The 45,200-nt window shown below is 68.1% G+C and carries 41 protein-coding genes and 2 pseudogenes; 15 read left to right on the top strand and 28 right to left on the bottom strand.

Annotated elements, in window-relative coordinates:
* A partial coding sequence (locus AOZ49_RS15215) for a CYTH and CHAD domain-containing protein (RefSeq protein WP_054476207.1) occupies nucleotides 1-1,591 on the bottom strand: 1,591 nt, incomplete at its 3' end.
* 374 nt (nucleotides 1,592-1,965) lie between these two features.
* Here AOZ49_RS15215 and AOZ49_RS31775 point away from each other — a divergent pair.
* Nucleotides 1,966-6,129 (top strand): autotransporter domain-containing protein, encoded by a 4,164-nt coding sequence (locus AOZ49_RS31775; RefSeq protein ID WP_156355662.1) that lies wholly within the window; start codon nucleotides 1,966-1,968, stop codon nucleotides 6,127-6,129.
* A 69-nt stretch (nucleotides 6,130-6,198) separates the two neighbouring features.
* Here the strand turns inward: AOZ49_RS31775 and phnE (AOZ49_RS15225) are convergent, their stop codons facing one another.
* The 6 genes from phnE (AOZ49_RS15225) to AOZ49_RS15250 form a co-directional block, all read right to left on the bottom strand.
* On the bottom strand, nucleotides 6,199-7,023 hold the full coding sequence (phnE, locus tag AOZ49_RS15225; protein ID WP_054428937.1) for a phosphonate ABC transporter, permease protein PhnE: 825 nt from the start codon (nucleotides 7,021-7,023) through the stop codon (nucleotides 6,199-6,201).
* Nucleotides 7,020-7,919, bottom strand: a complete 900-nt coding sequence (phnE, locus tag AOZ49_RS15230) for a phosphonate ABC transporter, permease protein PhnE (protein ID WP_054428934.1) — start codon at nucleotides 7,917-7,919, stop codon at nucleotides 7,020-7,022. Before phnE (AOZ49_RS15230) ends, phnE (AOZ49_RS15225) begins: the two co-directional genes overlap by 4 nt.
* Nucleotides 7,919-8,689: a phosphonate ABC transporter ATP-binding protein gene (phnC, locus tag AOZ49_RS15235; RefSeq protein WP_054476208.1), complete on the bottom strand. Its 771-nt coding sequence runs from the start codon at nucleotides 8,687-8,689 to the stop codon at nucleotides 7,919-7,921. Before phnC ends, phnE (AOZ49_RS15230) begins: the two co-directional genes overlap by 1 nt.
* A 5-nt stretch (nucleotides 8,690-8,694) precedes the next feature.
* The gene (gene phnD, locus AOZ49_RS15240; protein ID WP_054476210.1) at nucleotides 8,695-9,702 is read right to left on the bottom strand and encodes a phosphate/phosphite/phosphonate ABC transporter substrate-binding protein; all 1,008 of its coding nucleotides are present in this window, start codon (nucleotides 9,700-9,702) and stop codon (nucleotides 8,695-8,697) included.
* A gap of 208 nt (nucleotides 9,703-9,910) precedes the next feature.
* On the bottom strand, nucleotides 9,911-10,726 hold the full coding sequence (locus AOZ49_RS15245; RefSeq protein ID WP_054428930.1) for an IclR family transcriptional regulator: 816 nt from the start codon (nucleotides 10,724-10,726) through the stop codon (nucleotides 9,911-9,913).
* A gap of 10 nt (nucleotides 10,727-10,736) precedes the next feature.
* A complete protein-coding gene (locus AOZ49_RS15250) occupies nucleotides 10,737-11,543 on the bottom strand; it encodes an HAD-IIB family hydrolase (RefSeq protein WP_054428928.1) in 807 nt (268 codons plus the stop codon).
* A 147-nt stretch (nucleotides 11,544-11,690) separates the two neighbouring features.
* Between AOZ49_RS15250 and ribBA the strand changes: the two genes are divergently transcribed.
* From ribBA to AOZ49_RS15280, 6 genes are all read left to right on the top strand, one after another.
* Nucleotides 11,691-12,866, top strand: coding sequence for a bifunctional 3,4-dihydroxy-2-butanone-4-phosphate synthase/GTP cyclohydrolase II (gene ribBA, locus AOZ49_RS15255; protein ID WP_054428927.1), 1,176 nt, complete (start codon nucleotides 11,691-11,693; stop codon nucleotides 12,864-12,866).
* Between the two features lie 10 nt (nucleotides 12,867-12,876).
* A complete protein-coding gene (ribH, locus tag AOZ49_RS15260; protein WP_054476211.1) occupies nucleotides 12,877-13,407 on the top strand; it encodes a 6,7-dimethyl-8-ribityllumazine synthase in 531 nt (176 codons plus the stop codon).
* On the top strand, nucleotides 13,376-13,867 hold the full coding sequence (gene nusB, locus AOZ49_RS15265) for a transcription antitermination factor NusB (RefSeq protein WP_006391338.1): 492 nt from the start codon (nucleotides 13,376-13,378) through the stop codon (nucleotides 13,865-13,867). The genes ribH and nusB overlap by 32 nt, the downstream gene beginning before the upstream one ends.
* 251 nt (nucleotides 13,868-14,118) lie before the next feature.
* The gene (gene thiL / locus AOZ49_RS15270) at nucleotides 14,119-15,084 is read left to right on the top strand and encodes a thiamine-phosphate kinase (RefSeq protein ID WP_054476219.1); all 966 of its coding nucleotides are present in this window, start codon (nucleotides 14,119-14,121) and stop codon (nucleotides 15,082-15,084) included.
* A gap of 135 nt (nucleotides 15,085-15,219) precedes the next feature.
* Nucleotides 15,220-15,726: a phosphatidylglycerophosphatase A family protein gene (locus AOZ49_RS15275; protein WP_054428925.1), complete on the top strand. Its 507-nt coding sequence runs from the start codon at nucleotides 15,220-15,222 to the stop codon at nucleotides 15,724-15,726.
* Nucleotides 15,723-16,289: a CinA family protein gene (locus tag AOZ49_RS15280; protein WP_054428922.1), complete on the top strand. Its 567-nt coding sequence runs from the start codon at nucleotides 15,723-15,725 to the stop codon at nucleotides 16,287-16,289. The genes AOZ49_RS15275 and AOZ49_RS15280 overlap by 4 nt, the downstream gene beginning before the upstream one ends.
* Before the next feature lie 69 nt (nucleotides 16,290-16,358).
* Here the strand turns inward: AOZ49_RS15280 and pyrF are convergent, their stop codons facing one another.
* From pyrF to AOZ49_RS15295, 3 genes are read right to left on the bottom strand one after another with little or no spacing between them, the layout of a single operon-like run.
* Nucleotides 16,359-17,177: an orotidine-5'-phosphate decarboxylase gene (pyrF, locus tag AOZ49_RS15285; protein WP_054428920.1), complete on the bottom strand. Its 819-nt coding sequence runs from the start codon at nucleotides 17,175-17,177 to the stop codon at nucleotides 16,359-16,361.
* A gap of 8 nt (nucleotides 17,178-17,185) precedes the next feature.
* A complete protein-coding gene (locus AOZ49_RS15290) occupies nucleotides 17,186-18,505 on the bottom strand; it encodes an NAD(P)/FAD-dependent oxidoreductase (protein WP_054428918.1) in 1,320 nt (439 codons plus the stop codon).
* 52 nt (nucleotides 18,506-18,557) lie between these two features.
* Nucleotides 18,558-18,956, bottom strand: coding sequence for a diacylglycerol kinase (locus AOZ49_RS15295; RefSeq protein ID WP_006391332.1), 399 nt, complete (start codon nucleotides 18,954-18,956; stop codon nucleotides 18,558-18,560).
* Between the two features lie 265 nt (nucleotides 18,957-19,221).
* Here AOZ49_RS15295 and AOZ49_RS15300 point away from each other — a divergent pair, with 265 nt between their 5' ends.
* The gene (locus AOZ49_RS15300) at nucleotides 19,222-20,850 is read left to right on the top strand and encodes a mannitol dehydrogenase family protein (RefSeq protein ID WP_054476220.1); all 1,629 of its coding nucleotides are present in this window, start codon (nucleotides 19,222-19,224) and stop codon (nucleotides 20,848-20,850) included.
* A 30-nt stretch (nucleotides 20,851-20,880) separates the two neighbouring features.
* On the opposite strand, the gene AOZ49_RS15305 is transcribed toward AOZ49_RS15300, so the two are convergent.
* From AOZ49_RS15305 to AOZ49_RS15350, 11 genes and pseudogenes are all read right to left on the bottom strand, one after another.
* A complete protein-coding gene (locus AOZ49_RS15305; RefSeq protein ID WP_054476221.1) occupies nucleotides 20,881-21,591 on the bottom strand; it encodes an ABC transporter ATP-binding protein in 711 nt (236 codons plus the stop codon).
* Nucleotides 21,588-21,848: an ABC transporter ATP-binding protein C-terminal domain-containing protein gene (locus AOZ49_RS33970; protein WP_369815806.1), complete on the bottom strand. Its 261-nt coding sequence runs from the start codon at nucleotides 21,846-21,848 to the stop codon at nucleotides 21,588-21,590. The genes AOZ49_RS15305 and AOZ49_RS33970 overlap by 4 nt, the downstream gene beginning before the upstream one ends.
* Nucleotides 21,849-21,854: 6 nt before the next feature.
* Nucleotides 21,855-22,301: pseudogene (locus AOZ49_RS33975) on the bottom strand (ABC transporter ATP-binding protein); the annotation flags it as partial.
* Between the two features lie 62 nt (nucleotides 22,302-22,363).
* Entirely contained in the window at nucleotides 22,364-23,350 is a 987-nt protein-coding gene (locus AOZ49_RS15315; RefSeq protein ID WP_054428913.1) for a branched-chain amino acid ABC transporter permease, read from the bottom strand.
* A gap of 19 nt (nucleotides 23,351-23,369) precedes the next feature.
* The gene (locus tag AOZ49_RS15320) at nucleotides 23,370-24,290 is read right to left on the bottom strand and encodes a branched-chain amino acid ABC transporter permease (RefSeq protein WP_054476222.1); all 921 of its coding nucleotides are present in this window, start codon (nucleotides 24,288-24,290) and stop codon (nucleotides 23,370-23,372) included.
* A gap of 35 nt (nucleotides 24,291-24,325) precedes the next feature.
* Nucleotides 24,326-25,501, bottom strand: a complete 1,176-nt coding sequence (locus tag AOZ49_RS15325) for an ABC transporter substrate-binding protein (RefSeq protein WP_054476224.1) — start codon at nucleotides 25,499-25,501, stop codon at nucleotides 24,326-24,328.
* A 50-nt stretch (nucleotides 25,502-25,551) separates the two neighbouring features.
* Nucleotides 25,552-26,553 (bottom strand): amidohydrolase family protein, encoded by a 1,002-nt coding sequence (locus tag AOZ49_RS15330; protein WP_054476226.1) that lies wholly within the window; start codon nucleotides 26,551-26,553, stop codon nucleotides 25,552-25,554.
* Nucleotides 26,550-27,134: a 3-hydroxyanthranilate 3,4-dioxygenase gene (locus tag AOZ49_RS15335; RefSeq protein ID WP_156355663.1), complete on the bottom strand. Its 585-nt coding sequence runs from the start codon at nucleotides 27,132-27,134 to the stop codon at nucleotides 26,550-26,552. Before AOZ49_RS15335 ends, AOZ49_RS15330 begins: the two co-directional genes overlap by 4 nt.
* A gap of 152 nt (nucleotides 27,135-27,286) precedes the next feature.
* Entirely contained in the window at nucleotides 27,287-28,330 is a 1,044-nt protein-coding gene (locus AOZ49_RS15340; RefSeq protein WP_054428909.1) for a LysR substrate-binding domain-containing protein, read from the bottom strand.
* 17 nt (nucleotides 28,331-28,347) lie between these two features.
* Entirely contained in the window at nucleotides 28,348-28,779 is a 432-nt protein-coding gene (locus AOZ49_RS15345; protein ID WP_054429255.1) for a RidA family protein, read from the bottom strand.
* Between the two features lie 26 nt (nucleotides 28,780-28,805).
* A complete protein-coding gene (locus tag AOZ49_RS15350; RefSeq protein WP_054476227.1) occupies nucleotides 28,806-30,263 on the bottom strand; it encodes a 2-hydroxymuconic semialdehyde dehydrogenase in 1,458 nt (485 codons plus the stop codon).
* 154 nt (nucleotides 30,264-30,417) lie between these two features.
* On the opposite strand from AOZ49_RS15350, the gene AOZ49_RS15355 reads away from it, so the two are divergent.
* Nucleotides 30,418-30,903 carry a MarR family winged helix-turn-helix transcriptional regulator gene (locus AOZ49_RS15355; protein WP_054476229.1) on the top strand — a complete coding sequence of 162 codons (486 nt, stop codon included), beginning with the start codon at nucleotides 30,418-30,420 and terminating at the stop codon, nucleotides 30,901-30,903.
* A gap of 45 nt (nucleotides 30,904-30,948) precedes the next feature.
* On the opposite strand, the gene AOZ49_RS15360 is transcribed toward AOZ49_RS15355, so the two are convergent.
* The 4 genes from AOZ49_RS15360 to AOZ49_RS31780 all read right to left on the bottom strand — a co-directional run bounded on the left by AOZ49_RS15360 (nucleotide 30,949) and on the right by AOZ49_RS31780 (nucleotide 35,281).
* A complete protein-coding gene (locus AOZ49_RS15360; RefSeq protein WP_054476230.1) occupies nucleotides 30,949-31,950 on the bottom strand; it encodes a YihY/virulence factor BrkB family protein in 1,002 nt (333 codons plus the stop codon).
* A gap of 202 nt (nucleotides 31,951-32,152) precedes the next feature.
* On the bottom strand, nucleotides 32,153-33,793 hold the full coding sequence (gene groL / locus AOZ49_RS15365) for a chaperonin GroEL (RefSeq protein WP_006391317.1): 1,641 nt from the start codon (nucleotides 33,791-33,793) through the stop codon (nucleotides 32,153-32,155).
* Nucleotides 33,794-33,830: 37 nt separating this feature from the next.
* Nucleotides 33,831-34,118 carry a co-chaperone GroES gene (groES, locus tag AOZ49_RS15370; RefSeq protein WP_006221616.1) on the bottom strand — a complete coding sequence of 96 codons (288 nt, stop codon included), beginning with the start codon at nucleotides 34,116-34,118 and terminating at the stop codon, nucleotides 33,831-33,833.
* Between the two features lie 488 nt (nucleotides 34,119-34,606).
* The gene (locus tag AOZ49_RS31780) at nucleotides 34,607-35,281 is read right to left on the bottom strand and encodes a lysozyme inhibitor LprI family protein (RefSeq protein WP_082380460.1); all 675 of its coding nucleotides are present in this window, start codon (nucleotides 35,279-35,281) and stop codon (nucleotides 34,607-34,609) included.
* A 316-nt stretch (nucleotides 35,282-35,597) separates the two neighbouring features.
* Here AOZ49_RS31780 and AOZ49_RS15375 point away from each other — a divergent pair, with 316 nt between their 5' ends.
* On the top strand, nucleotides 35,598-36,476 hold the full coding sequence (locus tag AOZ49_RS15375; protein WP_054476232.1) for a DUF4272 domain-containing protein: 879 nt from the start codon (nucleotides 35,598-35,600) through the stop codon (nucleotides 36,474-36,476).
* A gap of 246 nt (nucleotides 36,477-36,722) precedes the next feature.
* On the opposite strand, the gene AOZ49_RS32525 is transcribed toward AOZ49_RS15375, so the two are convergent.
* Both AOZ49_RS32525 and AOZ49_RS15380 read right to left on the bottom strand, forming a co-directional pair.
* Nucleotides 36,723-36,899, bottom strand: coding sequence for a hypothetical protein (locus tag AOZ49_RS32525; RefSeq protein ID WP_156333531.1), 177 nt, complete (start codon nucleotides 36,897-36,899; stop codon nucleotides 36,723-36,725).
* Between the two features lie 294 nt (nucleotides 36,900-37,193).
* The gene (locus AOZ49_RS15380) at nucleotides 37,194-38,579 is read right to left on the bottom strand and encodes an EAL domain-containing protein (protein ID WP_197286731.1); all 1,386 of its coding nucleotides are present in this window, start codon (nucleotides 38,577-38,579) and stop codon (nucleotides 37,194-37,196) included.
* A gap of 262 nt (nucleotides 38,580-38,841) precedes the next feature.
* Here AOZ49_RS15380 and AOZ49_RS15385 point away from each other — a divergent pair, with 262 nt between their 5' ends.
* The 5 genes and pseudogenes from AOZ49_RS15385 (at nucleotide 38,842) to AOZ49_RS33545 (ending at nucleotide 44,201) form a co-directional block, all read left to right on the top strand.
* A complete protein-coding gene (locus tag AOZ49_RS15385; RefSeq protein WP_054476234.1) occupies nucleotides 38,842-39,819 on the top strand; it encodes a fimbrial protein in 978 nt (325 codons plus the stop codon).
* A 324-nt stretch (nucleotides 39,820-40,143) separates the two neighbouring features.
* Nucleotides 40,144-40,680: a fimbrial protein gene (locus AOZ49_RS15390; protein WP_054476236.1), complete on the top strand. Its 537-nt coding sequence runs from the start codon at nucleotides 40,144-40,146 to the stop codon at nucleotides 40,678-40,680.
* A gap of 92 nt (nucleotides 40,681-40,772) precedes the next feature.
* The gene (locus AOZ49_RS15395) at nucleotides 40,773-41,501 is read left to right on the top strand and encodes a fimbria/pilus periplasmic chaperone (RefSeq protein WP_231690348.1); all 729 of its coding nucleotides are present in this window, start codon (nucleotides 40,773-40,775) and stop codon (nucleotides 41,499-41,501) included.
* 202 nt (nucleotides 41,502-41,703) lie between these two features.
* Nucleotides 41,704-43,856: pseudogene (locus AOZ49_RS15400) on the top strand (fimbria/pilus outer membrane usher protein); the annotation flags it as partial.
* Between the two features lie 120 nt (nucleotides 43,857-43,976).
* Complete coding sequence (locus tag AOZ49_RS33545) at nucleotides 43,977-44,201, top strand: FimD/PapC C-terminal domain-containing protein (RefSeq protein ID WP_231690351.1); 225 nt, start codon at nucleotides 43,977-43,979, stop codon at nucleotides 44,199-44,201.
* Nucleotides 44,202-44,242: 41 nt separating this feature from the next.
* On the opposite strand, the gene AOZ49_RS15405 is transcribed toward AOZ49_RS33545, so the two are convergent.
* Nucleotides 44,243-45,200: TonB-dependent siderophore receptor (locus tag AOZ49_RS15405; protein ID WP_156355664.1), on the bottom strand; the 958-nt coding region annotated here is incomplete at its 5' end.

The following is a 45,200-nucleotide window of genomic DNA, read 5'->3' on the forward strand; positions in this document are numbered from 1 at the left end:
CCAGGCGCGCGCTGATCCAGCCCAGCGCGAACCAGGCCTGCGGATGCGTGGCCGTACACGACTCGTAGCAGTCCTTGGCGACGGCCAGGTCGTTGATCTCGCCCAGGATGTCCTGCACCCGCGACAGCAGCTTGCGGTAGCCGCGCAGCTTGGTCGGCGGCAACAGCGATTCGGCGAAGGCCAGGCTGTAGCGCAGGCGCTTGCCGCGCTTGCGCAGGTCGTGGCGGGTGGGGATGTCGAGCGCGGCGAACTGGGTGCCCTGGTCGGCCACCTTGCTGTGCCAGCGATGCAGGCGCCGCGCCAGCTGCTTGTGCAGCTGCCGCGCGTCGGGCTCGGGCGCCAGCATCGGGATGATGGTGGGCTTGACGCTGGGACCGGCGACGCCGCCTTCCAGGCGGATGGCTGGTTCGGGCGCGACGTCGCTGGGCATGCCGTTGGCGATCGGCAGGCCGTCGCTGGTCGGCACCGCGGGCGGCACGTCCAGGCTCCATTCCAGCAATTCCAGCAGCCAGGCCTGGAAGGCCTTGCCGCCGGCGATGGCGCGGGCGTCCTGTTCGGGCGGCGCCGCTTCCATGGGGATGACCGGCATGCCGGCGCGCATCAGCGCGGGGGCCACGGTTTCGTTCAGCACGTCCTGGTCGCGGTTGGCGCCGAAGGCGGCGAAGTGCGCGCGCACGCCCTGCATGATGGCGTCGGGGACCGGCGCGATCCAGCCGTCGAACAGCTTCCAGCCCGAGCGCAGGCGGCGGATGCCGACGCGCAGCTGGTGCACGTGTTCGGAGTTGCCGGCGCGGTACACGCCTTCGGTGTCGACCTCGGCCAGCACCGCGGCGTTGCGCGCGATCTGGTCCAGGCATTCGGCGGCGATGCGGCCCATGGCCTGGGGCGCGGTCATGTCTTCGCGCAGCTTGACGGCGGCGGCGCCGCGCGGCGCCCAGAACTGGGCGATGGCCTGGGCGCGGCGGCTGTCGAGGTCGTCGCCGGGGATGGCGTCAACGTCGGCCAGGCGCTGCGCCAGCTGGGCCAGCGCGTCGCCGCGCTCGGACTTGCTGCGCGGGTCCAGCACCAGGCTGTGGCGCTGCTGCCAGCCGCGCGCGACCGCGAAGATGGCGGCGGGGCGGCCCGAGACCAGTTCGAATTCGAGTTCGGAGATCGGCAGCTCCAGCGCGCCGGCGCGCAGGATGCCGGTGTCATAGGCCAGCTCGACCGTGCCGTAGCGGGTGCGCACCTTGCGCAGCATGCGCTGCACGTCGGTTTCATAGCGCAGGCCGAGTTCGCCCTTGATGGCGGCCAGCGCGGCCTCGACTTCGGTGCCGGCGTAGACCGACAGGTCGAGCACGGGGCCGGGCCGCGGGTGGTTCAGTTCGATGCGGGTGATGGCGTTGATGCCGGGCATCTTGAGGGTCTGCACCCAGTCGCGGCCTTCCTGGCGCAGGCGAATGGCGATGCGGGCCTTGGCCAGTTCACGCTCGGGCGTGTCGAAGTACATCGCATGCAGGCGGATGCGCGTCGCCTCGCGTTGCTTGATCTCTCGCAGCACGGCCTGGCGGGAAGCCGTGGGCACGTGCAGTTTCAGTTCCTGTTCCGACATGGCGGCGGGTGTCCAACGGCAAAAGCCGAGATCTTAATCAAAGGGGGAGGGAGGTTTGATGACCGGTCATATTTATTTCACAAATGCTCGTTCGAGCATAGACCGGGTTGCGGTGCATCAACAATCGTCCGCAAGCCGTTCGACCGACATTCTGGGCGTTGATTGCGTCCGCTCAATTACCCAGTTTCAGTGATAGGCAAAGCGGGGTCGAACTTTTCTAATTGTAATTGGCGGGCCGGACGCTTTTCGCGGGGCCTCGAGATCCATTCGCGCCCGCCCCGGCACTGCCGGCGACGGGCCATGACAAGAAAGAAGAGAGGCCCATTAACCGCACCTATCGCATCGTCCAGAGCCGAGCCACGGGCCAGTGGTAGGTGGCCAGCGAGCACGCCCGGGGGCGGGCCAAGGGCGGGGCGCCCGCCATGGCGCTGGCGGCCGTCCTGGCGCTGGCCTGCGCCGTGCCCGCCGCGCAGGCGGTGGCCGGCGCGGCGGTGACCGGCGACGTGACGCCCGTGGTGAACTGGGGCGATGCCAATGACCTCATCGTCGGCAATACCGCGGCCGGTTCGCTGCAGATCGAACCCCCGGGGGCGGCCGTGCGCAGCGCCAGTGGGTGGCTGGGGTTGACGACGGGCGGCGTGGGCACGGCGAAGGTCTCGGGCCTGGGCGCGTACTGGATCATGAACGGCAGCCTGGTCGTCGGCGCCAGCGGCAGCGGCACGCTGACGCTCGCCAACCACGGCTCGGTCACGGTGGGCGCGAATGGCCAGGGGTTTGCCGAGCTGGCCCGCAATCCCGGCGCGGTCGGCGTCATCAACATCGGCAGCGCGCCCGGCAGCGTGTCCACCGATGCCGCGGGCGTGCTGGACGTGGCGGAGGTCCGCTTTGGGGCGGGCAGGGGCACGCTGAACTTCAACTCGGTGAGCACGGTGCTCTTCAGTTCGGCGCTGGTCAGCAGCGCGGCGGGCCGCCACCAGCTCAATCATTACGCCGGCATCACGCAATTGCTGGGCGACAGCGCGCGCTTCAACGGCGATACCACCGTCAGCGGCGGCGAACTGCGGATCCTCAACGTACTGGGCACGGAGGAAGGGCGGATCGATGCCGGCGTGGCGGCCGGCGCCACGGCCAGGGTCAAGGTATCCAATTCCGGGTCGACCTGGGCCCTCACCGGCAATCTGTTCGTCGGCGGCGCCGGGCCTGCTGAATTGAGCGTCTCCAACAGCGGCACGGTCTCGAACCAGTTCGCCACGGTCGATGCGCTGCAGAACGGCGTGGCGACAGTGACGGTGGCCGATGCCGGGTCGCTCTGGAGCAATCGCGCGGCGCTGCTGGTCGGGTCGGAAGGCGGGCAGGGCCGCGTATCGATCCTGGCTGGCGGGTATGTGACCAGCAACGACGGCTACATCGGGCGCAACCAGAATGGCAGCGGGACCGTCAACGTGTCGGGATCCGGTTCGGCCTGGGTCAACGGCGGCATGCTGCGGGTGGGCGATGTGTCGGGTCGGGGCGTGCTGAACATCGGCGCGGGCGGCCTGGTGTCGAACACCGACAGTTTCGTGGGCAGCGTGGGCGGCAGCGGCGATGTGGTGGTCAGCGGCGCCGGCGCGACCTGGAACAATGCCGGCGCGATGAACCTGGGGTTCGGTCTGGGCGCAGGCGCCGGCACGCTGACCATCGCCGACGGCGGCAGCGTCAATGTCGGCGTGGGCGGCAACGGCACCGTCTCGCTGGTCAACGGCGCGATATTCCCGTTCGGCGGCTCGGGCACGCTGAACATCGGCGCGCCCGTGTCCGAGCCGGCGGCGGGCGCCGGCACGCTCAATGCGGCCGCGCTCGAGTTCGGCGCCGGCCGCGCCACGCTGAACTTCAACCATACCGACACGGCCTATCGCTTCGCGACGCGGCTGTCGAGCGTGGGCAGCGGCATCCACGGCCTGAACCAGGTGGCCGGCACCACCCTGCTGACGGGCGCCAATGGCGCCTTCCTGGGCAAGACCACGGTGTCGGGCGGTCGGCTGGTGGTGCTGGGCCAGTTGGGCGGGGCGGCGGAAGTGACGGGCGGGACGCTGCAATACGGCGATGGCGGCGTTGGCGCGGCCAACCGGGTGGCGGCCGATCTGAAAGTGTCGGGCGCCGGCAGCACGCTGGCGCTGCGGGGGCCGGCGACGCTGGCGGTGTCGGGGGAACTCGACATGGCGGACCACACGGTGCTGGACATCATGGCGGGCGGGAACGTGCCGCTGCGCGCCAACATCGTCACGCTCGGCGCCGACGTGACCTTCCGGCTGGGCGGCATTGCAAGCACGACCCTTACCGATGTCGTGCTGATCGACGCCGCCACCGCCATCAACGGCGACTTCGCCACGCTGAGCACCGGCGGCTTCGCTGGCGCGGTGGATTATCTGAGCGTCAACACGCGCAAGTCGGCCGACAGCCGCCAATACCTGGCCAGCTACGGCCTGACCTGGACCGCCGGCAACAGCCTGGCGCATGGCACGTTCACGCTGGCCAACGCCACGGATCGGTTCACGGTGGGCGCGGCGCTGGCCGACCAGGCCGCCAACGCCGCGACCGGCTGGAACGGCACGACGCTGACCAAGGCCGGCGCCGGGACGCTGGTGTTGAGCGGCGCCAACACCTATAGCGGCGGCACGCGCGTCACGGGCGGCGCGCTGGAGGTCGAGCGCGACGCCAACCTCGGCGCTGCCGCGGGCGGCCTGGCACTCGAGGGCGGCGGCATGCTGGCGACCACCGCGACGTTCGATACGGCGCGCGCCGTTACCGTGACGCAGTCGGGCGGCTTCGACGTGGCCGCCAACACCACGCTGGGCCTGACCGGTGCGCTGTCGGGCAGCGGCGACCTGATCAAGGCCGGCGAGGGCGTGCTCGACCTGAAGGGCGACGGTTCCGGCTTCACCGGCCGCACGCTCGTCAATGGCGGCCGGCTGGCGATCAACGGCCGGCTGGGCGGTTCGTTCACGGTGGCCGATGGCGGCGTGCTGGGCGGCAATGGCACGATCGGCGCTGGCGTGGGGTCGAGGGTCACCGTGGCCAATGGCGGCGTGTTGTCACCGGGCAATTCGATCGGCATGCTGACCATCGACGGCGACCTGGTGATGCAGCCGGGGGCGCGTTATCTGGTCGAGGCCGACCCCGCGGGCGGCAGCGCCGACCGCGTCCACGTCACCGGCAACGCCACGCTCAACGGCGGTTCGGTCGTGCACATCGGCGCCAGCGGCAACTACGGTCTGCGCGCCAGCTACACGATCATGGAAGTGGACGGCACGCTGTCCGGCCGCTTCGATACCGTGTCGTCCGATTTCGCGTTCCTCACGCCCAGCCTGGACTACGACTACGGCGCGGGCCGCGTGTCGCTGAACCTGGCGCGCAACCAGGCCGGCATGGCGTCGAAGGGCGCGACGCGCAATCAGCGCGCCGCGGCCGCGGCCATCGACAGCATCGGCCTGGCCGGCGGGCATGCGCTGTATGACGCCGTCGTGCGCCTGCCGGACGATGCGGGCGCGCTGCGAGCCGGCTTCGATCAGTTGTCCGGCGAGCTGCACGCCTCGGCCAAGACCTTGCTGCTGCAGGACAGCCGTTACCTGCGCGACGCCATGAGCGGCCGCCTGCGCGCGGCCGCCGGCAACGGCACCGGTCCCGCGCCATTGGTGGCGGCGCTCGGCGGCGGCGCGCCATTGCCGGCCGACCTGAACGGGCCCGCCAGCTGGATCCAGGGCACGGGCAGCTGGAGCCGGATCGACGGCGACGGCAATGCCGCCCGCGCCAAGAGTCCGACCGGCGGCTTCCTGATGGGAGTCGACGCGCCGGTCGGCGACGCCTGGCGGCTTGGCCTGATGGCGGGCTACAGCCGCACCGACTTCGACGTCAACGACCGCGCGTCGTCCGGCCACAGCGACAACTACCACCTGGGCGCCTACGGCGGCGGCCAATGGGGCGCGTGGGGCCTGCGCGGCGGGCTGGCCTATAGCTGGCACGACATCGCCACGCGCCGCTCGGTCGCCATGCCGGGCTTGGCCGACCGCCTCAAGGCCAGCTATGACGGCGGCACCGCGCAGGCCTTCATCGACCTGGGGTATCGCATCGAGATGGCGGCCGTCGCGCTCGAACCGTTCGCCAGCCTGGCCTACGTCAACCTGCGCACCGACGGCTATCGTGAAAGCGGCGGCCCCGCCGCGCTGCACGCCAGCGGGCAGACCACCGAGACCCGCTTCACGACGCTGGGCCTGCGGGCCGCGTCCGGCTTCGCGTTGGGCCGGGCGCAGGCCATGGCGCGCGGGTCGCTCGGCTGGCGTCATGCGCTGGGCGACGTCACGCCGGTGACGACGCAGGCCTTCTCGGCCGGCGACGCGTTCACGGTGGCGGGCGTGGCCATCGCCCGTGACAGCGCGGTGATCGAGGCGGGCCTGGATCTGCAGGTCACGCGCAGCACCAGCTTCGGCCTGGCCTACCAGGGGCAGTTAGCCAGCGCGGCGCGGGATCATGGGGTGCGGGCCAATCTCGCGATCCGCTTCTGATGCGTCCCGCGCGGGCAAAAAAAACCGCCCGTTGCCAGGCGGCGCAAAGGAACGTCGTTTGCGGGCGCGTCAGAGGATGCGCTTGCGCGCCTGGGTGATGAGGATCTCGGCCAGCACCACCACCACGAAGATGGCGGCCAGCACCAGCGCGACGCGGTCCCACTGGAACAGGTTGAGCGCGGTGTCCAGCGCCATGCCGATGCCGCCGGCGCCGACCAGGCCGAGCACGGCGGATTCGCGCACGTTGATGTCCCAGCGTAGCAGCACGATGGACCAGAACGCCGGGCGGATCTGCGGCCAGTAGGCGTACCAGATCACCGAGGCCTTGCTGGCGCCGGTGGCGGTGACGGCCTCGATCGGGCCGCGCTGCGCTTCCTCGATCGCTTCGCCCACCAGCTTGCCGACGAAGCCGATGGAGCGGAACGCGATGGCCAGCGTGCCGGCCAGCGCGCCGGGGCCGAAGATGGCGATGAACAGCAGCGCCCAGACCAGCGAGTTGACCGAGCGGCTGGACACCAGGACCAGGCGCGCGAGCATGTTGATGGTCTTGCTGGGCGTGAGGTTGTTGGCCGCCAGCAGGCCCACGGGCACCGCCATGATGACCGACAGGATGGTGCCGAGCGTGGCGATGTGCAGGGTCTCGATCAGCGCGTCGTGCACGCCGCCGCGATAGTGGGCCCAGTCCACCGGCCACATGCGCTGGAACAGGTCGGCCATCTGCTCGGGCGCGTCGTACAGGAACTCCGGGATGACCTCGACGCCGCGGATGGCCTGCACGATGGCGGCCACCAGCAGCAGGTAGAGGGCGAAGCGCAGCAGCCGCTGGCCCAGGCTGTAGCGGTGCCAGACGCGCGGCGCGTTGGCGGTGGGCAGGGTGGGGGCGTGCGTGTTCATTTGTCCGCCTCCGTCTTGCGCGCGGCCCGGTAGGCCGCCTTGGAGGCGCTGGAGCCCAGGCCGCGGGCGCCGGCGAAGCGGCCCTGCAGGATGCGGTCGAAGCCCAGGTTGTCCAGGAACACGGCGCGCACGAAGCCCGCCAGGATCTCGCCCAGCATGATGATGGCGATCAGGGTCAGCAGGATGGCGCTGACGAAGTCGTAGTCGAAGCGCTGGAAGGCCGAGAACAGCGTGCCGCCCACGCCGCCGGCGCCGACGATGCCGACCATGGTGGAGTTGCGCAGGTTCGAGTCGAACTGGTAAGTGGCAAAGCCGATGAAGCGCGCGAACACCTGCGGCAGCACGCCGAAGGCGAGCACGTTGGCGAACGAGGCGCCGGTGGCGCGCACCGCTTCGACCTGCTTGAGCGAGATTTCCTCGATGGCCTCGGTGAACAGCTTGCCGATGAAGCCGATCGAGGCCACCGTCAGCGCCAGGATGCCGGCCAGCGCGCCAAAGCCCACGGCCTTGACGAACAGGATGGCGACGATCACCGGATGCAGGGCGCGGCACAGCGCCACGAGCGAACGGGCCGGCCACGAGACCCACGCCGGCATCAGGTTGCGCGCGCCCAGCAGGCCCACGGGCAGCGCGAACAGGATGCCCAGCACCGAGGCCAGCACGGCGATCTCCAGGCTTTCGGCGATGCCCTTCCACAGCGTGGCGGGCTTCTCGAAATTGGGCGGGAACATGCGCGCCAGGAAGGTCGAGGCGTGGCCCATGCCGCTTTCGAAGCGGGCCCAGCTGAAGTCCAGCTGCGCGGCCGCGTAGACCGTGTACAGCACCAGCAGCAGCACGCCGGCCTTGGCGCGGCCGGACAGCGCGAAGGGCCGCGGGTGGGACGGACGAGGAGTCATTACGCCAGCCAAGACTCGCCTCCGTAGATGGTCTTGAGCATGGTGGCGTCCAGGCCGTGGCCGTCGCCGTCATAGACCACGTGGCCGCCCGACATGCCGACGATGCGGCCGGCGTAGCGCCGCGCCAGTTCGACGTCATGGATGTTGACGATCACGGGGATGCCGCTGGCGTCGCCCTGCGCCGCCAGCAATTCCATGATCTCGACCGAGGTCTTGGGGTCGAGCGACGAGGTCGGCTCATCGGCCAGCAGCAACTGCGGGCGCTGCATCAGCGCGCGGGCGATGCCCACGCGCTGGCGCTGGCCGCCCGACAGGGCGTCGGCGCGCTGGTCGGCGAAGCCCGCCAGGCCCACGGTATCGAGCAGCTGGTAGGCGTGCTCGATATCGTCGGGCTCGAAGCGGCGGGTCCAGGCCTTGAAGGCGCCGGTGTAGCCCAGCCGTCCGGTCAGCAGGTTTTCCATCACGGTCAGGCGTTCGACCAGGTTGTATTCCTGGAACACCATGCCGATGCGCCGGCGCGCGCGCCGCAGCGACGCGCCACGCACCCGGGCCAGGTCGACCGCGCCGTCGCCGGACTCCAGCACGATCTCGCCGCGGGTCGGCTCGATCAGCCGGTTGATGCAGCGCAGGAGCGTGCTCTTGCCGGTGCCCGAGGGGCCGATGATGGCGGTCAGGCCGCGTCCCGCGATCTGCAGGTCGATGCCGTTCAGTACCGGCCGGCCGGCCCGGTATTCCTTGACCAGGCCGGAAATGCGTAGCGACGTCGTCATGCTGATTACTTCTTGCTCTTGGCGGATTCGCGGTCGTAGGCGGCGCGGTTGAAGCTTTCGCCGCCGGATTCGGCGACCTGGCGCACGATGGCCCAGTCCTTCTGGTAGGTCACCGGATAGAAGCGGTCGGCGCCGTCGAAGGCCTTGGACATCTCGGCCGGGAAGCGGTAGTCGTAGAAGCACTTGAGCATCTGGTCGCGGAACTTCGGCTCCAGGTCATGCGCGTAGGCGAACGACGAGGTGGGGAATTTCTCGCTCTTGTAGATGACGCGGAAATCGGCTTCCTTGACCTGGCCGCGCTCGATCATGCGCTTGAACACGTCCGAGGCCACGGCGGCGGCGTCGTAGTCGCCCGAGTTCACGCCCATGACGGACTGGTCGTGCTTGCCCGAGAACACCACCTTGTAGTCCTTGTCGGGCGTCAGGCCTTCCTTGGGGAACAGCGCCACGGGCGCCATGTGGCCGGAGTTCGACGACGGCGCGGTGTGCGCCAGCTTCTTGCCCTTGAGGTCGGTGAGCTTCTGGTAAGGGCTGTCCTTCTTGACGATGACGATCAGGTTGTAGCCCTGGAAGCCGTCGGCGTAGCCCTTGACGGCGAACGGCACCGCGCCGGCGATGTTCACGGCGAAGGCGGTGGGGCCGGTGGAGAAGCCGCCCACGTGCAGGCGGCCCGAGCGCATGGCCTCGATCTCGGCGGCGTTGCTCTGCACCTGGTAGAACACCACGCGCTTGCCGGTGCATTCGGACAGGTGCTTGGTGAACGGCTTGAAGATGTCTTCGTACACCGCCGGGTCTTCCACCGGGGTGTAGGTGAACACCAGGGTCGACGGCGTCTTGAGCTTGGCCGGATCGGTGGGCGTGTCGGCCACCAGGTCCTTGTTGGCGTCGCAGTACATCTGGTCCAGGTCGCCCCGGTTCGGGCAGGTGTCGGCGGCGTGGGCGGTGGACGCCCCGAACGCGCCGAACGCGAGCGCGGCCAGCGAGGCCGCTTGCAGGTGACGCAATGCGCGCATCGTATGTCTCCTCTTATAGGTCTGAATATGACTGGTAACTGAATTCAAACATACAAGCGGGGGACGGACACTTGGGAAAGTCCCTGCCTTTTTTTTTCGGGATTTGTTCGTTTTGTTCGCTTGGGATTCGTTTCTGCGCGAACGAGGCGACGGCCCGCGGGCGGATCGGGAGATCCGCCGCGGGGCGTGGGTCAGGCGGGGAGAAAGGTCAGGCGCGGTAGCCGAGCTTGCGCGAGATTTCCTGCGCGCAGGCCAGCAGGGGGCGGGCGATGGCGCCGTCCCAGGACACGTCGAACAGGCCGGTGGGGCCCAGGCTGGTCAGCGCCAGCACGATGTTGCCGGTGTTGTCGAATACCGGCACCGACAGGGCGTCGACGCCCGGCAGCGGGTTGCCCAGGGCGCGCGCCATGCCGTGCACGCGGATGTCGGCCAGTTGCGCCTCGATGTTGGCGCGGGTGGCCTTGCGCGGCGGCGGCACGCTGGCGATGACGGCGGTGTCGCCTTCCTCGCGGGCGATGTAGTGCTCGCTGACCTTGGGCGGCAGCCAGGCCGCGAACACCAGGCCGGTGGCGGTGTGCAGCATGGACATCACGGTGCCCTTGCGCATGTTCACGTGCACCGGGTAGCTGGCCTCGGTCATGTGGATCATGGTGGGGCCGTGCGAGCCCAGCACCGCGATCCCCAGGGTGTGGCCGATCTCGGATTGCAGCTTGGCGATCTCGGGCATGGCGATGCGCACCGGATCCAGCCGCTGCAGGCTGACCAGTCCCATCTGCAGGGCGAACGGCCCCAGCTCGTACTGGCCGGTGATGCTGTCCTGCTGCACCAGGCCGACGCGGATGAAGCTGACCAGGTAGGGGTGGGCCTTGGCCGAGGTCATGCCGGCGCCGGCGGCCAGGTCGCGCAGCGTCAACGGCTTGGCGGCGTCGACCAGCGCGGCCAGCAGCGGCACGCCGACTTCGATGGACTGGATGCTGCGGCGGCCGTCGTTGGCGGCGGGGGCGGCGGGTTTGGTGGTGGCCACGGTGCGTGCCTCAGGCGGTGACGGCGCGGGCGGCCAGCAGGCGGTCGGCCATCTCGGTGAAGCCGGCGCCGCCATGGAACGCGGCCACGTAGGCGGGCCGGCGCGTCAGGCGGTGCAGCTGCGACTGGATGTTGGCCACGCCGACCGAGACCGGGAAGTAGGCGAACATCGGTTCGTCGTTGGGCGAGTCGCCGATGAAGAGCGTGCTGTCGAGCGCGCTGGCCACGTCGATGCCGAATTCGCGCTGGAACAGGGTGCGCGTCATGGTCAGCTTGTCGTAGTCGCCGAACCAGCCGTTGACGTGGATGGAGCTGACCTTGGCCTGGGCGCCGGCGTCTTCGAAGATGCGCACGATGCGGCCGATGTCGGCCTCGGGCAGGGGCGGCACGTCCTCGCAGAAGTCGATGGCCAGGTCGGCCACGCGGTAGTCCTGGTCGCTGGCGACGGCGGCGCCGGGCACCTCGGCCAGCACCCGGTCGCGGATGGCGTCCAGCTGCTTGCGGCTGGCCTGGCGCGAGGCCGCGTCGGTCCAGTAGTGCGTGACCATGCGGCGCGCCTGGCGGTCGTAGGCGTAGTAGAACGCGCCGTTCTCGCCGACCACCGCGCGCACCGGCCACATGCGGGCGATGTGGTCGCACCAGCCGGCCGGGCGGCCGGTGATCGGCACCACCTGGATGCCGGCCTGTTCCAGGCGTTCCAGGGCGGCGTAGGCGTCGGCCGGCAGCCGGCCTTCGGTGGTCAGGGTGTCGTCGATGTCGGTGAGCACGACGCGGATCCCCGCCGCGACGGTCGAAGGCATGGCCGCAAGGGCTTGCATGGCGTTTTTCCTTGGTTTTATGGGGTGTTCTCCGGCCGAAAGTTTAACCGGACGGCCCTGTTTGGGCGGGGGCGGCGCGGTCCGGTAGGGGATATGGCGCCAGGGGCGGTAAAATCCGGGCTTTCCCGCCTGGTTTGCGTGCCCGCCATGTCCGTCCAGTTGTCCCCGTTGCCCGGCTCCGAGCCGGAATCCTTCGATATCGCCTCGGTCGCCGAGATCATCGCCGAGCTGCGCGCCGGCCGCATCGTCATCCTGGTTGACGAGGAAGACCGTGAAAATGAAGGCGACCTCGTCATGGCCGCCGAATTCGTCACGCCCGAAGCCATCAACTTCATGGTCACCCACGGCCGCGGGCTGGTGTGCCTGACCCTGACCGAAGAGCGCTGCCGCCAGCTGGACCTGCCCCTGATGGCGGCCCGCAACGGCACGCGATACGGCACCAATTTCACCCAGTCGATCGAGGCCGCCGAAGGCGTCGAGACCGGCATTTCGGCCGCCGACCGCGCCCGCACCATCCAGGTGGCGGTGGCGCGCGACGCCAAGCCGTCCGACCTGGTCCAGCCCGGCCATATCTTCCCGGTACGCGCCGTGCCCGGCGGCGTGCTGGTGCGCGCCGGCCACACCGAGGCGGGCTGCGACCTGACCGCCATGGCCGGCCTGACCCCGGCCGCCGTGATCTGCGAGATCCTCAAGCCGGACGGCACCATGGCGCGCCTGCCCGACCTGGTCGAATTCGCCCGCGAACACGGCCTGAAGATCGGCACCATCGCCGACCTGATCCAATACCGCAGCGAGCACGAATCCATCGTCAAGCGCGTCGGCAAGCGCAGCATGCAGACCGCCTGGGGCACGTTCGAGGCCGTGGCCTACGAAGACGCGGCCACCGGCTCGGCCCACCTGGCGCTGGTGCATGGTACCGTGACGCCTGACGTCGAGACCCTGGTGCGCGTGCACGAGCCGGCCTCGGTGCTGGACGTGCTGGATACCGGCGCCAGCCCGCACAGCTGGGGCGTGGCGCAGGCCCTGCAGACCATTTCGCAGGCGCCGGCCGGCGTGCTGGTGCTGATGAACTGCCAGTCCTCCACCGAACACCTGTTCGCGCAGATCGCCGGCTGGAACGACCCCAAGGCCAATGCCAACCCCGCCAACGCCGACCGTTTCGGCCTGCGCACCTACGGCATCGGCGCCCAGATCCTGCGCGACCTGAACGTGGGCCAGATGAGGCTGCTGGCCCGGCCGCGCAAGATGCCCAGCATGGCGGGCTTCTCGCTCACCATTACGGGTTACGATTGCGACCCTCTGAACACTCCCGCAACACACTGAAGGCCGACACATGAACCCTTACATCCTTACCCCCGACCTGAACGGCGAAGGGCTGCACATCGGCATCGTACGCGCCCGCTTCAACGAAGAGATCGGCCAGGCCGAGCTCGAAGCGTGCCTGAAGGAACTGGCCGAACTCGGCGTGGACGAGCGCGACGTGATGGTCGCCACCGTGCCCGGCGCCCTGGAACTGGGCGTGGCCCTGTCGCACATGGCCGAGACGTTCGAGTTCGACGCCCTGATCGCGCTGGGCGCGGTCATCCGCGGCGAGACCTATCACTTTGAAGTGGTCAGCAACGAAATGGCCACTGCTATCACCCGCATCTCCCTCGAGACCGGCATTCCGGTCGCCAACGGCGTGCTGACCGTGGGCACCGACGAGCAGGCGCAAGCCCGCGCCGCCGGCAAGGGCCGCGACTGCGCCCAGGTGGCCGTCGAAATGGCCAACCTGGTGGCGGCCCTGGAGCCCGAGGAAGAAGACGAAGACGACGAAGACGAGGACGAAGATTTTGACGACGAAGAAGACGACGACCAGCGCTGATAGCGCGGCGCAAGCCCGCGCCAACGCCCGCAGCGCGCGCCGCCGTGCGCGCGAATTCGCGCTGCAGGGCGTGTACGCGTGGCTGCTGCGCGGCGGCGAAGGCACGCAGGACGCCGGCGAGATCGACGCCCACCTGCGCGACACCGAGGAATTCTCCGAGGCCGACGCGCAGTGGTTCAAGACCTTGCTGCATGGCGTCCTGCGCGAAGCGCCCGCGCTGCGCGAGCGTTTCACGCCCTACGTCGACCGCCCGCTGGCCGAGTTGTCGCCGGTCGAGCATGGCATCCTGCTGATCGGCAGCTTCGAACTGATCCATCATGTCGAAGTGCCGTACAAGGTCGCCATCAATGAAGCCGTGGAACTGGCCAAGTCGTTCGGCGGCACCGACGGCTTCAAGTTCGTCAACGGCGTGCTCGACAAGCTGGCTGCGGACGTGCGCGCGCACGAGATTAAGAAGTAGATACCCCCCCCGAAGCGCTGCGCGCTTCCCCCCCCAGGGGGGCGCCGCTGCGGACCGGCGGAGCCGGATCCGCGCGGCCCGGGTCTGGGGAGGCCTATTTCATTTGGGGAGCCCATTTTTTGGGGTGAGCTTCCTGGGGCAAGCTTCCTATTGCGGTGAGCTTTCCCTCGTTCCTTTGGCGATCCTTCCTTTGGAGCGGGGCTCCTGTTTGGGAGTCAATACCGGCTGTTGCGCCGGACTGCGGAGTTGTCGTGGCGTCCGAATTCGATCTGATCGCGCGCTATTTCACGCGCTCCGCGCCGGCGGGGCTGCTGGGCGTGGGGGATGACTGCGCGTTGTTTCCCGTGCCGCCCGGCGAACAGGTGGCCACCAGCGCGGATCTGCTGCTGGAAGGCCGGCATTTCTTTCCCGATGTCGATCCGAAGGCGCTGGGGCACAAGGCCCTGGCGGTGAACCTGTCGGATCTGGCCGCCATGGGTGCGCGGCCGATTGGTTGCGTGCTGGGGCTGGCGCTGCCGCGGCTGGATGAGCCTTGGCTGGCGGCGTTTGCCGACGGGTTCCATGCGCTGGCCGCGGTCCATGGCTGCCCGTTGATCGGCGGCGACACCACCCGCAGCGCCCATGACCTGGCCATCAGCGTGACCGTGTTCGGCGCCGTGCCGGCCGGCGCCGCGCTGCGCCGCGATGGCGCGCGGGCGGATGACGATATCTGGGTGTCCGGCGAGCTGGGCGCGGCCGACGTGGCCTATCGCCTGCTCGACGGACAGTACCCGGCCGACGCGGCGCGGCTGGCCGCGACCCGCGGCGCGCTGGAATGGCCCGAGCCGCAGGTGGCGCTGGGGCTGGCGCTGCGCGGCACCGCGCACGCCGCCATCGATATTTCCGACGGCCTGCTGCAGGACCTGGGCCATATCCTCGCGGCCAGCCGCGTGGGCGCGGTGCTGCGGGAAGACCGCATGCCCGTGGCCGCCGCGCTGGCCGGCATGCCCGCCGATCCGGTGCGCCGCGCCGTGCTGGGCGGCGGCGACGTCTACCAGCTTTGTTTCACCGCGCCGGCCGCCCGCCGCGACGCCGTGCTGGCCGCCGCGCAGGCGGTGGGCGCGCGCGTGACCCGGGTGGGCCGCATCGTGGCCCAGCCGGGATTGGCGGTGCTGGACGCCGACGGGCAAGCGCTGGCCCAGCTGCCCGCCGGTTTCGATCATTTCCCCGCGGCCTGAGCGGCCGCCGGCCTGGCGAGGCGCGTCGCCAAACCCTGGCACAATCGCTGCCACAGGCATCGCCTTCCACGCCGCCATTCCCCAGCCATCACCAGGCCCTCATCCATGCCGTCCTCTGCCCCCCATTCCCCGTCGATGCGCGAACGCTCGCGCGCGGTCTATCCCTCGCTGTCCTGGGTCTGCCGCGATCCCGGCCGGCTGATCGCCTTCGGCCTGGGCAGCGGCCTGATCCGGCCCGCCTCGGGCACCTGGGGCACGCTGCTTGCCTGGATCATCTGGGTCGCCGCCGCGCCGGCCGCTTCCGACCTGGCTATCGGCATCTTCCTGGCGCTGGCCTTCCTGTACGGCTGCTGGGCCTGCGACCGCGTCGGCCGCGAACTCCAGCAGCCCGATCATGTCGGAATGGTGTGGGACGAGATGGTGGCGTTCTGGCTGGTGCTGTGGCTGACGCCGGCCGGCTGGTTGTCGCAGGCGCTGGCGTTCGTGCTGTTCCGCACGTTCGACATCGTCAAGCCGCCGCCCATCAAGTTCTTCGATGCCCGCCTGAAGGGCGGTTTCGGGGTAATGTGGGACGATATCGTCGCGGCCGGATACGCCTTGCTGATCATGGCGCTGGCCGTGCGCACAGGAGTCTTGGGATGAACCAGCAACACGAAAGCACGCGGTCCAATCTGTCGGCCGAACAACTGGCGCAGGCCACCGCCTACGGCCTGGCCGAGCGGCTGGGCGATACCCTGCGGCGCCTGGGCCTGATCCTGGGCACCGCCGAATCGTGCACCGGCGGCCTGCTGGCCGGCGCCGTGACCGCGGTGCCGGGCTCCAGCGAATGGTTCGACCGCGGCTTCATCACGTACAGCAACGACGCCAAGGTCGCCGAGCTGGACGTGTCGCCGGATGCCTTGCATCACTTCGGCGCGGTCAGCGAACCGGTGGCGCTGGAGATGGCCAACGGCGTGCTGCTGGCGTCGCCGGCGGCGCAGGTGGCGGTGTCCACCACCGGCATCGCCGGCCCGGGCGGCGCCACGCCGGGCAAGCCGGTGGGCATGGTGTGCTTCGGCTTCGCGCAGCGCGTCGGCGACGGCATCAGCAGCCGCGCCGTCACCCACGTGTTCAGCGGCGACCGCGCGCAGGTGCGCCAGCAGGCGGTTGAATTCGCGCTGCGCGGCGTGCTGGAACTGCTGGGAGCGCCGGTCAACCGGCGTTGAAGAGGCCGCGCGTCATGGCGCGGCCCGGGAATATCGCGGCGGGGGCCGGGCGGCCCCCGCAAGCGGCGCTCAGCGCACCGCGTTGATGGCGTCGCGCAGGCCGCGCGCCGCCTTGCCGGCGGCTTCGCGCCAGTCGTCGCCGCCGCTGGCGTAGATGATGGCGCGCGACGAGTTGATCATCATGCCGTTGCGCGCGGCGTTGGCGCCGGCGTTGACCGTGGCGGTGATGTCGCCGCCCTGGGCGCCGATGCCGGGCACCAGCAGCGGCACCGCGTCGCCGATGCGCTGGCGCACCGCGGCCAGCTCGTTCGGGAAGGTCGCGCCCACCACCAGGCCGCATTGGCCGTTGGCATTCCACTTGTCGGCCACCAGCCCCGCCACGTGCAGGTACAGGGGCTCGCCGTTATCCATCTTGAGGAACTGCAGGTCCGAACCGCCGGGGTTGGAGGTGCGGCACAGCACGATCACGCCGCGGTCGCGCCAGGCCAGGTAGGGCTCGACCGAGTCCAGCCCCATGTACGGGCTGACCGTCAGCGCGTGCGCCTGATAGCGCTCGTAGGCTTCGCGGGCGTAGTTCTCGGCGGTGGAGCCGATGTCGCCGCGCTTGGCGTCCAGCACGATGGGCAGGTCGGGATGCTTGTCGCGGATGTGCTGGCACAGCGCTTCGAGCTGCTCTTCGGCGCGGTGCGCGGCGAAGTAGGCGATCTGCGGCTTGAAGCTGCAGGCGTACGGCGCGGTGGCGTCGACGATGTCGCGGCAGAACTGGAAGATCGCGTCCGGCTTGTCCTGCAGTTCGCGCGGGAAGCGCTGCGGGTCGGGATCGAGCCCGACTTGCAGGAGCGAGTTGCTGGTGGTCCAGGCGTGTTCGAGTCTTTGGAGGAAATTCATGGGGAGGTTCAGTGCAGTTTGACCCGGGGGCGCGTGCGCCGCATGAGCAGGCGCGCCAGGGCCAGGGAGGCGGTGCGTGAGATGCCCAGCACCGCTTTGTGGTGCATCAGGTGCAGGCTCATGTACATCAGGCGCGCCAGTGTACCGCTTACGAACAGTCCCCGTCCGGCCAGCTTGCCCATCAGGCTGCCCACGCCGGCGTCCTGGCCCAGCGAGACCAGCGAGCCGTGGTCCTCGTAGACGTAGGGGGCGGTGGGCTCGGCCGCGCGGCGCAGGCGCGCGGTGAGCTTCTTGCACAGGTAGTCGGCCTGCTGGTGCGCGGCCTGGGCGCGCGCCGGCACGGTGCGGCCGTCGCGCCAGGGCGCGGCGCAGCAGTCGCCCAGCGCCAGGATGTGCGGATCGGCGGTTTCGAGCCGTTCGTTGACTTCGAGCTGGCCCAGCTTGTTCAGCGGCAGGTCCAGCTCGGCCAGCAGGGCCGGGCCCTTGATGCCGGCGGCCCACATGCACAGCCGCGCGGGGAATTCGCGGCCGTCGGCGGTCTTGACCGAATCGGCGGTGACTTCCGAGACCCGGCAGGCGGTTTCGACGCGGATGCCGAGCTCGGTGAGCCGCGCGGTGGCGGCGGTGGAGATCTTCTCGGGCAGCGCCGACAGGATGCGCGGCGCGCCCTCGACCAGCGTGATCGCCAGGTCGCGCTCGGCACGGAAATTCGGCAGGCCGTAGGCGCTGACCACGTGGCTGGCCTCGACCAGTTCCACCGCCAGCTCGACGCCGGTGGCGCCGCCGCCGACGATCACCAGGTCCAGCCGCGCCGACGGGTCGCGCACCTTGGCCTGGTCGACCAGCGCCATGGCCTTGAGCATGGTCAGGCGGAACTGCTCGGCGTTCTCGGTGGTGTCGAGCGTGACGGCGTGTTCGGCCGCGCCCGGGGTATTGAAGAAGTTGGAGGTGCTGCCCAGCGCCAGCACCAGCGTGTCGTAGGCCAGTTCGCGGCGCGGCAGCACTTCCTGGCCTTGCGCGTCGGCCACGGCGTCCACGGTGACCTGGCGGCGTTCGCGGTCGACGCCGACCAGTTGGCCCTGCGCGAAGGAAAAGCCGTTCAGGTGCGCCAGCATCAGGTAGGACAGGCCTTCCTGGTGGATGTCCAGTGTGCCGGCCGCCGCTTCATGCAGCGACGGCTTCCAGATGTGGAACGGGCGGCTGTCGACCAGCGTGACGTGCTGGCGGCCATGGACGCGGCCGAGCTTGGCGGCCAGTTCGAGGCCGCCGGCCCCTCCGCCGACGATGACGATACGTTCCGAGGTGGCTGGCGTCGAGTTGGGCATCATGGCTCCCAGTATAGAGGCGCGGGCCCCCGGACGGGCAAGCCTGCGCCGGGGTTCAGTGCATCACGAAGCGGCTGACCGCCACGCCGACCCAGACAGCCACGGTGAACAGCAACAGCAGCATGACGGCGGCGCTGCCCAGGTCCTTGGCCCGGCCCAGCAGCGGATGGGTGTCCACCGACAAGGCGTCGGCCAGCGCCTCGACCGCCGAATTCAGCAGTTCCACCGCCAGCACCAGCACCACGGTGCCGATGAGGAAGAATACCTCGACCGTGGTGCGGCCCAGGAAGAACGCGGCCGGGATCAGCAGCACGGCCAGCGCCAGTTCCTGGCGGAAGGCCGCTTCGTACTTGATGGCGGCCTGCAGACCCTGCAGCGAGTAGCGCAGCGCATTCAGGATGCGGCGCAGGCCGCCGGTGCTTTTGTAGGGCGAGTGATGCGGATCGGTCGACATGGGGAATGTAATAAGGCCGGGTGTGGCGGCTTTTTAACAGATATGGATTGCCGGCGTGGCGCGGCGAGGGGCGGGCAGGCCGGCCGGGCATGTCTTGGTAACGTCGAGTTACGTTTTGCCTTCGTCACGCCCATGCGATACCCTTGCGACGCGCGGACCCGCGGCGGGGCATCGACCCCGCCCGCCGTGTGCAATTTCCCTACCAACGCGCCTATCTGCAGGCCACGCGGCAGACGCATGACGGCGCTCTATGGCACGGCAATCCATGCTCGAACGCTTGAATACGGAGTCTTTGGCGCGTCTTCCCGCAGACGTGGAAAAACCCGCCTACGATCGCAGCCGGCTCACGCCGGGCATCGTGCACCTGGGGCTGGGCGCCTTTCACCGCGCGCACCAGGCGGTGGTGACGGACATGGCGATGGCGGCCAGCCAGGACCTCAGCTGGGGCATCCTGGGCGTGTCGTTGCGCAGCCCCGCCACCCGCGACGCGCTGGCGCCGCAGGACGGCCTCTATACGCTGGCGCTGCGCGACCATGACGCCGACGGCCAGCCGCGCGAGCAACTGCGCGTGGTGGGCGCGGTGCAGCGCGTGATGGTGGCCGAGGAAGACCCCAACGCCGTGCTCGAACGCATCGCCTATCCGCAGACGCGCATCGTCAGCCTGACCATCACCGAGAAGGGCTATTGCCACGAGCCGGCCACCGGCCACCTGCGCTGGGACGACCCCGACATCCTGCATGACCTGGAAAACCCGATCCGCCCGCGCAGCGCCATCGGCATGCTGGTCTACGGCCTGGCGCTGCGGCGCGAACGCGGCCTGCCGGCGCTGACGCTGCTGTCCTGCGACAACCTGCAGGCCAACGGCGACACCCTGCGCAGCCTGGTGCTGGCCTTCGCGCTGCGGCTGGACGTGGCGCTGACCGGCTGGATCGACGCGCACTGCACCTTTCCCAATTCCATGGTCGACCGCATCGTGCCGGCCACCCGCGACGAGGACCGCGCGCGCATCACGCAGCGGCTGGGCATGGAAGACGCCTGGCCGGTGGTCGGCGAGCCCTACCTGAACTGGGTGATCGAGGACAAGTTCGCGGCCGGCCGTCCCGCCTGGGAAGCGGCGGGCGTGACCTTCGTGGCCAACGCCGCGCCCTACGAACGCCTGAAGCTGCGCATGGTCAACGGTCCGCATTCGGCGCTGGCCTACCTGGGCGCGCTGCTGGGCATCGAGACCATCCGCGAAGCCGCGATCCTGCCGGCGCTGCGCGCGTACCTCGATGACATGATGCGCCACGAGATCGCGCCGACGCTCAAGGGCATTCCGGACTCGGGGCTGGAAGGCTATCGCCAGCGCTTCCTGGCGCGCGTGGACAACCCGGCGCTGCCGCAGCCGACGCGCCAGGTCGCGATGGACGGTTCGCAGAAGCTGCCGCAGCGGCTGCTGACCACCATCCGCGACCGCCTGCGCGGCGGTGACGACATCCGCCGCCTGGCGCTGGCGGTGGCGGCCTGGCTGCACTATCTGCGCGGCGAGGACGAGAACGGCGCCAGCCATGCGATCCAGGATCCGCTGGCCAGGCCGCTGGCCAGGCTGGTGGCCCGCGCCGACGTCGCGGCGCGGGCGGCGGCGCCCAAGCAGGCCGCCTATCGCCGCGCGCTGGTGCTGGCCGGCTATCGGCCGGTGTTCGGCGACCTGGGCGAGAAGCCGGTGTTCGTGGCCGCGCTGGCCGCGCAGCTGGAGACCCTGCGCGAACACGGCGTGCTGCATGCGCTGGAAGCCGTGGCGCGCGAACCCGAGGCCATCGCCCCGTCAGACAGCCTGGCGCTGGCCGACGCCATGGATGCGGCTGACGCCGATGCGGCGGCGCAGCCGCGGGAAGCGGCGGGCGTGGGCATGTGACCTCGCGGCGCGGCGCCGGCGGCCGCCGCGCTACACGCCCAGGTAGTGCAGCAGGCGCGGCTCGTCGTCGATGAAGGCCTGCGAGGTGCCGCTCCAGGCCACCCGGCCTTTCTCGATGATGGCGTGGCGGTCGGCGGTGGCCAGCAGCGGCTCCAGGTTCTTGTCGATGCACAGCACCGCCAGCCCGGTGCGCTTGAGGCTTTCCAGCGCCTGCCAGATCTCTTCGCGCACCACCGGCGCCAGGCCTTCCGTGGCTTCGTCCAGGATCAGCAGGCGCGGGTTGGTGAGCAGCGCGCGGCCGATGGCCAGCATCTGCTGCTCGCCGCCCGACAGGTGGCTCCCCAGGTGGCGCGCGCGCTCGGCCAGGCGCGGGAACAGCGCGTAGACGCGTTCCAGGGTCCAGGGCTGCGCCAGCCCCTGGCGGTTGTGCGCGGTGGCCACCAGGTTCTCGCGCACCGACAGGTTGGGGAACACGTGCCGGCCCTCGGGCACCAGGCCGATGCCGCACTGCGCCACCTTGTAGGCCGGCAGGGAGGCGATGTCGCCGCCGTCGAACGTGATGGCGCCGCGGCTGGCGCGGTTCAGGCCCATGATGGCCTTGACCGTGGTCGACTTGCCCATGCCGTTGCGGCCCAGCAGCGTCACGAACTCGCCCGGGCCGATATCCAGGTCGATGCCGAACAGCGCCTGGCTGGCGCCGTAGTGCGCGGTCACGCCGCGCAGCGACAGCAGCGCGCTCATGCCGGCGCTCCCTGCGCGCGGCGGCCGGCGTGGCCGCGTTCGCTGCCCAGATAGCACTCGCGCACCTGCGGGTCGTTGCGGATCTGGTCGGCGTCGCCGCAGGCCAGCGCGCGGCCGTACACCAGCACCGTGATGCGGTCGGAGAGCGCGAACACCGCCTGCATGTCGTGCTCCACCAGCAGGATGGTGTATTGCCCGCGCAGCTGTTGCAGCAGCCGCGTCATGGCCTCGGATTCGTGCTGGCTCATGCCCGCCATGGGTTCGTCCAGCAGCAGCAGGGTCGGCTGGCAGGCCAGCACCATGGCCAGCTCCAGCTGCCGCAGTTCGCCATGCGCCAGCGCGGCGGCGGGGGTGTCGGCGCGCGCGTCGAGCCCTGCCAGCGCCAGCGCCTCCCGCGCCGGCTCGCGCAGCGCCGGCGTGGCCAGCAGCGGCCGCCAGAAGCGGAAGCCGTGGCCGCGCCGCGCCTGCACCGCCATGGCCACGTTCTCCAGCGCGGTGAACGGCTTGAACACCGAGGTGATCTGGTACGAGCGCGCCAGTCCGCGGCGCACGCGCCGTTCGACCGGCAGGCGCGTCACGTCCTCGCCATCGAGCAGCACGCGGCCGCCGTCGGGCCGCAGCTCGCCGCTCAACTGGCCGATCAGCGTGGTCTTGCCGGCGCCGTTGGGGCCGATCACGGCATGCAGTTCACCCGGCCGGATGTCCAGCGACAGGTCGTCGGTGACGGTCAGGCCGCCGTAGCGCTTGACCAGGTGTTCGACGCGCAGCGCGCTCATCGCGGTTCTCCGGTGGGGTGGGGCAGGGGACGCGCGGCGCGCAGGCGCAGCGGCGCGTCCGGCAGGCCGCCATAGAGGCCGCGGCGCGACACCAGCACCACGCCCACGATCAGCAGGCCCATCACCAGCATCCAATGGTCGGTCAGCAGCTTCAGGCCTTCCTCCAGCAACAGGAAGGCCAGCGCCCCGGCAACCGGGCCGACCACCGTGCCCAGTCCGCCCAGCGCCACCATCACGATCAGCTCGCCGGAGGTGGTCCAGGCCAGGTACGAGGGCGACACATACAGCGTCAGGTTGGCCAGCAGCACGCCGGCCACGCCGCACACCATGGCCGACAGCACATAGGCCGCCAGGCGATAGCGCAGCGTCGCGAAGCCCAGCGCGCGCATGCGCCGCTCGTTGGCCTGGCAGCCGCGCAGGACCATGCCGAACGGCGCGTGCACCAGCCGGTGCAGCGCGGCCAGCGCCAGCAGCAGCACGCCGAACGCGGTGTAGTACAGCGCCAGCGGCGTATCGAGCCGGAACAGGCCGAAGTCGCTGCCGGCGAACAGCGACATGCCGTCGTCGCCGCCGAAGCCCTCCAGCCCCGTGGCCAGGAAATAGAACATCTGCGCGAACGCCAGCGTGATCATGATGAAGGCGATGCCGGACGTGCGCATCACCACGTAGCCGCTCACCAGGCCGACCACGGCGCAGGCGCCCAGCGCGGCCAGCAGGTGCAGCCAGCCGTTTTCGATGCCGTAGTGGTTCAGCACGCCGACGGCATAGGCGCCCAGGCCCAGGTACAGCGCGTGGCCGAAGCTGACCATGCCGCCATAGCCCAGCAGCAGGTTCAGCGCCAGCGCGGCGATGCCGTACACCAGCACCCGGCCGAACAGCGCCAGCAGGAACGGTTCGCCCTGCCATTGCGCATACAGCGGCACCAGCGCCAGGAGCAGCAACAGCGCGCCGGCGGCGAGCGTGCGGGGAGAGAGTCGAAGCATGTCGGGGCCTCCTTGGGCGCTATCCGTGCCGCACGGGAAACAGGCCCTGCGGCCGCAGCGCCAGCACCAGCGCCATGACGATGTAGATCAGCATCGAGGCGATCGCCGGGCCGGCCGCGTTGGCGGCGGCCGGCGGCAGCGCGGCGCGCAGCAAGGCTGGCAGCAGCGCGCGGCCGAGCGTGTCGACCAGCCCCACCATCAGCGCCGCCAGGAAGGCGCCGCGCACCGAGCCGATGCCACCGATGACGATCACCACCAGCGTCAGGATCAGGATCGGTTCGCCCATGCCGGTCTGCGCCGACAGGATCGGCCCGGCCATCAGGCCGGCCACGCCGGCCAGCACCGCGCCCAGCACGAACAGCAACGTGTTCAGGCGCGCGATGTTCACGCCCAGCGCGCCCACCATCATGCGGTCGGTAGAGCCGGCGCGGATCAGCATGCCCAGCCGCGTGCGGTGGATCAGCGCGTAGCAGCCCGCCGCCACCGCCAGCCCGGCCACGATGATGAGAAAGCGGTACAGCGGGTAGGTGACGCCGAGCAGCTCGATGGTGCCCGACAGCCACGATGGCAGGCCCATGCTGATGGGCGCCGGGCCCCAGATGATGCGGGTCAGCTCGTTGAAGAACAGGATGAAACCGAAGGTGGCGAGCACCTGGTCCAGGTGCTCGCGCGGATACAGCCGCGCCAGCGCGATGCGGTCCAGCAGCAGGCCCAGCAGCGCCATGCCCGCCACCACGGCGGCCGCGGCCAGCAGGAACGAGCCGCTGTGGCGGAACACGCTGGCCGCGATGAAGGCGCCCATCATGTACAGCGAGCCGTGCGCCAGGTTGATGAAGTTCATGATGCCGAACACCAGCGTCAGGCCGGCGGCCAGCAGGAAAAGCAGGATACCCAGCTGCAGGCCGTTCAGGGCCTGCACCAGCAGCAATGTCGCGGACATGGCGCCTTACCTCGTTCTTGCCCGGCAGGCCGGCGTCATTTCATGGCGCACTGGGCGGCGTACTGATCCGAGACCTTGGACAGGTCGGCGAAGATCGGGCCCTTGTTGACGAAGCCGACCTTGCCGTCCGCGCCCGCCGCCACGTCGGCGCGGAAGAAGCCGGCCGCCGGGAAGTGGTTCGGCTGGTAGCGGAATTCGCCACGCACCGACTGGAAATCGGCCGCCTCCAGCGCCTTGCGCAAGGCTCCCTTGTCGTCGGTCTTGCCGCCGGTGCGCTTGAGCGCCGAGCCGATCAGCTGCGCCGCGTCCCACGACTGGGCCGCGTAGCTGGACGGCTCGCGGCCGTACTTCTGGCGGAAGGCGGCGGCGAAGGCCTTGTTGGCGGCGTTGTCCAGGTCGGGCGAGTACGGCACGTTGGTGACCGCGCCGAGCGCGTCCTTCTGCAGCGCGGGCAGGGTGGCGCCGTCGATGGTGTCGACCGACAGCAGCGGGATCTTGTCGAACAGGCCGGCCTGGCGGTACTGCTTGATGAAGTTCACGCCCATGCCGCCGGGAAAGAACACATGGGCGGCATCGGGCTTGGCGTCGGCCAGCGCCGCCAGCTCGACCGAGTAGTCGGGCTGGTTGACCTGGGTGAAGACCTCGTTGACCACCTCGCCCTTGAAGAAGCGCTTGAAGCCGGCCATGGCGTCCTTGCCGGCCTGGTAGTTGGGCGCCAGCAGGTAGACCTTCTTGAAGCCCATCTGGTTGGCCATCTCGCCGCTGCCTTCGTGGCGCTGGGTGTTGTTCCACGAGGTCGAGAAGAAGAACGGCGAACAGTCCTTGCCGGCCAGGTTGGTGGGGCCGGCGTTCGAGCCTACCAGGAACACGCCGGCGCCGGTGACCGGCCGCGCCACCGCCAGCATCACGTTGGAATACACCACGCCGGTGATGATCGGCACCTTGTCGCTCTGCACCAGCTTGCGCGCGGCCTGCACGCCGACCTCGGGCTTGAACTGGTCGTCTTCCTTGATGACCTGCACCGGCACGCCGCCGAGCTTGCCGCCGCCCTGTTCGACGGCCAACATGAAGCCGTCGAGCTGGTCCTGCCCCAGCACCGAGCCGGGCCCGGTCAGGGTGGTCAACAGGCCGATCTTCACATCGGCCCAGGCGGCGGCGCCGGGCGCCAGGGCGACGGCCGCGGCGGCGGCCAGCAGATGGATGCGTTTCATGGTGAATCCCCTTGCGTTGCCGTGTCTCACGGTCATGGTTGGCGGGCGGCTCAGCGGTCCAGCCCGAAGAACGTCTGCGTGTTGGCCGACAGGATCTTGTGCTGTACCGCGGGCAGCAGGTCGGAATTCGACACCAGCCGGCCGACCTCCTGCTCGCCCAGCGGATACGGATAGTCGGAACCGAGCAGCACGCGGTCCTCGCCCATCACGTCGATCAACAGCCGCAGCGAGCGCGGATCGAACACGGCGCTGTCGACGTAGAAGCGGTCGGTATACGACGAGGGCGGCTGCGGACAGTCCTGGCGCACGATGTCGCGGTGGCGCCAGGCGTTGTCCACGCGCCCCAGCAGGAAGGCGAAGCTGCCGCCGCCGTGGGCGAAGCACAGCTTCAGGCTGCGCGGAATGCGCTCGAACGCGCCGGACAGGATCAGCGACAGGATGCCCAGCTGGGTTTCGGCGGGCATGGCGACCAGCCACGGCAGCATCCAGCGCTTCATGCGGCCGTCGGTCATCATGTCCCAGGGGTGCACCAGCACCGGGATGCCGTCGTTGGCGCAATGCACCAGGAACTGCACCAGCGTGTCGTCGTCCAGGTCGCGCGGGCCGACGTGGTTGCCGATCTGCACGCCCAGGTGGCCGGCGGCGCGGGCGCGCGAGGCCTCGCGGCAGGCCAGCTCCAGGTCCTGCAGCGGCACCTGCGCCAGCGCCTTGAGGCGGCCGGGCGCGAAGGCGCAATGTTCCAGCGCCAGGTCGTTCATGCGCGCGGCCCAGTCGGCCGCGGCCTGCGCCGGATAGGTGTAGCCGAACATCACCGGCGTGGCGCACAGGATCTGCAGGTCGACGCCGTGGCGGTCCATCTGTGCCATGCGCAGGGCCGGGTCCCACAACGTGGCGTCGACCGGGCGGAAGGGGCGGTCGCCGGCCATGATCTGGCCGGTCGAGCCATCGCCGTCGCGCCGCAGCCAGGGCGCGTCCACCGGGTCCAGCGCGGCCGCTTCCTGCCGCGTGATGGGCGGGAAGAAGTGCGCGTGCATATCGATTTTCAGGGTCATAAAGAGGGCGGATGACAGGTTGGGGGCGTCAGGCGGGCGACGGCTGCGCGGCGGGGGGCCTGCGCCTTGCCGGGGTGGATCGCGCCGCAGCCGGGGCAGGTGCGCTTTTCCTCGCTGGCGTAGAAGGCCTGGAACAGCGGCGGCAGGTCGGTGACGATGCTCTTCAACTGCACCTCGACGCGGTGCACCAGGTGGCCGCAATGCGGGCAATACCATTCGAAGCCGTCCAGCAGTCCTTGCGGGCGCTGGCGTTCGATCACCAGACAGGCGCTGCCGGTCTCGGGGCGTTGCGGCGAATGGCGCACATGCGGCGGCAACAGGAAGATGTCGCCTTCCTTCAGGTCGACCCGTTCTGGCTTGCCGTCGATCCACAGCGACAGCCAGGCGTTGCCGCGCACCTGGTAGAAGAACTCTTCCAGCGGATCGTCGTGATAGTCGGTGCGCAGGTTGGGGCCGCCGACCACGGTGACGATGAAATCGGCGTCCTGCCAGATCTGCTGGTTGCCCACCGGCGGTTGCAGCAGGTGGGCATGGTCCTGGATCCAACGCTGGAAATTCAGGGGCGGGCCATAGGCGGGCATGACGGTCTCCGGGAGGCGCTTGCGGACTTCGCTGAAGGCAAGTCTAGGCGGGGGAAGGGGCCGCGGCACAATAGAAATTGCGCGGTTGGATATGCGGGGTATCTATCGCGGGGTTTCCCTGAACGGGATATCCCGGATGCCGTGGTCGGCGCTCAGGCGCTGGCGGGGCGCTGCGCCGCGATCTGTTTCAGGTAGTCGACCAGCCGCAGGCAGGCCGGCGTCAACGGCCGGTCGGCGCGGATCGAATAGCCGACGTCGCCGAACGCGCCGAAGGCGTCGGTGGGCAGGCGCGTCAGCACGCCCATGGCCAGGAACTGGGCCGCGGCGTCGTAGGGCATCAGGGCCAGCGCGTCGCTGTGCATCAGGATGCCGATATTGGTCAGCAGCGACAGCGATTCGACGTGGCGCGTGGGCAGCCGCACGCCGGCATCGAAGAAGCTGCGCTCGATCGAGGCGCGCAGCGGCGAGGTGGGCGCGGGCAGGATCCAGATGTGGTCGGCCAGCTCGGCCAGCGTCACGCGCGCGGCGCCCGCCAGCGGATGGCGCGCGCCGGCCACCAGGCACAGGTCCTCGCGGTAGAGCTTGTGGTGGTCGACGGCGACGCCCGAGATCGACGCCATGTCGGCGCCCGGCAGGCGGCCCACCACGATGTCGACGTCGCCGGTGGCCAGCGCCGGCAGCAACTGCGCCGACGGCCCCTCGCGCACCGTGACCTGGATGCCGGGGTGCTCGGTCATCAGCCGCGCGATGGCCTCGGGCAGCAGCTTGGCCGAGGCCGCGATCAGCGTGCCCACCACCACGTGGCCGCTGGCGCCGCCCAGCACCGCGTCGATGTCGTCGGCCATGTAGCGGATCTCGGCCATCATGGCGTGCACGCGGCGGCCCAGCACCAGCGCCAGTTCGGTCGGCGTGACGCCGCGGTTGGAGCGCTCGAACAGCGTCGCGCCGAAGAACGCTTCCAGGTCGTGGATGGCCTTGGTGACGGTGGGCTGGGTCAGGTGCATTTCGCTGGCGGCGCGCGACAGCGAGCGGCGCGCCAGCACGCGTTCGAAGATCTGCAGCTGGTGCAGCTTCAGTTTGTGGCTGAGCGCGTTGGGCGTGATGCGGAAGTTCGACATGCGCGCGGCCGTCCCGGCGCGGCGGCCGGGGCGGCGATCCTGTTCCGAGGGAAAAGCCGGGAGGCGGTCGGGCGCCATGGCCGCGCGGGTGCCGGTCAGCGCGCCAGCGGCTTGTAGGCGACCGCCTTGATCTCAATCAGCAATTGCGGGTGCGGCAACTGATGCACCGCCACGGTGGTGCGTGCCGGCCCATCGGCGTCGAAGAACTCGCCGTAGACCTGATTGTAGCCACCGAAGTCGTTCATGTTGACCAGGAAAGTACTGATCTCGACCACGTCCGCCAGGTCCGCGCCGGCGCTGGCCAGGATGTCGCGGATGTTCTCGATCACCGCGCGCGTCTGCGCCCGGATGTCGAGCGTGGTGGTGCCCATGGCGTCGACCTCGGCGCCGGCGATGCGGTTGTCGGGCAGGCGCGAGCTGGTGCCGGAGACGAACAGGAAGTCGCCGGCGCGCTTGATGTGGGGATACTTGCCGCGCGGCGTGGCCTTGCCGGCGACGACGGTGGCGCGGGTGGAGGATTGGGTCATGGCGGTGTCCTTGAAGGCGCTGTGGCTCACAGCTTGATGCAGACGTTGGTGGGTTCGGTGTAGAAATGCAGCGAATGGCGGCCGCCTTCGCGGCCGATGCCGGACAGGCCGCTGCCGCCGAACGGCGTGCGCAGGTCGCGCAGGAACCAGCAGTTGACCCAGGCCAGCCCCACCTTCATGGCCTGCGCGACGCGGTGGCCGCGGGTCAGGTCCCGTGTCCAGACGGCGGCGGCCAGGCCGTAGCGGGTGTCGTTGGCCAGGCGGATGGCCTCTTCCTCGGTGTCGAACGGCGCCACGTGGCAGACCGGGCCGAACACTTCTTCCTTGATGCAGCGCGCGCTCTCGGGCAGGCCGGTCCAGATGGTCGGCTGCACGTAGGCGCCGGCGTCGCGCGCATCGCCGAACACCGGCACGCCGCCGCCGGTGACGACCGTCGCTCCTTCCTCGCGCGCCAGGGCGAAATACGACAGCACCTTGTCCCGGTGTTCGCGAGACACCAGCGGCCCCATGCCGGTGTCGGCATCATCGGGCCAGCCGATGCGCAGCGCCCGCGCGCGCTCGGCCAGCGCGGCGACGAAGCGTTCGTAGATCGGGCGCTGCACGTACACGCGTTCGGTGCACAGGCAGACCTGGCCGCAGTTGGCGAACACCGAGCGCGCGGTGCCGTCGACCGCCGCCTCGAAATCGGCGTCGGCGAACACCAGCGCCGCGTTCTTGCCGCCCAGCTCGAACGACACCGGCTTCACGCCTGGCGCCACGGCGCGCATGATGGCCGCGCCGGTGGCCGATTCGCCGGTGAAGGTGATGCCGTCGATGTCCGGATGCGTGGTGATGAACTCGCCCGCCGAGCCCGGCCCGAAGCCATGCGTCAGGTTCAGCACGCCGGGCGGAAGACCCGTGTCGTGCGCGACCTCGGCCAGCAGCGTGGCGGTGGAGGGCGTGACCTCCGACGGCTTCATGATGACGGTGTTGCCGAACGCCAGCGCCGGCGCCACCTTCCAGGTCAGCAGCAGCAGCGGCAGGTTCCACGGCGAGATCACGCCGACCACGCCCAGCGGCTTGCGGTAGGCGTAGTTCAGCGCCTGGCGGCCGTCGGGCGTGTCGGTCATGTAGCTTTCCATGTCCAGCGTGCGCGCCAGCTCGGCGAAGGCGCGGAAGTTGGCGGCGCCGCGCGGAATGTCGATCTGGCCGGCCCAGGACACCGGCTTGCCGGTGTCGCCGATCTCGGCCTGCAGGAAATCATCGAAGCGGCGGTTGATGCCGTCGGCCAGCGCCAGCAGGTGGTCGGTGCGCTGGACCACCGGCAGCGCGGCCCAGGCGGGCAGGGCGCGATGGGCGGCGGCGACGGCCCGGTCGACCTGCTCGCGGCTGGCTTCGTGCGCCTGGGCGATCAGCGCGTGATCCACCGGACTGTGTTTGTCGAAGGTGGACGCGCCGTCTTCGAAGCGGCCGTCGATGTAGTTGCGCAGCTGGCGGATCGTCATGATCGGGATTCCGGATAGGGCCTCGTGGGCGCTGGCTATAAGGTACGTATACGTACTATTATGGCGATCATAGGCAGCGCCCGAAACGAAGTCAATGCAGGGTTTTGCCCAGGGCGCTGCTTACAATCGCCATGCCCCTTCCCTGGACCGCCCGATGACCGCTTCCCGTTCGACCCCCCGTCCGGCCTCGCCCCGCGCCCTGCGGGAATTCGACCTGACCCAGGTGGCTTCGCACCTGCTGCGCCGCGCCCACTTCCGGGCCGAGGCGCTGTTCGCGCAGGCCTTTCCGGACGAGGACCTGACGCCGCGCCAGAAGGCCCTGCTGATCACCGTCCACCAGAATCCGGGCGCGACCCAGAGCCGCATCGCCGAACTGATCGCGCTGGACCGCAATTCCTTCGCCGAAATGATCGCCCGCATGACCGCCAAGGGCTATGTGCGGCGCACGCGCTCGGCCGAGGACGGCCGCGCCTATGCGCTGGAGATCACGGACGAGGGCATGGCGCTGCTGGCGCGGGTGCTGCCGCGTGATGCGCAGGTGGAGGCGCAGGTGCTGGCGCCGATCCCGGAGGAACTGCGGCCCGTGTTCCTGCAATGCCTGCGCCTGATGGCGGGGCTGGAATCGTCCGAGGTGCCGTGAGGGCGGGAAAGGCCCGCGCCTGGCGGATCGGAGGAGGCGGCCTGGTTAAGGTCTGTCCGACGGCGGTGATGCCGGGGGAGCGGATGCCGGCGCGGCCGGCGCCGCGGATGTCGGCGCGGCAGACGCCGAATCCGGACTCGACGCCGTGGAGGCCGCGGGCGCCTTGGGCTGAGCCGCGCGGCCGAAGCGCAGCGCGAACTGCCGCGTGAACACCGCCCCGAAAAAGAAGATCTGCGCCGAGTAATAGATCCACAACAGCAACGCGATCAGCGACCCGGCCGCGCCGTAGGCCGACACCGCCGCGCCCCGGCTCAGGTACACGCCGATGCCCCACTTGCCCACCAGGAACAGCGCCGCCGTGACGATGGCGCCGGGAATCACGTCGCGCCAGGAGATCCGCGCGCTCGGCAGCAGCTTGAAGATCACCGCGAACAGCGCCACCACCACCGAGAACGAAAACAGGCTCGACGCCCAGTCGGCCGCCGTGGCGAAGGCCGACGCCGTCCACAGGTCGCCGTAGTACTTGCGCGCGGCGCCCAGGCCCGCGTTCACGGTCAATGAAATCAGCAGGAACAGCGCCAGCACCAGCACCAGGCCGAACGACAGCATGCGACTGCGCACCATGCCCTGGATGCCGCCCTTCTGGTTGCCGGACACCTCCCACAGGTCGTCCAGGCTGGCCTTGAGCTCGGCGAAGGCCGTGGTGGCGCTGAAGATCAGCACGAAGATCGAGATCAGCGCCGCGATCCAGCCGCCGCCCGATTCATGGGCGCTGGCCAGCACCGTCTGGATCACCTCGGCGCCGCGCTCGCCGGTCAGGTCGCGCAGCGACGCGAACAGCTCCGAACGCACCGCGTCCTCGCCGAAGAAAGCGCCGGCCACCGCGATCACCAGGATCAGCATCGGCGCCAGCGAGAACACCATGTACAAGGCCAGCGCCGCGCCCTTGCTGGAGGCGCGATGGGTCGACCACTGGTTGGCGGAATCCATCAACAGGCCGCCGATCTCCGACGGACGCAGGGCACGCAGGCTATTGGGAAGGCGCATGGGGCTAGGCTCGGGCTAGGGAGCCTTCATTGTAGGGACGCATGCGCCGGCGCGAAACCATGAACTTGTTGGCAAACGTTCCGGGGCCTGGTGCGATGGCCGGTCCACAAAAAGAAAAACCCCCGGGGCGAAGGTCCGGGGGTCTTTCGGGGTACTGCGTTCCCCGGCCGAAGCCGGGGAGGCCATGCAAGGGAAGCGGGACTTAGAAGTCCATGCCGCCCATGCCGCCCATGCCGCCGGGCATGGCCGGGGCAGCGGGCTTGTCTTCGGCCAGTTCCACAACGGCGGCTTCGGCGGTCAGCAGCAGGCTGGCGACGGAGGCGGCGTTCTGCAGGGCGGTGCGGGTCACCTTGGTGGGATCCAGCACGCCTTGCTCGACCAGGTCGGTGTACTCGCCGGTCGCGGCGTTGTAGCCGTAGTTGCCCTTGCCTTGCAGCACGGTGTTGACCACCACGCTGGCTTCTTCGCCGGCGTTGGTGACGATGGTGCGCAGGGGTTCTTCGACGGCACGCAGGATCAGCTTGATGCCGGCGTTCTGGTCAGGCGTGTCGCCCTTCAGGTCGGAGATGGCTTGCTTGGCGCGCAGCAGAGCCACGCCGCCGCCGGCCACAACGCCTTCTTCCACCGCAGCGCGCGTGGCGTGCAGGGCGTCTTCGACGCGAGCCTTCTTTTCCTTCATTTCGACTTCGGTGGCAGCGCCAACGCGAATCACGGCAACGCCGCCGGCCAGCTTGGCCACGCGTTCTTGCAGCTTTTCACGGTCGTAGTCGGACGTGGCTTCTTCGATCTGGATGCGGATCTGCTTGACGCGCGCTTCGATCGACTTGCTGTCGCCAGCGCCGTCGATGATCGTGGTGTTTTCCTTGCCCACTTCGATGCGCTTGGCTTGGCCCAGTTCAGCCAGGCCGGCCTTTTCCAGCGACATGCCGGTTTCTTCGGAGATCACCGTGCCGCCCGTCAGGATGGCGATGTCTTCCAGCATGGCCTTGCGGCGGTCGCCGAAGCCAGGCGCCTTGACGGCGGTGGTCTTCAGGATGCCACGGATGTTGTTGACCACCAGGGTCGCCAGGGCTTCGCCCTCGACGTCTTCGGCGATGATCAGCAGCGGACGGCTCGACTTGGCGACTTGTTCCAGCACCGGCAGCAGGTCACGGATGTTGCTGATCTTCTTGTCGAAGATCAGGACGAACGGGTCTTCCAGCGCGGCGACTTGCTTTTCCGGGCTGTTGATGAAGTAGGGCGACAGGTAGCCGCGGTCGAATTGCATGCCTTCGACGACGTCCAGCTCGTTTTCCAGCGACTTGCCGTCTTCGACGGTGATGACGCCTTCCTTGCCGACCTTGTCCATCGCGTCAGCGATGATCTGGCCGATCGAGGAGTCGCTGTTGGCCGAGATCGAGCCAACCTGGGCGATTTCCTTGCTGGTCGTGACCGGCTTGGATTGCTTCTTCAGCTCGGCGACGGCGGCGGCGACGGCCTTGTCGATGCCGCGCTTCAGGTCGATCGGGTTGAAACCGGCGGCAACGTACTTCAGGCCTTCCTGAACGATGGCCTGGGCCAGCACGGTGGCGGTGGTGGTGCCGTCACCGGCGTTGTCGGAGGTCTTGGAGGCAACGTCCTTGACCAGCTGGGCGCCGATGTTCTCGAACTTGTCCTTCAGTTCGATTTCCTTGGCGACGGAGACGCCGTCCTTGGTCACGGTCGGGGCGCCGAACGAGCGCTCCAGCACGACGTTGCGACCCTTGGGGCCCAGGGTGGTCTTGACGGCGTTGGCGAGGACATTCACGCCACGGACGATGCGCACGCGGGCGTCGTCACCGAACAGTACTTGCTTGGCAGCCATTTGTTAGCTTCCTTCGAAAATTCGTTTGAGGCAGGGTTTACTGGACCACGGCGAGGATTTCGTCCTCGCGGATGACGAGCAGTTCTTCGCCGTCAACCTTGACGGACTGGCCGGCGTACTTGCCGAACAGAACCTTGTCGCCAGCCTTCAGGTCGACCGGCAGGATCTTGCCGTCTTCGGTCTTCTTGCCGGGGCCGACGGCCACGACTTCACCTTGGTCAGGCTTTTCAGCGGCGCTGTCGGGGATGACGATGCCCGACGCAGTCTTACGCTCGTTTTCGAGGCGTTTGACGATCACGCGATCGCCCAGGGGACGCAAGGCCATGAGGAACTCCTGTTACTAAAGAAGAAAGTGAATGATCGGTTAGGCCCGGGAGGACTGTTAGCACTCACCGGAGTCGAGTGCTAATTATAGGGATGATGTCGCGGGGTTCAAGGGGGGGGGCAGGCCGCTGTTACATATGGCCAGGGGGGGGGATCCTGGAATTTGTGCGGAAGCATTCGTCCCTAATATCAGATGTCGAAATTCACCCAACTTGGGATTTACGTCATCCGGTTTGGGAATCGAGACTTTTCGATATACAAGGACTGGCACGGCCTCCAGCCGGATTTCGCCTCTGGAGGTCCGATTTCCTGCGTCAAGTTCAGGGTGACGCGCCGTTTCTCAGGCAGCCTCGGCCGGTACTTCAGGCAGCGGCCCACGGGCCGCCGCCTGGGCGGCTACTGTGCGTCTCCGCTTCATCGGCATATCCATAGTCCTCATGACATGCCTCGCACACAAAATCACGGATAGGCCCGGGGGGGGGCTTATCATCAACCGCCATAGCATTGCGCGTAAGTAAAGTCGACCAAGCGCTTGTCTGAGACATCTTGTGGCGTGGACGGCTCTACTTGGAAATGCCCGAACATATCGTCGTTGCAGATCCTCACGTTCTTGCGCTGCGTACCTTCCTGCAACACGCAGGAGCCGCCAAAACTGTGATTACCCCCAGCGACGCCAACCGGTAGGTCAACCAGCCGGCTACAACCGATGATTCGGCCGCTTTGCTTCTGCTGCGCCAACGATTGGTTGAACGATTCAACACGGGAGTTGGGATCGCGAATCGGCACAACATTAACGCATTCGGTTTGGTTGCCCGGCAGCTTGCAGTCTGAGTACACCTCGCCATTGGCAATATGTTTCTCATTACGCGCCAGCATGGCGATGCGGGTTGTGTATGCTTGCCGCAGGCAGGCGCTGTCTTGGCAAATGTCACGAGCGTATTTAATCCAGTTGCGCTGTTCTTTGGCCAACTCTTTCTTGCCATAGGCATCGGTTGCGGCGAGTGCCGTTTCATAGGCCCCGTGCAATTTTCCATCCAGCGCGGATGTCTCGGCATCGCTGCAGATCAACCTTTCCGTAGCGCTCACGGCCTTGTTGCAATCAAAACTGGCGGCTTGGGCGCCAGTCCATAGTGTTGCAAGGCCCAACGTAAAGAGCAGCTTCATCGCATGTGCATACCGTGTCTTCCGTGCGTAAGCGGGTGGGCGTGTTGAATGCGGCTGGGTCATGATCCTAACTTCTCAGGTTGTATGTCGATGGTATCTTGCGTACAGCACAATACATCTCCTGTAGAAGTTCAACAAACCTGGAAATTTGGTCGCTCAATTTGAAAAGTAGCAATTGTGTGAACAGGAGGGTGATGCGGCCTTCCATCTTGTTCAGGCGCAGAGGCTATGTTCGTGGAGCAGCACAGGTCGGAAAGATGATTACTATGCGTGATGGCGGGACTGGCCATTCAGATAGGCAACTACAGTTCGCACGATGAGAACCCCCAATATTTTCCGTCGCTGGTGGGATCGGCAGAACGAACGGAACGCCATCAAGAATGACTTGATCGCGTTCAGCAAGGATTGTCTGCTGGCCGTGGGCCGGCATGTGCCCGATGCCCGCCGCCCTCGCGTCCGGGGCGTTTGGTACGGCGACCCAACGCACTCACGGATCGTGTGGACGGACGGCGCGGGCCGCAAGTGGCGATGGCCTCTTTTCATTCTCTTCTCCGTCTGCCAGAAGACGCCCGATGAACGCGACCTGATCATCGAGAAATCGTTGCGGAATCTGTTGAGCCCGCCGCCAGTGAGTCAATGGCGTGAACCGGAGTTCCGCACCGCAGAGCAAGTGGCGCAGCGACTGCTGGCATTGATCGCCGTGGTGTGGCGTGCCGATGAACGTGAAGACGTTGCGATGGAAGGCATTGCCTGGGCCGAGCAAAACGATGTCATCGCATTGCTTTCCCCGGCAGAAGCCCTCTACCTGGGACAAGCGCAGCGGCCTGCGCATCAGGACCTTGTGAATTTCAGTTGGCGCGCCGAGGCCATCGTGCCGCTGGCGTGGGCCCTGGGCGGCATGCCTGAGCTGCCGCCGTCTTGCCAGCGTGCGGACATCTGGGCGATCCCGCTGGTGCAAGTGGCCAAAGCCGCTCCGGCCGACTTCGTCGCCAATGCGTGTCTGCGGTCACTCGATGAGGTGGCGGACGAGGAACACCGACTGCAGGATGAGCACTGGCACGTGCACGACGCACAACTGCGCGGCCGACCCATCCCCGCCCACCTGGACGCTGGCGTGGTCACGGAGCGCCGCTATGCATTGAGCTGGATGGTGGGCTACGGCGAGTCGTGGGACGACGTGCCTGTAAATACCTGACGTCCCGCGGCTACTTACAATCGTTATTCTCTTCAACGCAATGGACGGTCTCATGCTGCCGCTTCGCAGAACTGTTCGTCCAGTTTCTCCATCCGCCTAGAAAGCGCGCTTCCGCCCAGATGCCGACTGCCATTGCGGGGGGCTAGCGTGTATCCGCATCAAATTCCATTCCGTCAATGACGTTCGCGCATGATGGCCGCATCGAGCGTCTCGATCGGGACGTCCCCGGCAGCATCCAGCTCTCCACTACGGAGCCTTCGTCTCCTCTTGCGCCTTCTGCTTTTCCTTGTCCTTCTTTTCTCCGTCGTAATGCGACTTGATGGCGAGGAACATGCCCGTGCCCAACACGAGGAGCTTGAACGTACCGAAGATTACGGGGACCCAAAAATTCATCATTTCCTCAAAACGCTGCTTCAGCAGCATTGTTTACGACCTGTGGGCCGGCCTCTGCGCATCCAGGCACATCGGGCGCGGCGAGCGCCCATTTCCATACAAGAAGGCAGATTTTATAGAAAAATCCCATACAAGAATGGAAATTCTACCTCAGCTATCCATACAAATGCTTGAATCGTTTGATTTGTATGTCTTTCTGAGAGAGATTTTGCAGCAAAAAAACCATACATAAAGACAAGACATCTCTCCCGCGCCGCCACGGGGGGGCGGAGCCCATCGCCGCACGATTCCACCGCCCACCTGGTTGTCGGCGCTCATTCAATTTCATGCCTGCCAGGTCCGATGGTCGTGCGCGAAGCTGTCCTTGACACAGGCCGGCCCGACCAGCCACGCGGGCGCCAACTCCGGGCGTCCCAGATGGTAGCCCTGCAGCGCGTGCACGCCCGCCTGCGTGGCGGCGGCGACGTCAGCTTCGGTTTCGATGCCTTCCGCGATGACGCATGCGCTCAGGTCCGAGCACAGTGTCACGAAGTGCTTGAGCAGCGTCTGGGGCTGGCGCTTGCCTTCCGTCTGGGTCACGAAGGTCTTGTCGATCTTGACGATATTCGGGCGCGTTGCGGCCAGGAAGCTGATGGTGCTGTAGCCGGCGCCCATGTCGTCCAGGGCAATCCGGCAGCCCATCACGCGCAATGACAACAACAGATTGGCCGCCTCTTCGGCGTTGGTGATGGCGCTGGTCTCGGTGATTTCGAGCGTCAGGCGCTCGGCGATCCCCGGATTTCTCGCCAGATAATCCTGCAGGACGCGCCACCAACCGTCGTGCTGCAAGGACAGCGCCGATACGTTGGCTCCCAGGCAGATATCCGGGTGGCGTTCAAGCAGGCCGATGGCGGTCCAAAGCACGCTGCGGTCCAGTCGGGCGACAAGGCCCAGCCGTTCCAGCGCCTGGATGACGGGATAGCAAGTCGTGGCGGTGTTGCCGTCGATGCGACGCAGCAGGGCTTCGTGGTAGAGCGGCACCCGGAGGCTCGACGACACGATGACGGGCTGGAAGGCCAGGGTGACATGGCCGGAATGGACATCGTCGAAGAACGCCGTCGCCATGTCCATGTCGTTGCGAAACGCCGTGAGCCGCGCGTTCAGGGATTGGGTGGTTTCCGGCAGCGGGGGCCAGGCGTGAGCGGGATAGCGCGCCGTATCGAACGGAGACGCCTCCAGACAGGTCTCGGGCACCCCCAGGGTGACCAGTACCTTGAGCAGGATGCGGTGACCTTCGCACTCCAGCGGCTCGCAGGAGACGGCCGCCTTGATCCGCTCAAGCAGCACATCATCGTCGGGCGAGCAGGGCGGCGCGTGGTCCGCCAGCGTGACAACGGCATGTTGACCGATACGTGCAATGCGATGGGCGTCAATGCCGATGGCGGCCAGCCGTTCGGGCAATGCACGATCGATGGCTCGCTGCACGCAGGCAGTGCCGTAGGCCGCGAACAGATCGGGCAGGCCGTCAATATAGATGCACGCCGCGCGCACCGCCGTATAGGGCGCAAGCAGGATCGCCGACGGATTGCCATCGGTGGGGCGCATGGCGGCTTGCCCGGCTGCGAGGAGGTCGGGCACGGGTTCTTTCTGGCGGCCGAAGGTCTCATGACGCCGGCCGACGGAAGCGCCTTGGCGCGGTGTTCTTGAGATTGGGCGGGACTTCGTCGCCATGATTTCCTTTCGCTTGTAGTGGACCGCGGTGCGGCTTCTCCGGGTATGCCACTTCAGCGCAACGAAAAGGTCCGTGCTTTTGCCGAAAAATATGTAACCAGATAAATCGGCTCGGGTCCTGCGGGAGGCGGGCGCGTTCGATGTGGGCGCGCAATGAACCTTTTTTCGCGTCTCAAGTGGCATCCCAGGGCAAGCGGCTCGAAAGCACTTCCGACCGGGTCGCGATTCCACTGATTTCAAAGCGTCGCCAAGAGGGCAATCCATGTTCAGTACCCCGCTTCTGCCACCCCGTGCCGCGCCGTTGCGCTGGCTTGCGGCGCTGGCCATCATCCTTTTCTTCGGCGCGCCGTTACAGGCAGGTGCCGTAACGACGTGCACGCTCGCGAATGGCGGACTCTTTTCAGTGACGTTTCCCAGCGCGATCTCGGTGCCCCGCGATGCGCCGGTGGGAACGCTGCTGGCGACGGCCGATTGGACGGGAATGAACACCATCTATGCGTGCGATATCACGGCCAATTCGGTCGCGGGCATCGACATCCGCATCGTGGGGCTGACACAGACCAACGTGACGGTTCAGAACCCCGCCAATGGCGGCGGGACCTACAAGGTCCATGCGACCAACCTGCCAGGGGTCGGCATTGCGTTCTCCGGGCAGTTTGTCGTCGGGGGCTGCGGCCCGCAACCGCCGGCCGGACGGGTGGATATGACGGGAAACGGCGGATCGCGATGGCGGACCTGCGCCGGTCCGGACAACAATGGCCGGCAACCGTACGGCTTCAATGCGATGACCGCCATGTTGGTCAAAATCGGAGATATCCAGCCGGGCATGGTCTCCCTGCCCGGCGACGTGCTGCTGACGCGCCCCATCATGGGAGGGGCCGACATTAACAACCCCATCGTCAGCCCGGGGCCCAATGCGTCTTTTCGGGTCAACGCCGTAGCCGTCTCCGTGAAGAGTTGCACCACGTCGAACGTGACCGTGCCGCTGGGCCAGTACACAACGAAGTCGTTCAAGGGGGTCGGCTCGGAGACCCCCAGGGTCAAATTCTCGGTCCCTATCAATAACTGCCCTGCCGGGTTGCAGCGCATCGGGCTGCAATTCAGCGCGCCATCGGGCGTCGTTGACGCCAACAACGGCGTCATCGCCCTGAGCGCGGAGTCGACGGCGCAGGGGGCTGGGGCTCAAGCTCGTCAGCGTGTCGAATGGCAAGCCGATGGCGTTCGGAGCGCCTGGGTATGAAGTCGCCCAGTACGCGCCGGCAACGGGCGGCTCCTACAGTGCGGACTTTTATGCGTCCTATGTCCAGACAGGGGCGGCTATCAAGCCAGGGACCGCGAACGGCACGCTGATTTTCACGTTGCTTTACCGTTAAGCCGCCCGGGGGCGGCCGGCCATTTCGCGCGGCGAACGCTGGGCGCGATGGCCGTTACAAATTAATCCGTTCGAGTCTGAGCCTTTTTGATCGGCTCAAGTGGCCTACCAGACAGAACCTGCAACGCAGAAGCAGCGACACGGGAGCGCTGCCCGGTTCTCTCCTCTCCTGGCTCACTATCCCTCATTGATATGAAGACTTCTCTTTATTCCGCTCTGTTCCTGGCTGTCGGCGCGCTGGCATCGCAATCGGCGTTCGCCGTCGACGGCACGATCACGTTCAACGGTTCGATCACGGACACCACCTGCAAGATCAACGGCCAGGACAATGGCGATTTCACGGTGACCTTGCCTTCCGTGTCGAAGACGCGCCTGGCCAATCCGGGCGCGACCGCCGGGCCCACGGCGTTCAGCATTTCGCTGACCAACTGTACCGGCTCCGCCACGAAGGTGTCGACGTATTTCGAGCCCGGCAGCACGGTACGCCCGAACGGCAATCTGAAGAACACGGCCGCGGGCGGCGCCGCCAACGTCGAGGTGCAGTTGCTGAACAAGGGGGGCAACACGCCCATTGTTGTCGGCGCGGCCGCGGCGGCGCAGAACAGCGCGCCGGTCAACCTCACCGGCGGCAGCGCCACGCTGTCGTACGTTGCCCAGTACTTCGCGGCGGGCGCGGTGGATGCCGGCCCGGTCACCACCACGGTCACGTACACGCTGGCCTATCAGTAAGGCGGGCGCGCCGGCGCGGCGGGCGCTGCGCCGGCATGGTCCTCCAAGACGAAAAGAGTTGAGAAATCGTGCGTACTTTTCTGTTCCGTTCGTTGGCCTTCGCCGCCGCTGCGCTGGCCTCGATCAGTATTCCGGCCGTGGCGTCCGTCGTGATCTCGGGCACGCGTGTCGTTTATCCGGCGGGCGACCAGGAGGTCACCGTCAAGCTGTCCAACGAAGGCAAGACCCCCGCGTTGGTGCAGGTCTGGGCCGATAGCGGCGATCCGGACGCCGCACCGTCCGAGGCCAGCGCGCCATTCCTGATAACACCGCCCGTATCGCGCATCGATCCCGAGAAAGGCCAGACGTTGCGCGTGGCCTATACCGGGGAACCGTTGCCGCAGGACCGGGAGTCCGTCTTTTGGCTCAACGTGCTGGAGATTCCGCCGAAGCCGTCGGATGCGCAGACCGCCAATCATCTGCAGTTCGCGTTCCGCTCGCGGATCAAAGTGTTCTTCCGGCCTGGCCAGTTGCCGGGGCAGGCGGTCGATGCGCCGGCGCAAGCGGTGTGGTCGCTCGATGGCGAGGCCGGCGGCTATGTGCTGAGCGTGCACAACCCCAGCGCCTATCACGTGACGTTCACGACGATCCAGGCCGCCGCTGGCGGCGAAAAGGCCTTGTTCGATGACGGCCTGATGGTGGCGCCGGGCGAAACGCGCCGGGTGCCGCTCAAGGGCAGGCTTACGGCGCCGGCGGGCGTCCAGGTGCGCTACGAAGTCGTGAACGATTACGGCGGCCTCGTTACTGGCGAGGCCTCGACGCGGCCCCGCGTCATGCACTGATCCTTTTTCCCTGATTGATGTCGGATCACGGCGCGCTGCCGGCGCGTCGGGGAGCCGTGCGTCCTGTCGATGGCGGATTGCCGTGAAAACGAGAAAAACACAGAATGACGCGCGGCGCGTGCCGCACCCATGCCGCCTGGCGGCCCTGCTGGCTCTGGCAAGCGCGCAAGCGTTCGGGGCGGCCGAGGACGAACCCATGCAGATGGCCGAGGTGGAATTCAATCCGCAGTTCCTCGTGAACCGCGGCGCGCCCGTGGACCTGGCCCGCTACAACCGCGGCAACGTCGCCGCGCCGGGTACGTATCGAGCGGATCTTTCCGTCAATGGCATGCAGTTGGGGAGCGTCCAGGTCACGCTCAAGCCGGTCGGCGCTCGCCACGGCAATGCGCTGCCCTGCTTTGATCGGGAGCTGCTCGAGCGCGCCGGCGTCGATTTGAATGCGGTTGACGCGCGGGCGGGCGGCGCGATTCCGGCTGCGGCGCCGGGCAGGGAGACGCCGCAGGCCTGTGCGCTGGTCGATGCCTGGGTGCCCGGCGCGACGGCGGCCTTCGATACGGGCGAGCAGCGGCTGGACGTGACGGTCCCGCAGGCGGCGATGAAGCGCCAGCCGCGCGGCTACATCGACCCGCGCTATTGGACGGACGGCGTGCCCGCCGGCCTGTTGCAGTACAACGCCAACTATTTCCGGTCCGACCAGCAGGGGCATGCGGTGTCGCAGGGATACCTGGGACTGTCCGGCGGGTTGAACGCCGGGCCCTGGCGCCTGCGCCATAGCGGCAACCTGACGACAGGCTCCGCCGCGGATTCGCGCTATCGAAGCGTGCAGACGAACGTGCAGCGCGCGATCCGGTCGATGGGCAGCCAGTTGGTGATGGGCGACGCGTACACGGACGGCGCGCTGTTCGACAGTTTCGGCTTTCGCGGCGTGCAACTGTCGACCGATGACAGGATGTTGCCGCAGAGCCAGCGCGGCTATGCGCCCCGCGTGACGGGTATCGCGCGCAGCAATGCCGTGGTGCGCGTGCGGCAGAACGGCAGCGTCATCTATGAAGCCAACGTGGCGCCGGGGGCTTTCGTCATCGACGACTTGTATCCGATGGGATATGGCGGCGAGTTGATCGTCGAGGTCACGGAGGCGGATGGCAGCGTGCACCAGGCCAGCGTGCCTTATGCGGCGGCGGTGAATGCCTTGCGGCCCGGCGTGACCCGTTACGGATTGGTGGCGGGCGCGTACCGGGATCCCTTGATGCGGGGCGGTCGGCCCTATGTGATGCAGGCCACGCTGCAGCACGGATTCACCAACATGCTGACGGGTTATGGCGGCGTGATCGCCAGCCGCGATTACGCCGCGGGCATGGCCGGCGTGGCGTTGAACCTGGAGTGGGGCGCGGTGGGCCTGGACGCGACGCAGTCGCGCGCCGAGCTGGGCGCGCAAGGAAGGCGATCCGGTCACAGCGTGCGCTTGTCGTATAGCAAGCTGATCGCGCCGACCGACACCAATATCACCGTGGCGGCCTACCGTTACTCCAGCCGCGGTTATCTCGACCTGCGCGATGCGATGTCGCTGCGCCACGGCGACCGTGACGCCCGCCGCGACAGCGTCGACAGTCTCTCCGGCGGCAATCCGACCGGGGGATTCCTGCGCGGCCGTCTGCAATTGACGGTGAATCAGCAGCTGCCGTCGGGCTGGGGATCTTTCTACCTGAGCGGGTCTTCGCAGGACTACTGGAACCGCCCGGGCCGGGACACGCAGTTCCAGGCTGGCTACAGCACCAGCATCGGCCGGGTCAGCGCCGGCCTGTCGCTTGCCCGTCAGTACGATGCCTCATCGCAGCGCTGGGACAACGTGGCGATGCTCAACATCGGCATCCCCATCGGCAGCGGCGCGCGGCAGTTGTATGCCTCGACGAACGTGCAGAACAATTTCCGCGGCCGCACCGATGTCCAACAGTCGGTCACCGGGGCGACGGGCGAGGACGGCGCCCTGACCTATGGCGTGAATGCGAGTCGCAGCCTGGGGGGGGCGCGGCAGCGTCCTCCGTGGCGGGGGGCAGCGCGGCTTACGCATCGCCCTACGCCACCATGGCGGCAAATGCATCGGGCGGACGTGGGTTCTCGCAGTATGGCGCCACGGTGTCGGGAGGCGTGGTGGCATATGGCGGTGGCGTCGTATTCACGCCCGCGCTGGGCGATACCGCCGTCGTGGTCGAAGCCCGGCATGCCGCCGGCGCGCGGGTGGCCAGCGGCAGCGGGTTGCGCATCGATCCCTGGGGCCGCGCGGTCGTCTCCAATCTGACACCGTTCGCCAGCAATGAAATCGAAGTCGATCCCAAGGGCCTGCCCTTGAGCGTGGCGCTGAAGTCGACCATTCAGCATGTGGCGCCGACCGCGGGCGCGGTCGTGCCGGTGACGTTCGAGACCGAGGGCGGCGGCCAGGCCGTGCTGGTGCGGGCGCGGCTGCCCGGCGGCGACCCGGTGCCGTTCGGCGCACGGGCCGTCGACACGGCGGGCGACGACGTCGGCACGGTGGCGCAGGCCGGCCGGCTGCTGCTGCGCAACGCGGCGGCGGGGGCGTCGACGTACCGGGTCGTCTGGGCGCAAGGCGAGGGCGGCCAATGCCGCCTGGCGGTGACGTTGCCGGCGACGCCGCCGGCGCCCGCCGCGCGGATGTGGACGGCCGTGGACAGTCGCTGCGAGTGAGCGACCGCCGTCGCCGGGCGTTGGGGGCGGCGACGGTGACGTCAGAACCGGTAGGCCGTTGTCAGCAGCACCGTTCTTCCTGGATCCTGGTAGATGCGTGTGGCCACGGCATGGCCGGCGTACAGGGTCCGGTCGAACAGGTTTCGCACGCCGAGGGTGGCGCTGAAACGGTCGCGACGGTAGAACAGGCTGACATCGGTGCGGGCCTGCCCCGCGATGCGGAAGTCGCCGAATCCCTGGCCGTCGCCGGTATATCCGCTCTGTACATACACGCCGGCGCCGAGACCCCAACCGGTCCAGGCCGGGTCCAGGAACGTGTATTTGGCCCACAGGCTGGCCATGTGCCTGGGTATGGGATTCACCTGGTTGGCCGCGGGCCGGAAGTCCGTGTACGTATAGCTGGCGACGGTTTGCCAGGCTGCCGTCAATTGACCCTGCAGGCTGAGTTCCAATCCTCGGCTTCTGCCGCTGTCAACCTGTCGGTACAGGGGAGGGTCCGGTATGGGTTCGAGGTAATGGTCGAGCGATGTCTGAAAAAGGGCAATGGACGCATTGAGCGGGCTGTCGGGCCAGTCGAACTTCATTCCCGCTTCGAGGGTCTTGCTGCGGATGGGCCGTACGCTCGCGGCGCCTTGCGCCGCGGGCTGGTAGGTGGAGAAGCCGCGCGAGTACGCGCCGTAGAGCGACATCGTGTCTGAGACGTCGAAGCTCAGGCCCAGCTTTGGCGTCCAGGCGCGCTCGGTCGGTCCGCCATCTTGCGGCAATTGATTCAGCGCAATCCCGGCCATCACATGCCAGCGCTTGTCCAGGGTCATGAAATCCTGGGCGTAGGCGCGCGAGGAGCGCAGCGGCGAATTGGACAGGCGCTCGATATTGGGCGTGATGTCCGAAGACGGGAACGGGACCCTGGGGGAGAAGACGTTGCCCGGGAAAAAATCTCCGGACGCGATCGTGGTGTCGACCGAGCTTGCGTAATAGGACAGGCCGGTCGTGACGTCG

The sequence above is a fragment of the Achromobacter sp. 2789STDY5608615 genome (assembly GCF_001298995.1).
In the GTDB taxonomy this organism is placed as follows: domain Bacteria; phylum Pseudomonadota; class Gammaproteobacteria; order Burkholderiales; family Burkholderiaceae_B; genus Achromobacter; species Achromobacter insuavis.

Excerpts from the sequence above, each read along its gene's own strand:
- phnE (WP_054428937.1), bottom strand. The coding sequence starts at position 7,023 with ATGAACACGCACGCCCCCACCCTGCCCACCGCCAACGCGCCGCGCGTC.
- AOZ49_RS15350 (WP_054476227.1), bottom strand. The coding sequence starts at position 30,263 with ATGACGATCCGCCAGCTGCGCAACTACATCGACGGCCGCTTCGAAGAC.
- phnE (WP_054428934.1), bottom strand. The coding sequence starts at position 7,919 with ATGACTCCTCGTCCGTCCCACCCGCGGCCCTTCGCGCTGTCCGGCCGC.
- AOZ49_RS15355 (WP_054476229.1), top strand. The coding sequence starts at position 30,418 with ATGACCGCTTCCCGTTCGACCCCCCGTCCGGCCTCGCCCCGCGCCCTG.
- AOZ49_RS15250 (WP_054428928.1), bottom strand. The coding sequence starts at position 11,543 with ATGCAAGCCCTTGCGGCCATGCCTTCGACCGTCGCGGCGGGGATCCGC.
- AOZ49_RS15325 (WP_054476224.1), bottom strand. The coding sequence starts at position 25,501 with ATGAAACGCATCCATCTGCTGGCCGCCGCCGCGGCCGTCGCCCTGGCG.
- ribBA (WP_054428927.1), top strand. The coding sequence starts at position 11,691 with ATGTCCGTCCAGTTGTCCCCGTTGCCCGGCTCCGAGCCGGAATCCTTC.
- AOZ49_RS15280 (WP_054428922.1), top strand. The coding sequence starts at position 15,723 with ATGAACCAGCAACACGAAAGCACGCGGTCCAATCTGTCGGCCGAACAA.
- AOZ49_RS15290 (WP_054428918.1), bottom strand. The coding sequence starts at position 18,505 with ATGATGCCCAACTCGACGCCAGCCACCTCGGAACGTATCGTCATCGTC.
- AOZ49_RS15390 (WP_054476236.1), top strand. The coding sequence starts at position 40,144 with ATGAAGACTTCTCTTTATTCCGCTCTGTTCCTGGCTGTCGGCGCGCTG.
- pyrF (WP_054428920.1), bottom strand. The coding sequence starts at position 17,177 with ATGAATTTCCTCCAAAGACTCGAACACGCCTGGACCACCAGCAACTCG.
- AOZ49_RS15380 (WP_197286731.1), bottom strand. The coding sequence starts at position 38,579 with ATGGCGACGAAGTCCCGCCCAATCTCAAGAACACCGCGCCAAGGCGCT.
- AOZ49_RS15340 (WP_054428909.1), bottom strand. The coding sequence starts at position 28,330 with ATGGCGCCCGACCGCCTCCCGGCTTTTCCCTCGGAACAGGATCGCCGC.
- AOZ49_RS31780 (WP_082380460.1), bottom strand. The coding sequence starts at position 35,281 with ATGAAGCTGCTCTTTACGTTGGGCCTTGCAACACTATGGACTGGCGCC.
- AOZ49_RS15360 (WP_054476230.1), bottom strand. The coding sequence starts at position 31,950 with ATGCGCCTTCCCAATAGCCTGCGTGCCCTGCGTCCGTCGGAGATCGGC.
- AOZ49_RS15375 (WP_054476232.1), top strand. The coding sequence starts at position 35,598 with ATGAGAACCCCCAATATTTTCCGTCGCTGGTGGGATCGGCAGAACGAA.
- AOZ49_RS15330 (WP_054476226.1), bottom strand. The coding sequence starts at position 26,553 with ATGACCCTGAAAATCGATATGCACGCGCACTTCTTCCCGCCCATCACG.
- AOZ49_RS15305 (WP_054476221.1), bottom strand. The coding sequence starts at position 21,591 with ATGAGCGCGCTGCTGTCGCTGCGCGGCGTGACCGCGCACTACGGCGCC.
- AOZ49_RS15315 (WP_054428913.1), bottom strand. The coding sequence starts at position 23,350 with ATGCTTCGACTCTCTCCCCGCACGCTCGCCGCCGGCGCGCTGTTGCTG.
- AOZ49_RS32525 (WP_156333531.1), bottom strand. The coding sequence starts at position 36,899 with ATGCTGCTGAAGCAGCGTTTTGAGGAAATGATGAATTTTTGGGTCCCC.
- AOZ49_RS15300 (WP_054476220.1), top strand. The coding sequence starts at position 19,222 with ATGCTCGAACGCTTGAATACGGAGTCTTTGGCGCGTCTTCCCGCAGAC.
- AOZ49_RS15385 (WP_054476234.1), top strand. The coding sequence starts at position 38,842 with ATGTTCAGTACCCCGCTTCTGCCACCCCGTGCCGCGCCGTTGCGCTGG.
- ribH (WP_054476211.1), top strand. The coding sequence starts at position 12,877 with ATGAACCCTTACATCCTTACCCCCGACCTGAACGGCGAAGGGCTGCAC.
- phnD (WP_054476210.1), bottom strand. The coding sequence starts at position 9,702 with ATGCGCGCATTGCGTCACCTGCAAGCGGCCTCGCTGGCCGCGCTCGCG.
- phnC (WP_054476208.1), bottom strand. The coding sequence starts at position 8,689 with ATGACGACGTCGCTACGCATTTCCGGCCTGGTCAAGGAATACCGGGCC.
- AOZ49_RS15320 (WP_054476222.1), bottom strand. The coding sequence starts at position 24,290 with ATGTCCGCGACATTGCTGCTGGTGCAGGCCCTGAACGGCCTGCAGCTG.
- AOZ49_RS15345 (WP_054429255.1), bottom strand. The coding sequence starts at position 28,779 with ATGACCCAATCCTCCACCCGCGCCACCGTCGTCGCCGGCAAGGCCACG.
- AOZ49_RS15295 (WP_006391332.1), bottom strand. The coding sequence starts at position 18,956 with ATGTCGACCGATCCGCATCACTCGCCCTACAAAAGCACCGGCGGCCTG.
- AOZ49_RS15275 (WP_054428925.1), top strand. The coding sequence starts at position 15,220 with ATGCGCGAACGCTCGCGCGCGGTCTATCCCTCGCTGTCCTGGGTCTGC.
- groL (WP_006391317.1), bottom strand. The coding sequence starts at position 33,793 with ATGGCTGCCAAGCAAGTACTGTTCGGTGACGACGCCCGCGTGCGCATC.
- AOZ49_RS15335 (WP_156355663.1), bottom strand. The coding sequence starts at position 27,134 with ATGCCCGCCTATGGCCCGCCCCTGAATTTCCAGCGTTGGATCCAGGAC.
- AOZ49_RS33970 (WP_369815806.1), bottom strand. The coding sequence starts at position 21,848 with ATGGCGGGCATGAGCCAGCACGAATCCGAGGCCATGACGCGGCTGCTG.
- groES (WP_006221616.1), bottom strand. The coding sequence starts at position 34,118 with ATGGCCTTGCGTCCCCTGGGCGATCGCGTGATCGTCAAACGCCTCGAA.